General features: G+C 69.0%; 56 protein-coding genes, 1 tRNA gene and 1 riboswitch (1 of these 58 running past the window's edge). Of the genes, 33 read left to right on the top strand and 24 right to left on the bottom strand.

Annotation, left to right across the window (positions count from 1 at the left end):
* Positions 1–274, bottom strand: the 5' portion of a protein-coding gene (locus AAIL17_RS05150) for a hypothetical protein (protein WP_424681749.1). Its footprint begins 218 nt before the window's first position; only the first 274 of its 492 coding nucleotides appear in the window; the start codon lies at positions 272–274; its stop codon lies beyond the left edge, outside the window.
* Between the two features lie 327 nt (positions 275–601).
* Here AAIL17_RS05150 and AAIL17_RS05145 point away from each other — a divergent pair, with 327 nt between their 5' ends.
* From AAIL17_RS05145 to AAIL17_RS05120, 6 genes are all read left to right on the top strand, one after another.
* Entirely contained in the window at positions 602–811 is a 210-nt protein-coding gene (locus AAIL17_RS05145) for a cold-shock protein (RefSeq protein WP_049622117.1), read from the top strand.
* Positions 812–1,073: 262 nt separating this feature from the next.
* On the top strand, positions 1,074–1,283 hold the full coding sequence (locus tag AAIL17_RS05140) for a cold-shock protein (RefSeq protein ID WP_091333775.1): 210 nt from the start codon (positions 1,074–1,076) through the stop codon (positions 1,281–1,283).
* Between the two features lie 97 nt (positions 1,284–1,380).
* The gene (locus AAIL17_RS05135; protein ID WP_424681748.1) at positions 1,381–2,238 is read left to right on the top strand and encodes an alpha/beta fold hydrolase; all 858 of its coding nucleotides are present in this window, start codon (positions 1,381–1,383) and stop codon (positions 2,236–2,238) included.
* Between the two features lie 124 nt (positions 2,239–2,362).
* On the top strand, positions 2,363–3,421 hold the full coding sequence (locus tag AAIL17_RS05130) for an NADH:flavin oxidoreductase/NADH oxidase (RefSeq protein ID WP_424681747.1): 1,059 nt from the start codon (positions 2,363–2,365) through the stop codon (positions 3,419–3,421).
* A gap of 20 nt (positions 3,422–3,441) precedes the next feature.
* On the top strand, positions 3,442–4,317 hold the full coding sequence (locus tag AAIL17_RS05125) for a pirin family protein (protein WP_424681746.1): 876 nt from the start codon (positions 3,442–3,444) through the stop codon (positions 4,315–4,317).
* A 19-nt stretch (positions 4,318–4,336) separates the two neighbouring features.
* Positions 4,337–4,639, top strand: coding sequence for an Mpo1-like protein (locus tag AAIL17_RS05120; protein ID WP_424681745.1), 303 nt, complete (start codon positions 4,337–4,339; stop codon positions 4,637–4,639).
* Between the two features lie 81 nt (positions 4,640–4,720).
* Here AAIL17_RS05120 and AAIL17_RS05115 read toward each other — a convergent pair whose 3' ends face one another.
* The 3 genes from AAIL17_RS05115 to AAIL17_RS05105 are packed head-to-tail and all read right to left on the bottom strand — an operon-like array spanning position 4,721 to position 7,530.
* Positions 4,721–5,737, bottom strand: a complete 1,017-nt coding sequence (locus AAIL17_RS05115) for a response regulator (protein WP_424681744.1) — start codon at positions 5,735–5,737, stop codon at positions 4,721–4,723.
* A complete protein-coding gene (locus tag AAIL17_RS05110; protein WP_424681743.1) occupies positions 5,734–7,104 on the bottom strand; it encodes a sensor histidine kinase in 1,371 nt (456 codons plus the stop codon). Before AAIL17_RS05110 ends, AAIL17_RS05115 begins: the two co-directional genes overlap by 4 nt.
* Positions 7,105–7,134: 30 nt before the next feature.
* Entirely contained in the window at positions 7,135–7,530 is a 396-nt protein-coding gene (locus AAIL17_RS05105) for a cytochrome c (protein ID WP_424681742.1), read from the bottom strand.
* Positions 7,531–7,666: 136 nt separating this feature from the next.
* On the opposite strand from AAIL17_RS05105, the gene AAIL17_RS05100 reads away from it, so the two are divergent.
* Positions 7,667–8,485, top strand: a complete 819-nt coding sequence (locus tag AAIL17_RS05100) for a tRNA threonylcarbamoyladenosine dehydratase (protein WP_424681741.1) — start codon at positions 7,667–7,669, stop codon at positions 8,483–8,485.
* A gap of 67 nt (positions 8,486–8,552) precedes the next feature.
* A complete protein-coding gene (locus tag AAIL17_RS05095; RefSeq protein WP_424681740.1) occupies positions 8,553–9,338 on the top strand; it encodes a DUF4440 domain-containing protein in 786 nt (261 codons plus the stop codon).
* Positions 9,339–9,344: 6 nt separating this feature from the next.
* On the opposite strand, the gene phbB is transcribed toward AAIL17_RS05095, so the two are convergent.
* Entirely contained in the window at positions 9,345–10,085 is a 741-nt protein-coding gene (gene phbB, locus AAIL17_RS05090; protein ID WP_424681739.1) for an acetoacetyl-CoA reductase, read from the bottom strand.
* 108 nt (positions 10,086–10,193) lie between these two features.
* Positions 10,194–11,057: a tRNA glutamyl-Q(34) synthetase GluQRS gene (gene gluQRS / locus AAIL17_RS05085; RefSeq protein WP_424681738.1), complete on the bottom strand. Its 864-nt coding sequence runs from the start codon at positions 11,055–11,057 to the stop codon at positions 10,194–10,196.
* Positions 11,058–11,160: 103 nt separating this feature from the next.
* Here gluQRS and AAIL17_RS05080 point away from each other — a divergent pair, with 103 nt between their 5' ends.
* The 6 genes from AAIL17_RS05080 to AAIL17_RS05055 all read left to right on the top strand — a co-directional run bounded on the left by AAIL17_RS05080 (position 11,161) and on the right by AAIL17_RS05055 (position 16,763).
* Positions 11,161–11,376, top strand: coding sequence for a hypothetical protein (locus AAIL17_RS05080; protein WP_424681737.1), 216 nt, complete (start codon positions 11,161–11,163; stop codon positions 11,374–11,376).
* Positions 11,377–11,378: 2 nt separating this feature from the next.
* Positions 11,379–12,137, top strand: coding sequence for a hemerythrin domain-containing protein (locus AAIL17_RS05075; protein WP_424681736.1), 759 nt, complete (start codon positions 11,379–11,381; stop codon positions 12,135–12,137).
* Between the two features lie 118 nt (positions 12,138–12,255).
* Positions 12,256–13,146: a protease HtpX gene (gene htpX, locus AAIL17_RS05070; protein WP_424681735.1), complete on the top strand. Its 891-nt coding sequence runs from the start codon at positions 12,256–12,258 to the stop codon at positions 13,144–13,146.
* A gap of 100 nt (positions 13,147–13,246) precedes the next feature.
* On the top strand, positions 13,247–15,115 hold the full coding sequence (htpG, locus tag AAIL17_RS05065) for a molecular chaperone HtpG (RefSeq protein WP_424681734.1): 1,869 nt from the start codon (positions 13,247–13,249) through the stop codon (positions 15,113–15,115).
* A 234-nt stretch (positions 15,116–15,349) separates the two neighbouring features.
* Complete coding sequence (locus AAIL17_RS05060) at positions 15,350–15,751, top strand: carboxymuconolactone decarboxylase family protein (protein ID WP_424681733.1); 402 nt, start codon at positions 15,350–15,352, stop codon at positions 15,749–15,751.
* 94 nt (positions 15,752–15,845) lie between these two features.
* A complete protein-coding gene (locus tag AAIL17_RS05055) occupies positions 15,846–16,763 on the top strand; it encodes a PhzF family phenazine biosynthesis isomerase (RefSeq protein ID WP_424681732.1) in 918 nt (305 codons plus the stop codon).
* Positions 16,764–16,775: 12 nt separating this feature from the next.
* Here the strand turns inward: AAIL17_RS05055 and AAIL17_RS05050 are convergent, their stop codons facing one another.
* Together AAIL17_RS05050 and AAIL17_RS05045 are read right to left on the bottom strand one after the other, a co-directional pair.
* On the bottom strand, positions 16,776–17,714 hold the full coding sequence (locus AAIL17_RS05050; RefSeq protein WP_424681731.1) for an oxygenase MpaB family protein: 939 nt from the start codon (positions 17,712–17,714) through the stop codon (positions 16,776–16,778).
* 69 nt (positions 17,715–17,783) lie between these two features.
* On the bottom strand, positions 17,784–17,936 hold the full coding sequence (locus AAIL17_RS05045; RefSeq protein WP_424681730.1) for a hypothetical protein: 153 nt from the start codon (positions 17,934–17,936) through the stop codon (positions 17,784–17,786).
* 262 nt (positions 17,937–18,198) lie between these two features.
* Here AAIL17_RS05045 and AAIL17_RS05040 point away from each other — a divergent pair, with 262 nt between their 5' ends.
* Together AAIL17_RS05040 and AAIL17_RS05035 are read left to right on the top strand one after the other, a co-directional pair.
* On the top strand, positions 18,199–18,660 hold the full coding sequence (locus AAIL17_RS05040) for a metallophosphoesterase family protein (protein ID WP_424681729.1): 462 nt from the start codon (positions 18,199–18,201) through the stop codon (positions 18,658–18,660).
* A gap of 90 nt (positions 18,661–18,750) precedes the next feature.
* Complete coding sequence (locus AAIL17_RS05035) at positions 18,751–19,626, top strand: type II CAAX prenyl endopeptidase Rce1 family protein (RefSeq protein ID WP_424681728.1); 876 nt, start codon at positions 18,751–18,753, stop codon at positions 19,624–19,626.
* A 240-nt stretch (positions 19,627–19,866) separates the two neighbouring features.
* On the opposite strand, the gene AAIL17_RS05030 is transcribed toward AAIL17_RS05035, so the two are convergent.
* The 5 genes from AAIL17_RS05030 to AAIL17_RS05010 all read right to left on the bottom strand — a co-directional run bounded on the left by AAIL17_RS05030 (position 19,867) and on the right by AAIL17_RS05010 (position 25,141).
* Positions 19,867–20,310, bottom strand: a complete 444-nt coding sequence (locus tag AAIL17_RS05030; RefSeq protein ID WP_424681727.1) for an SgcJ/EcaC family oxidoreductase — start codon at positions 20,308–20,310, stop codon at positions 19,867–19,869.
* A 137-nt stretch (positions 20,311–20,447) separates the two neighbouring features.
* The gene (locus AAIL17_RS05025) at positions 20,448–20,885 is read right to left on the bottom strand and encodes a DUF2846 domain-containing protein (RefSeq protein ID WP_424681726.1); all 438 of its coding nucleotides are present in this window, start codon (positions 20,883–20,885) and stop codon (positions 20,448–20,450) included.
* Positions 20,886–21,033: 148 nt separating this feature from the next.
* Positions 21,034–21,615 carry a nicotinamide riboside transporter PnuC gene (gene pnuC, locus AAIL17_RS05020; protein WP_424681725.1) on the bottom strand — a complete coding sequence of 194 codons (582 nt, stop codon included), beginning with the start codon at positions 21,613–21,615 and terminating at the stop codon, positions 21,034–21,036.
* Positions 21,615–23,777, bottom strand: coding sequence for a TonB-dependent siderophore receptor (locus AAIL17_RS05015; RefSeq protein ID WP_424681724.1), 2,163 nt, complete (start codon positions 23,775–23,777; stop codon positions 21,615–21,617). The genes pnuC and AAIL17_RS05015 overlap by 1 nt, the downstream gene beginning before the upstream one ends.
* A gap of 62 nt (positions 23,778–23,839) precedes the next feature.
* Positions 23,840–23,938, bottom strand: a riboswitch (TPP riboswitch).
* 69 nt (positions 23,939–24,007) lie between these two features.
* Positions 24,008–25,141 (bottom strand): phosphotransferase enzyme family protein, encoded by a 1,134-nt coding sequence (locus tag AAIL17_RS05010; protein WP_424681723.1) that lies wholly within the window; start codon positions 25,139–25,141, stop codon positions 24,008–24,010.
* Between the two features lie 165 nt (positions 25,142–25,306).
* Between AAIL17_RS05010 and AAIL17_RS05005 the strand changes: the two genes are divergently transcribed.
* On the top strand, positions 25,307–26,206 hold the full coding sequence (locus AAIL17_RS05005) for an AEC family transporter (protein WP_424681722.1): 900 nt from the start codon (positions 25,307–25,309) through the stop codon (positions 26,204–26,206).
* 8 nt (positions 26,207–26,214) lie between these two features.
* A complete protein-coding gene (locus AAIL17_RS05000; protein ID WP_424681721.1) occupies positions 26,215–26,616 on the top strand; it encodes an RNA-binding S4 domain-containing protein in 402 nt (133 codons plus the stop codon).
* Here the strand turns inward: AAIL17_RS05000 and AAIL17_RS04995 are convergent.
* The gene (locus AAIL17_RS04995; protein ID WP_424681720.1) at positions 26,597–27,232 is read right to left on the bottom strand and encodes a TetR/AcrR family transcriptional regulator; all 636 of its coding nucleotides are present in this window, start codon (positions 27,230–27,232) and stop codon (positions 26,597–26,599) included. The two genes, AAIL17_RS05000 and AAIL17_RS04995, sit on opposite strands and share 20 nt — an antisense overlap.
* Positions 27,233–27,370: 138 nt before the next feature.
* Here AAIL17_RS04995 and AAIL17_RS04990 point away from each other — a divergent pair, with 138 nt between their 5' ends.
* The gene (locus AAIL17_RS04990) at positions 27,371–28,000 is read left to right on the top strand and encodes a glutathione S-transferase family protein (protein ID WP_424681719.1); all 630 of its coding nucleotides are present in this window, start codon (positions 27,371–27,373) and stop codon (positions 27,998–28,000) included.
* A gap of 76 nt (positions 28,001–28,076) precedes the next feature.
* Here the strand turns inward: AAIL17_RS04990 and mutS are convergent, their stop codons facing one another.
* Positions 28,077–30,653 carry a DNA mismatch repair protein MutS gene (mutS, locus tag AAIL17_RS04985; protein WP_424681718.1) on the bottom strand — a complete coding sequence of 859 codons (2,577 nt, stop codon included), beginning with the start codon at positions 30,651–30,653 and terminating at the stop codon, positions 28,077–28,079.
* Between the two features lie 256 nt (positions 30,654–30,909).
* On the opposite strand from mutS, the gene AAIL17_RS04980 reads away from it, so the two are divergent.
* The 8 genes from AAIL17_RS04980 to AAIL17_RS04945 all read left to right on the top strand — a co-directional run bounded on the left by AAIL17_RS04980 (position 30,910) and on the right by AAIL17_RS04945 (position 37,158).
* The gene (locus tag AAIL17_RS04980; RefSeq protein ID WP_424681717.1) at positions 30,910–31,413 is read left to right on the top strand and encodes a CinA family protein; all 504 of its coding nucleotides are present in this window, start codon (positions 30,910–30,912) and stop codon (positions 31,411–31,413) included.
* Between the two features lie 134 nt (positions 31,414–31,547).
* Positions 31,548–32,582 carry a recombinase RecA gene (gene recA, locus AAIL17_RS04975; protein ID WP_424681716.1) on the top strand — a complete coding sequence of 345 codons (1,035 nt, stop codon included), beginning with the start codon at positions 31,548–31,550 and terminating at the stop codon, positions 32,580–32,582.
* 30 nt (positions 32,583–32,612) lie between these two features.
* On the top strand, positions 32,613–33,164 hold the full coding sequence (locus AAIL17_RS04970; RefSeq protein WP_424681715.1) for a TIGR01244 family sulfur transferase: 552 nt from the start codon (positions 32,613–32,615) through the stop codon (positions 33,162–33,164).
* Complete coding sequence (locus tag AAIL17_RS04965; RefSeq protein ID WP_424681714.1) at positions 33,161–33,337, top strand: hypothetical protein; 177 nt, start codon at positions 33,161–33,163, stop codon at positions 33,335–33,337. Before AAIL17_RS04970 ends, AAIL17_RS04965 begins: the two co-directional genes overlap by 4 nt.
* Positions 33,338–33,346: 9 nt before the next feature.
* Positions 33,347–33,835 carry a regulatory protein RecX gene (locus tag AAIL17_RS04960; protein WP_424681713.1) on the top strand — a complete coding sequence of 163 codons (489 nt, stop codon included), beginning with the start codon at positions 33,347–33,349 and terminating at the stop codon, positions 33,833–33,835.
* 53 nt (positions 33,836–33,888) lie between these two features.
* Positions 33,889–36,516, top strand: coding sequence for an alanine--tRNA ligase (gene alaS / locus AAIL17_RS04955; protein WP_424681712.1), 2,628 nt, complete (start codon positions 33,889–33,891; stop codon positions 36,514–36,516).
* Positions 36,517–36,788: 272 nt separating this feature from the next.
* The gene (gene csrA, locus AAIL17_RS04950; RefSeq protein ID WP_209618355.1) at positions 36,789–36,995 is read left to right on the top strand and encodes a carbon storage regulator CsrA; all 207 of its coding nucleotides are present in this window, start codon (positions 36,789–36,791) and stop codon (positions 36,993–36,995) included.
* 70 nt (positions 36,996–37,065) lie between these two features.
* Positions 37,066–37,158 (top strand) — tRNA-Ser (locus tag AAIL17_RS04945).
* 237 nt (positions 37,159–37,395) lie between these two features.
* Here AAIL17_RS04945 and AAIL17_RS04940 read toward each other — a convergent pair.
* The 7 genes from AAIL17_RS04940 to AAIL17_RS04910 all read right to left on the bottom strand — a co-directional run bounded on the left by AAIL17_RS04940 (position 37,396) and on the right by AAIL17_RS04910 (position 45,500).
* A complete protein-coding gene (locus AAIL17_RS04940) occupies positions 37,396–37,629 on the bottom strand; it encodes a hypothetical protein (RefSeq protein WP_424681711.1) in 234 nt (77 codons plus the stop codon).
* Positions 37,630–37,878: 249 nt separating this feature from the next.
* Positions 37,879–38,349: a hypothetical protein gene (locus AAIL17_RS04935; protein ID WP_424681710.1), complete on the bottom strand. Its 471-nt coding sequence runs from the start codon at positions 38,347–38,349 to the stop codon at positions 37,879–37,881.
* Entirely contained in the window at positions 38,346–39,512 is a 1,167-nt protein-coding gene (locus tag AAIL17_RS04930; RefSeq protein ID WP_424681709.1) for a sialidase family protein, read from the bottom strand. Before AAIL17_RS04930 ends, AAIL17_RS04935 begins: the two co-directional genes overlap by 4 nt.
* Positions 39,513–39,526: 14 nt before the next feature.
* A complete protein-coding gene (locus AAIL17_RS04925; RefSeq protein WP_424681708.1) occupies positions 39,527–41,782 on the bottom strand; it encodes a TonB-dependent receptor in 2,256 nt (751 codons plus the stop codon).
* A gap of 184 nt (positions 41,783–41,966) precedes the next feature.
* A complete protein-coding gene (locus AAIL17_RS04920; protein ID WP_424681707.1) occupies positions 41,967–42,545 on the bottom strand; it encodes a response regulator transcription factor in 579 nt (192 codons plus the stop codon).
* An 84-nt stretch (positions 42,546–42,629) separates the two neighbouring features.
* Positions 42,630–43,898 carry an ATP-binding protein gene (locus AAIL17_RS04915; RefSeq protein ID WP_424681706.1) on the bottom strand — a complete coding sequence of 423 codons (1,269 nt, stop codon included), beginning with the start codon at positions 43,896–43,898 and terminating at the stop codon, positions 42,630–42,632.
* Between the two features lie 45 nt (positions 43,899–43,943).
* Positions 43,944–45,500 (bottom strand): peptide MFS transporter, encoded by a 1,557-nt coding sequence (locus AAIL17_RS04910; protein WP_424681705.1) that lies wholly within the window; start codon positions 45,498–45,500, stop codon positions 43,944–43,946.
* 258 nt (positions 45,501–45,758) lie between these two features.
* Between AAIL17_RS04910 and AAIL17_RS04905 the strand changes: the two genes are divergently transcribed.
* The 4 genes from AAIL17_RS04905 (at position 45,759) to AAIL17_RS04890 (ending at position 48,329) form a co-directional block, all read left to right on the top strand.
* Entirely contained in the window at positions 45,759–46,145 is a 387-nt protein-coding gene (locus AAIL17_RS04905) for a diacylglycerol kinase (protein WP_424681704.1), read from the top strand.
* Between the two features lie 153 nt (positions 46,146–46,298).
* A complete protein-coding gene (locus tag AAIL17_RS04900) occupies positions 46,299–46,922 on the top strand; it encodes a LemA family protein (RefSeq protein ID WP_424681703.1) in 624 nt (207 codons plus the stop codon).
* Position 46,923: 1 nt separating this feature from the next.
* On the top strand, positions 46,924–47,826 hold the full coding sequence (locus AAIL17_RS04895; protein ID WP_424681702.1) for a TPM domain-containing protein: 903 nt from the start codon (positions 46,924–46,926) through the stop codon (positions 47,824–47,826).
* Positions 47,826–48,329, top strand: coding sequence for a TPM domain-containing protein (locus AAIL17_RS04890; protein ID WP_424681701.1), 504 nt, complete (start codon positions 47,826–47,828; stop codon positions 48,327–48,329). The genes AAIL17_RS04895 and AAIL17_RS04890 overlap by 1 nt, the downstream gene beginning before the upstream one ends.
* A gap of 48 nt (positions 48,330–48,377) precedes the next feature.
* Here AAIL17_RS04890 and AAIL17_RS04885 read toward each other — a convergent pair whose 3' ends face one another.
* On the bottom strand, positions 48,378–50,324 hold the full coding sequence (locus AAIL17_RS04885; protein ID WP_424681700.1) for an alpha/beta hydrolase family protein: 1,947 nt from the start codon (positions 50,322–50,324) through the stop codon (positions 48,378–48,380).
* Between the two features lie 184 nt (positions 50,325–50,508).
* On the opposite strand from AAIL17_RS04885, the gene lgt reads away from it, so the two are divergent.
* A complete protein-coding gene (lgt, locus tag AAIL17_RS04880) occupies positions 50,509–51,387 on the top strand; it encodes a prolipoprotein diacylglyceryl transferase (protein ID WP_424681699.1) in 879 nt (292 codons plus the stop codon).
* Positions 51,388–51,432: 45 nt separating this feature from the next.
* Here the strand turns inward: lgt and AAIL17_RS04875 are convergent, their stop codons facing one another.
* Entirely contained in the window at positions 51,433–52,440 is a 1,008-nt protein-coding gene (locus tag AAIL17_RS04875; RefSeq protein ID WP_424681698.1) for a TIGR00266 family protein, read from the bottom strand.
* Between the two features lie 103 nt (positions 52,441–52,543).
* Between AAIL17_RS04875 and AAIL17_RS04870 the strand changes: the two genes are divergently transcribed.
* A complete protein-coding gene (locus AAIL17_RS04870; RefSeq protein ID WP_424681697.1) occupies positions 52,544–53,338 on the top strand; it encodes a thymidylate synthase in 795 nt (264 codons plus the stop codon).
* Positions 53,339–53,447: the final 109 nt, after the last annotated feature.

Raw genomic sequence — 53,447 nt, 5'->3', positions numbered from 1 at the left:
CGTAGCTGGCCAGGTAGTCGTCGCAGGCGGGAATGCCGGTGTTCTCGGGCAACGGGGCGGAACGTTCCGGCGCGTTGCTCGTGGCGGCGCGATTGCCGTGGGCGGCATGCTCTTCGCCGGAGCGCGCGGTGCCTGCCGGCGTGGTTTCGGAGGTGGCCGCCGGAGCATGGCCGGCCTCGCTTGCGCCGGTGCGGGCAGGGTGGCTGGCGCAGCCGGCGAGCAGCAGGCCGGCACCGAGCACGGCGAGGGTCAGGCGCGGGACGATGGGCTTCATGGCTGGCATTCCTGGTCGGCGGGTATCGGCCGGCAACGCGGCTGGCGGTCTCGACACTAGACAAACGGCAGCGTGAAGAAAAGCTGAAACCGCCGTGCCCGGTGGCATCGCCACCGTTCAGCTTTGGCGGTCGCACGGGCGATCGGTACCGGCTATGATGCGCGCACTGTGTTTGCCGGGGTCACCAGAGTTTTGTGGCCCGATGCCGCCGATCACGATCTGCGCTTCATCGATTCACCCCTAGGGTTTTCCTTGCACACCAGTAAGTCGGCCCCGCATTTCCGCGGCGGTCGAGTCTCTTTTTGAATAAAACCTGTGGAGTGTTTCATGTCTGATCGTCAGATCGGTACCGTCAAGTGGTTCAACGACGCCAAGGGCTTCGGCTTCATCAGCCGCGACAATGGCCCGGACGTGTTCGTGCATTTCCGTGCCATCAGCGGCACCGGCTTCAAGAGCCTTCAGGAAGGCCAGAAGGTGAGCTTCAAGGTCGTGCAGGGCCAGAAGGGCCTGCAGGCCGACGAGGTCCTCCCGGCCTGAGCGGTTTTCCGCACGGACCTGAGAGAAAGCCGGGCAGCGATGCCCGGCTTTTTTCTTGCCCGGAACATGGGTATTCCGGCACGGATTGCTTTTACGAAAATTCCGTTATGCTTGAGCCACTGTGTCTGCTCGGTCCACGTGCGTGCCCCGATGCGGGATTCCCCGAATCACGCCTCGCTCCACCCGCTCCCTGCATGCCCAGTAAGCCGTCGGCCAAAGGGGAGGTCGACTTGTCTCAGCATCGTGCAGAACGGAGTGAGTCATGTCGGATCGTGAAATTGGCACCGTCAAGTGGTTCAACGACGCCAAGGGCTTCGGCTTCATCAGCCGGGAAAGTGGCCCCGACGTCTTCGTGCATTTCCGCGCCATCAGCGGAACGGGCTTCAAGAGCCTGAAGGAAGGCCAGAAGGTGAGCTTCAAGGTCGTGCAGGGCCAGAAGGGCCTGCAGGCCGACGAAGTCGCCCCGGCCTGAATGGCGAATCGATCATTTGCCTAAGGCCGGCGCAAGCCGGCCTTTTTTTGTGCGCGCCGCGCGCCTTCGCTAGCCTGCGGTTTTCGGGTGTGATGCCATGGATGCTGGTTCGAACGATGCCGCACGCGTCGTGCGGGTGACCGCCGCCGATGGCGCGGCCAGCGAGCTGCTGCTGGTCGGCGCGACGGCTCCGCGCCGCTGGCTGTACTGGTTGCCGGCGATGGGCGTGCCGGCAAGGCATTACCTGCCGTTCGCCGAGGCGATGGCCGCATGCGGCATCGCCGTGGCGCTGCATGAGTGGCGCGGCATCGGCTCCAGCGAGCGCCGTGCCGGGCGCCAGCAGGACTGGGGTTACCGGGTTCTGCTGCAGCAGGATGTTCCCGCCGGACTTGCCGCCGCCCGCGCCGCCTGGCCGAAGGCGCCAGGCCTGCTGGGCGGCCACAGCCTGGGCGGCCAACTGGCGTGCGTGTATGCGGGGTTGCATCCCGCGCAGGTTGCTGGCCTGGTGCTGGTCGCCAGCGGCGCGCCGTACTGGCGGAATTTCCGCCATGCCTGGCTGATCGGCGCGGCCTATGCCGCGGCGCCGGTGCTGGCTGCGCTGTTCGGACATTTCCCGGGACGACGCATCGGCTTCGGCGGCAACGAGGCGCGCGGCGTGATCCGCGACTGGGCGCGCAGCGGCCGCACGGGACGGTACGCCGCCGGCGGCATGGGCGACCTGGAGGTGGGCATGGCCACTTTCGCCGCACCCGTGCTGGCCCTGCGCCTGCGCGACGACTGGCTGGGGCCGGCCGCTTCGCTGGAATGGCTGCTGGGCAAACTCCCCGGCGCAGATGCCACGCGCGGCGTGCTCGCGCCGGAGGTGCTGCACGGCCCCGCCGATCATTTCGGCTGGATGAAGTCGCCGCAGCCGGTAGTCGCCCGCATCGCCCGCTGGGCGGACGACGCCTTGTAGGGATGTACGCGGCGGCCGTCGCGAGGGCATCGCAGCCGCGGCAAGCCCGCGCGGGACGCCGGGCTCTTGAAGCATGGCGCGCGTGGCGTCATCTGGTGGGCTTGTCCGTCGCCAAGGCTCCCGCATGGAACTGTTCACCCCGTTTGCCCAGCGCAGCCTCACGCTGCGCAACCGCATCGCCGTCGCGCCGATGTGCCAGTACTCGGCCCGCGACGGCGTGCCGGACGATTGGCACCTGGTGCACCTGGGCAGCCGCGCGGTAGGCGGCGCCGCGGCGGTGGTCGCCGAGGCGACGGCCGTTTCGCCGGAAGGCCGCATCTCGCCAGGCGACACGGGAATCTGGAACGACGCGCAGGTCGCCGCGTGGCGGCCCATCACCGCATTCATCCGCGGCCAGGACGCCGTTGCCGGCGTGCAGCTCGCGCACGCCGGGCGCAAGGCCAGCGCGCAGCGGCCATGGGAAGGCGGCGGCCCGTTGCCCACGGGGCAGGGCGACTGGACCACGGTGGCACCTTCGGCGCTTCCGTTCGACCAGGGCTGGCACACGCCGCAGGCGCTGGACGAGGCCGGCCTGCGCAAGGTCGTGGGCGACTTCCGTGCGGCCGCGGAGCGCGCGCTCGCCGCCGGTTTCCAACTGGTCGAAGTGCATGCCGCGCACGGTTACCTGCTGCACCAGTTCCTTTCGCCGCTCAGCAATCACCGCACCGACGCCTATGGCGGCAGTTTCGAGAACCGCACGCGGCTGGTGCGCGAGGTCGTGGCGGCGGTGCGCGAGGTGTGGCCGGACACGCTGCCGCTGTGGCTGCGTGTCTCGGCGACCGATTGGGCGGACGGTGGCTGGAGCGTGGAGGAGAGCGTGCGCCTGGCGCACGAGGTCAAGTCCCTGGGCGTGGACCTGGTCGACGTCTCCAGCGGCGGCGTGGTGCCGCACGTGAAGATCCCCGTCGGTCCGGGCTACCAGGTTCCGTTCGCCGCGCGGATCCGCCGCGAGGCGAAGATCGCCACCGGCGCGGTCGGGTTGATCACGGGGTCGCAACAGGCCGCGCAGATCGTCGGCAACCACGAGGCCGACCTGGTGCTGGTCGCGCGCGAGAGCCTGCGCGACCCGTACTTCCCGCGTCGTGCGGCGCAGGAGCTGGGCGTATCGCTCACCGCGCCGGTACAGTACCAGCGCGCCTGGTAGCGCCTGGACGGGAACACGACATGGACCACACGCCCCGCTTGATCGAAGGCCGCAAGCACGACCTCGGCGACGGCTTCACCGTGCGCCGCCTGCTGCCGGCGCTGCTGGCGCGCCACGTCGGTCCGTTCGTGTTCTTCGACCACATGGGGCCGGCCGACTTCGCGCCGGGCAAGGGCATGGACGTGCGGCCGCATCCGCACATCGGCCTGGCCACCATCACCTGGCTGTTCGAGGGCTCGATCCGCCATCGCGACAGCCTCGGCAGCCTGGCCGATATCCGTCCGGGTGAGGTGAACTGGATGACCGCCGGCCGCGGCATCGTGCATTCGGAGCGCACGCCGCCGGACGAACGCCGCGACGGCCAGCGGCTGCATGGCATCCAGCTGTGGGTGGCGCTGCCGCGCGAGGATGCCGAAGTGGCGCCCGAGTTCCATCATCATGGTGCCGATGAGCTGCCGCGGATCCACCGCGACGGCGCCGAGCTGCTGCTGGTGGCCGGACACGCCTACGGCGAGCGCTCGCCAGTGAAGGTGTTCGCGCCGATGTTCCTGATCGAGGCCAGCCTGGCCGCGGGCGCGGTCCTGGACTGGCCGGACGCTCATGCGGAACGGGGCGTGTACGTGGTCGAGGGCGAGGTCGAATGGGATGGCGTGGCGATCGGCATCGACCGCATGGCAGTGCAGGGCGCGCGCTCGGCGTCGCCGCTGCGTTCGCCCGGGCCCAGCCGGCTGATCCTGTTCGGCGGTGCGCCGCTGGATGGCGAGCGGCACCTGTGGTGGAACTTTGTGGCCAGCTCGCGCGAGCGGATCGAGCAGGGCAAGGCCGACTGGGCGGCAGGCCGTTTCGGCGTGGTGCCCGGCGACGAGCACGAGTTCATCCCGCTGCCCGAGCACTAGTTTCCGGAGGCCACGCGCCATGTCCGAGTTCACCAGCTTCCGCGACTTCTACCCCTATTACCTGAGCGAACATCGCAACCCCGCCTGCCGGCGGCTGCACTTCGCCGGCAGCACGCTGGTGCTGCTGGTCATCGTCGTGGCGATCGCGACCCGCGAGGCACGCTGGCTATGGCTCGCGCCGGTGGCCGGCTACGGCTTCGCCTGGGTCGGCCACTTCGCGTTCGAGAAGAACCGCCCGGCCACCTTCCGCCATCCGCTCTACAGCCTGGCCGGCGACTGGGTGATGTACTGGCAGATCCTGCGCGGCCGGCAGCGAATGTAGCTGCATAAGGCGTAGGGGGGCTTCAGCCCACCGGCTTTCCCGACGATCCGACCGGTGGGCTGAAGCCCATCCTACGGAACATCAGGCACCGAGCGCCTGGTCCTGCTCGCCCAGCCAGTCGTGGTAGTTGCGCAGCTTGCCCAACTGGAAGCGCGAGACGTCCTCGATCAGCGCCAGGTGATACCACTGCTCGCCGCGCACGGTGACGGCCGGATGCAGCAGGGCTTCGGGCTGGGCGATGTCCTCGCGGTAGTAGCCGTCGCCGGCGCCGAACCACGGCAGGCGGTCGCCTTCGCGCAGCGCGGCCAGCAGTTCGGCGGGCGCGCCCAGGTCGCTGGCGATCTCGTAGTGCGCGCGCAGATCCTCGTCGGTCTGCACCAGCACGAAGCGGCCGCGGCCACGCTCGTCCAGCAGCAGCATGCCGGTCGGGTTGACGTGCAGGTAGCACTCCACCGCCGGAAAGTCGCCGACCAGCTTGCGAAAGGCCTGCTGGAAGGCCTTGTCGCGCAGGAAGCGCACGTTGCCCAGAGCCAGCGCCTCGGCAACGAAGCCGCCGACGCGCTCGAAGTAGCGCCGCTGCAGCGCGCGGATGCCCAACTGCAGCTTTTCCGTCGCCTGCGGGTCGTTCTTGCGGATGAAGCGGTCGATCACGCCGGCGTTGAAGGCCTCGATCGCCGTGCAGTCGTCGGCGGTGCCGGTCAGCAGGATCTTGCCGATGTGCGGATTGGCCAGCTCGCGGCAGAAGGCGATGCCGTCCATCTCGGGCATGCTCAGGTCCACCACGACGACGGAGACTTCGGCGAAGCGCTCGGGATCGAACATCACCCGATGGATCGAGTCGATGTCCAATGCCACCAGCTCGCGCGTCTGCGAGGAGCGGTCCTTCCAGTGGTACATCCAGCCGCCGCCCGGCACGGCGCGGATGCCGTGGCTGCCCAGTTCGGCCAGCGCCTTGCGCGGCGAGCTGTAGCTGCGCAGGCGCAAGGCCGGGTCGAGCAGCAGCGGCATGCTGTCGAGGTACTTCTCATGGTCGTCCACCAGCAGCGTGGTGGTGGGGAAGTGGAACGGCAGGATATCGCCGTGGAAGTCGATGCTCATGCGGGAAGTCCCTGTCCAGATGGCACGTTCGGAAGCGTGGCGGATGGAAACGTCACGAAGAACTCGGTGTACTCGCCCCAGCGCGAACGGCAGCTGATCCGTCCGCCCATGCGCTCGACGGCGTTCTGCGAAAAGGCCAGGCCGATGCCGAGACCGGTGTCCGAGTCGCCTTCGCTGTAGGAGTAGAAGCGGTTGAAGATGCGCGGCAGCACGTCGGGCGGAATGCCCGGACCGGTGTCGCGCAAGCGGATGCAGTGCCCGCCGGCGTCGTTGTCCAGGCTCACGCGGATCTCGCCCTTGCCGGCGCGACCGGTATGGAACAGCGCATTGCGCAGCAGGTTGAAGAGCACGTGGGTGAGCAGCGGCTCGGAGCCCTTGACCACGAAGTCCTGCGGCCCGGGAACCAGATGGACCCGCTCGCGTTCGGCCCGCGAGGCATACGGATAGCGCGCCAGCGCCTGCTCCACGCAGGCGCGCGCGTGCAGCGGCTCCATGTGCAGCTTGCCCATCGGCCGGGCGGCCATGAGCAGCATGTCGATCACGGTGTTCGCGTGGTTGACCTCGTGCTCGATCACGCCGACGCCGCGTTGCAGCGCCTGCAGGTGCGGGCTGCGCAACGCGGCCACCGGCAACCCGGCCTGCTGGGCCAGGCGGTGGCTTTCCAGCAAGTGGGGCAGGTAGCGGCCGATCGCGCGGCCGGCCAGTTGCACCGAACCCAGCGGGGTGCGCAGTTCGTGCGCGATGTTGTTGGAGGCCCCGATCAGCGCCTTGACCTTGGCCTGGTCGCCGAACTTCTGCGACAGGCTGGCCAGCGGCCCCAGCACCAGCGTCAGCGCCAGCACCGGCGCGTACTGCAGCATCGCGTGCAGCGGCCAGGCCTCATGCGGCCCGAGCTGGAAGGCCAGCGCCGCCAGGCCGGTGCCCAGGCTGAAGATCAGCGCGAAGCTGGCCAGGTCGAACAGCATCATGGTGATGAAGATCGAGAACAGGTGCGCGGCCATCCAGCCGATCGTGCCGCCGTTGCGCAGCGTCAGGTAGCCGAAGAAGAACGGCAGCACGAAGGTGATCGCCACGTACCAGTACAGCGGCAGCCACGGCTTGCAGGCCCGCGGCCACCAGTGCTGCGCCGCCAGCGGCAGCAGCACCGCGCAGCCGGCCAGGTGCAGCCACAGGTTCTCGTAGGGCTGCGGCAGCAGGTAGGTCCAGATGAACCAGTACAGCGGCATGAACAGGCCGCCGAGCAGGCACATCACCGGCATCATCGGCTGCGAATAGCGCGCGCGGGTGAACATCGCGTTGTCCATCCGCCGCCGCAACTGGCGCAGCCACGATCCGCGGCGGCGTGCTGCGTGGATCGTCCCTGACATCAGCATGGCATCCGGCCGTGGAGTCGTGCGTCAGCGGTATTGCTGGTGGCAGGACTTGCAGGCGTCGTTCACCGGCTTGACCGCCTTGGCGAGCGCGGCGCAGTCGGTCGGGTGCGCCTGTACGGCGTCCTGCAGTGCGGTACGCAGGCGGCCGGCGTGGTCGAGGAAATCCTGCTCGGCACCCGGGAACGCGGCGGCGATGTCGCCCGCGGTCGACTGCAGGCGCAGAAGGTGGTCGTTGGCCTGCGCGGCATCGCACTGCTGGGTCTTGACCGCCTGGCCCAGCGCGCCCATGTGATGGCCCATCACGGTCATCACCGCGTGCGGCATGGGGTTGCGGTCGCCCAGCGCCTTCATCGCGAACACGGTGCCGAGGACGCCGATGACCAGGCCGAGCAGGATCAGAAGTGCGGAGCGTGCATTCATGGTGGACCGCCCTTGAAGTAGTGAAGGGCCAGAATACCGAAGCGCCGACGGCTTTCGTAGCCGTAAAATGGAGTTTTCCGCGTAGGAAACCGCACGCGATGGCAGGCAGCATCCACCCCGCCCCCGGGCAGGCCGCATGAGCGGGCCGCACTATCCGGTCGAACGTTTCGAGGGCGTCGAGCGCCTCTACGGGCGCGGCACGATCGAACGGCTGATGGACGCGCACGTCTGCGTGATCGGCATCGGCGGGGTCGGCTCCTGGGCGGTGGAGGCATTGGCGCGCAGCGGCGTGGGGCGGCTGACGCTGATCGACGCCGACGAGGTGTGCCTGTCCAACACCAACCGCCAGTTGCACGCGCTGGACGGCCAGTGGGGCAAGCCCAAGGTCGGCGTGATGGCCGAGCGCGCGCACGCGATCAACCCGCGCATCCGGCTGGAGGCGGTGGAACGCTTCCTCACCACCGCCACGCTGGACGAACTGCTGGACCGCGGCTACGACGTCGTGCTGGATGCCTGCGACGCCTTCCGCGTCAAGCTCGAGGCGATCGCCTGGTGCCGCCGGCGCAAGCTGCCGATGGTCACGGTGGGGTCGGCGGGCGGGCGCACGGATCCTACGCAGATCCGCGTGCGCGACCTGTCGCGCACCGAGCACGACGCGATGTTCAGTCTGATCCGCAAGAAGCTCCGGCAGGATTTCAACTTCCCGCGCAACCCGGACCGCTACTTCGGCGTGTCGGCGGTCTACTCGCTGCAGAACGTGCAGTACCCGCAGCCGGATGGCAGCGTGTGCGGCCTGCGTCCGCCCGGCGGCGATTCGCTCAACCTGGCCTGCGGCGGTGGGCTGGGGGCGGCCACGCACATCACCGGCGCGTTCGCCTTCGCGGCGGTGGGGAAGGTGCTGGAGAAGCTGCTGGAGCCGCCGGCACGCCGATCGGCAGATCCCGGCCAGGCATGACTTGCGGGCCGTGCGTGCCGGAGGCCGGCGGCGTCCAATGGCCCCTACACGTGACCGGACCCTGCCCGTGCGCCTGCGCCTCCCACTCTGCCTTGCCCTGGCCTTCCTCTCGTGCGTGGCGCTTGGCGCCGATGGCCCGCAGTCTGCCGGCGACGCGACCCGGCAGGCCGTGCTGGCCGCCGACGCGCAATACTGGCGCACCTTCAATGCCTGCGACCTGCAGGCGATGGCGCCGCTGCTCACCGAGGACGTGGAGTTCTACCACGACAAGACCGGGCTGACGGTGACCCGCCAAGGCGTGCTGGACTCCCTGCGCAAGGGGCCCTGTGCCGATCCGTCCATGCACCTGCGGCGCGAGGCGGTGCCCGGGTCGGTAACCTTCCATCCGCTGGCGGGCGGATTCGCGCTGCTCACCGGCAGGCATCGCTTCGTGGTCGAAAAGGACGGACAGGCGCCCTACGTGGATGGCCAGGCCGAGTTCGCCGCGATCTGGCAATGGACCGGCGGCCAATGGCGCATGCGCCGCATCGTCAGTTATGACCACGCGCCGGTGGCGTACGTGCCGCCGGCCAGCCACGAAGTGCTGACGCGGGAACAGGCGAAACGCTGCATCGGCCGCTACCGCACGACGCCATCCGGCAATCTGACCGTGACGGCCGAGGGCGACCACCTGCGGCTGGTCGCCGGGCCCCTGTCGGTGACGCTGCGGCCGCTGTCGGCCGATCGTTTCGCTGCCCAGGAGCGCGACCTGCAGTTCGAGTTCGAGGGCGGAACGCGCGCGGATGGCCGGGCTGCCCGCGTCGCGGTCTACGAGCACGGCGCCCGCGTGGCGACCGGCACGCGCGAGGATTGAGCGGGCCTACCAGCCCATGTAGTGGCCGCCGTTGATCGCCAGGTTCGCCCCGGTGATCCAGCTCGCCTCGTCGGTGGTGAAGAACGCCACCGCATGCGCGATTTCCTCCGGCTTGCCCAGGCGCCCGATCGGGATCTGCGCCACGATCTTGTCGCGTACTTCCTCGGGCACCGCCATCACCATGTCGGTGGCCACGTAGCCGGGCGAGACGGTGTTCACCGTGATGCCGAACTTCGCGTTCTCCTGCGCCAGCGAGATGGTGAAGCCGTGCATGCCGGCCTTGGCGGCCGCGTAGTTGGCCTGGCCGTACTGGCCCTTCTGGCCGTTGATGGAGCTGATCTGCACGATACGGCCCCAGCGGCGCGCGCGCATGCCTTCGATCACCGGGCGGGTGACGTTGAAGCAGGCGTTGAGGTTGGTGTTCACCACGTCGGTCCACTGCTGGTAGTCCATCTTGTGGAACGTGGTGTCGCGGGTGATGCCGGCGTTGTTGACCAGGATGTCGACAGGGCCGCACTGCTGTTCCATCGCGCGGATCATCGCCTCGGCCGAGGCCGGGTCGGCCACGTCGCCGGGTACCATGCAGACGTCGATGCCCTCGGCGGCCATGCGCGCGTGCCAGGCCTGCGCCCTGGCCTCGTCGCGGTAGTTGGTGGCAACCCGGTGCCCCTGGCGTGCGAGGTAGCGGACGATCGCGGTGCCGATGCCGCCCGTGCCGCCGGTCACCAGTGCGGTGCGTGGGTTCATTGCCTGAGCTTCCCGTGAAGGCGCCGCCGATGCCGGCGCGTCCTGCATGTATACCCCAACTTCGTGACAACTGCTGTGCCGGCGTCGCAGCCGTTTGCCGTGGCGTTTCTACACCGCGCGCGCCGCAAGCCGCGGCAGGCGGGCAGGATCGAAGCGCTCCAACGCCGAAGCGAGCAGGGCCGGCGCATCGCCTGTCGCCGCGGACGTCTGGACGTCCAGGAAGGCCAGCGCCCGCCGCAGCGCCGGCAGCGGATCGGCCGGATCCACCGGATGCGCCTGCGCGGACTTGGACAGCTTGCGTCCCTCTGCGTCCAGCGCCAGCGGCAGGTGGCGGTAGGCGGGCGTGGGCAGGCCCAGGCAGCGCTGCAGCCAGATCTGCCGCGGGGTGGAATCGAGCAGGTCGGTGCCGCGCACCACCTCGGTGATGCCCTGGAAGGCGTCGTCGACCACGCAGGCCAACTGGTAGGCGTAATAACCTTCCACGCGGCGGATCACGAAATCGCCGGCGACCTCGCGCAGGTTCTGCCGCTGCGGACCCTGCAGCGCATCGTCGAAGGCCACCACCACGTCCGGCACGCGCATCCGCCACGCCGGCGGGCGTTCTGGATCGGGCGACGCCACGCAGCGTCCATTCCGGTGGATGCCGTCCTCGGCCGCGAGCTGCGCCCGGCTGCACCAGCAGGGGAACACCAGGTCGGCTGCGCGCAGGCGCTCGAACGCCACGTCGTAGGTGGCACGCCGCTGCGACTGGAACAGCGCCGGCCCGTCGGCCACCAGCCCGAAGGCGGGCAGCGCGGCCAGGATCGCCTGCGCCGAGCCGGCCACCTCGCGCGGCGGGTCGATGTCCTCCACCCGCAGCAGCCACTGCCCACCCGCATGCCGCGCGCACAGCCAGCTTCCCACCGCGGCCACCAGCGAGCCGAAGTGCAGCAGGCCGGTGGGGGAGGGGGCGAAGCGGCCGCGATAGGTCATGCGAGGGATTCTAAGTGTGCCGGCGCCGGTTCACCCGCCGGCAACGGAGCCGGCGCGACCATCGACCCTCCCGCACCGGGCCGGCGACTGCCAGGAGCACACCATGACCGATACCACCCAGGGCCACGACGACCCGCGTGAACACACCCGCAAGATCAAGGGCATGCTGCGCGAAGCCATGGACCACGTCCGGCAGGACGTGCCGAAGGTTTCCGATCCCAAGGCGCAGGCGCTGTTCGAGACCTCGGCCGAAGTGCTGGGCGGCCTGATCACCGCCTACGAGCACTTCGAGCAGCGCAGCGAAGCGGCCTGGCGCTGAACATGCGCCCGCCGGCCCATCCCGCGTTCCCGGCCGGCCCCGTCGCCGCCGAGGTGGCCGACGCGAGCCGCCGCCGCTGGATCGGCCGTGCCGCGTTCGGCAGCCTGGCGGCCGCGATGCCGCTGGCCGTACTGGCGGATGAGGAAAAGTCCACCGACGTGCTCGCCGTAGAGGACCTGATGCGCGAACACGGCGTATTGCGCCGCGCACTGCTGGTCTACGCGCAGGCGGCCGATCAGCTCAGGCGCGGACAAGCGATCCCGGCCGACGCGTTGCACCGCGCGGCCGAGTTGTTCCGTCGTTTCGGCGAGGACTACCACGAGCGCGCCCTGGAAGAGCAGCACGTGTTTCCTGCCGTGGTCGCGGCTGGCGGCGAGCCAGCGGCGATCTGCCGCACCCTGGCCACGCAACATCGGCGCGGACGCCAGATCACCGACTACGTCCTGGCGGCCAGCGCCGGGACGGCCGTCGACCGTTCGCGCATGGGGCCGCTGGCCGATGTGCTGGAGGGCATGGTGCGCATGTACCAGCACCACACGGCGATCGAGGACACGGTGGTCTTTCCCGCCTGGAAACGCACCCTGACGCCCGCCCGCTACAGCACGTTGTCCGAGCAATTCGAAGCGCTGGAAAAGCGCATGTTCGGCCACGACGGCTTCGAGGATGCGGTGCAGCGCATCGGTACCGTCGAGCAGGCCTTCGGCCTGGCCGACCTGGCCGCGTTGACGGCCGCGCCGCCACCGGCGTCGCCCGCCCGCTGAGCGCTGCCCGCGTGCCGGCGGCGCCCGGCGCGCCTCTTGAAACTATTGCACTTCGCCCCGAGTCTCAGCCTCGCGGCGTGAGCCGCTTTTCTTTCCATGACTGCCAAACGAGACAGCCGTGCGTCGAATCGCCCTTTTTCTTGCCACCAACATCGCCGTCCTCCTGCTGCTGAGCATCGTCTGCCGCCTGTTCGGCATCGACCAGTGGGCCGCCGTCCGCGGCTACGGCGGCATGACCGGCATGCTGGTCTATGCCGCCGTTTTCGGCATGGGCGGCGCGTTCATTTCGCTGGCGATGTCCAAGACCATCGCCAAGTACTCCGCCGGCGCCCGCGTGATCACGCAGCCGCAGACCGAGGCCGAGCGCTGGCTGGTCGATACCGTGCGCCGCCATGCGCAGAACGCCGGCATCGGCATGCCCGAGGTGGCGATCTACGACGCCCCCGAGATGAACGCCTTCGCCACCGGCATGACGAAGAACAGCTCGCTGGTGGCGGTCAGCTCCGGCCTGCTGCAGCAGATGGACCGCGAGCAGGTGTCGGCCGTGCTCGGCCATGAGATCGGCCACGTCGCCAATGGCGACATGGTCACGCTGACGCTGATCCAGGGCGTACTCAACACGCTGGTGATCCTGGCCGCGCGCGTGGTCGGCAGCGTGGTCGACAGCTGGCTTTCGGGCGGCCGCGACAATCGCGGCGGCAGCGGCATCGGCTACTTCGTCACCGTGATGGTGCTGCAGGTGGTGTTCGGCCTGTTCGCCTCGATGATCGTGGCGGCCTTCTCGCGCTGGCGCGAGTTCCGCGCCGACCGCGCCGGCGCGCAACTGGCCGGCCGCGGCTCGATGATCTCCGCGCTGCAGCGGCTCAAGGGCGACCATGGCGAAACCACGCTGCCCAAGGCGATGGCCGCGTTCGGCATTTCCGGCCACATGGCCGCCGGCCTGCAGCGCCTGTTCATGAGCCACCCACCGCTGGACGAGCGCATCGCCGCGCTGCAGGCGGCGCGCTAAGGGCTGAACACCCACTCCAGTAGACCGGCGTCATTTCCGCGAAAGCGGGAATGACGCCTCATCGATTCGAAGCCACACGCAAGCCACGGAATCTCCACGCATGAACGCATCCACCGAAACCCGCAAATTCGAAGCCGAAGTCGCCCAGGTGCTGCACCTGGTCACCCACTCGCTGTACTCGCACAAGGAAATCTTCCTGCGCGAGCTCGTCTCCAACGCCTCCGACGCCTGCGACAAGCTTCGCTTCGAATCGATCGCCCATCCCGAACTGCTTGCCGGCGAGGGCGAACTGCACATCGACGTGAGCTGGGACGAGCAGGCGCGCACCGTCACCGTGCGCGACAACGGCATCGGCATGAGCCGCGACGAGGTGGTCGCGAATATCGGGACGATCGCCAGCTCGGGCACGCGCCGTTTCCTCGAGGCGATGAGCGGCGAGCAAAAGGCCGACGCGCGCCTGATCGGCCAGTTCGGCGTGGGCTTCTACTCGGCCTTCGTGGTGGCCGACAAGGTCACCGTGCTCACCCGACGCGCCGGCGCGCCGAACGCCGAGGGCGTGAAGTGGGAGAGCGACGGCAAGGGCGAGTATTCGCTGGACCAGGTCGAGCTCGGCGAGCGTGGCACCACCGTGATCCTGCACCTGAAGGCCGACGAGGATGAATTCCTCAAGCGTTGGCAGCTTTCCTCGCTGATTCGCAAGTACTCCGACCACGTTGCCTTCCCGATCCGCATGCCGAAGGAAGCCGAAGGCAAGCCGACCGACGAGTGGGAAACCGTCAACGACGCCGGCGCCCTGTGGACCCGTCCCAAGAGCGAGATCAGCGACGAGGACTACGTCAGTTTCTACAAGTCGCTCGGCCACGACTTCAACGATCCGCTGGCCTGGACCCACAACCGCGTCGAGGGCAGCCAGAGCTTCACCACGCTGCTCTACCTCCCCGCGCAGCCGCCGTTCGACCTGATGATGGGCGGCCGCGACGAGCGCAAGGGCCTGAAGCTCTACATCAAGCGCGTCTTCATCATGGACGCGGCCGAGGAGCTGCTGCCGAACTACCTGCGCTTCGTGCGCGGCGTGGTCGACGCCGACGACCTGCCGCTCAATGTCAGCCGCGAGATCCTGCAGCACAACCGCCAGCTCGACCGCATCAAGGGCGCCTGCGTCAAGCGCGTGCTCGACCTGATCGAAAAACTGTCCAAGGACGAGCCGGAGAAGTTCGCGACCTTCTACAAGGCCTTCGGCAACACGCTCAAGGAAGGCATCGTCGAGGACGCCAACAACCGCGAGCGCATCGCCAGGTTGCTTCGCTACGCCTCGACCAAGGGCGAGGGTGCCGGCCAGACGGTCGGCTTCGACGACTACATCGGCCGCATGAAGGTCGGCCAGGACGCCATCTGGTACGTCACCGCCGACAGCTACGCCGCCGCCGCCGGCAGCCCGCAACTCGAGGCCTTCAAGGCCAGGGACATCGAAGTGCTGCTGATGTCCGACCGCATCGACGAATGGATGCTCGGCAGCCTCAACGAATACGACGGCAAGCCGCTGAAGAGCGTCGCCAAGGGCGACGTCCCGCTGGACGAAGCGGACAAGCGCAAGCAGGAAGAAGCCACCAAGGCCGCCGGACCGCTGCTCGAGAAGCTGAAGGAACTGCTCGGCGACCGCGTCGGCGACGTCAAGGTCTCCGCGCGCCTCACCGACAGCCCCTCGTGCCTAGCCCTCTCCGACTACGAGATGGCTCCGCACCTGGCCCGCCTGCTGCGCGAAGCCGGCCACGACATGCCCGAATCCAGGCCGACGCTGGAGATCAACCCGGCGCATCCGCTGGTCCAGCGCGTAGAGACGGAAGGCGACGAGGGCAAGGCCCGCGACCTGGCGACGCTGTTGCTCGACCAGGCCGAGATCGCCGCCGGCGCGCAGCTGCCCGATCCCGCCGGCTTCGTGCAGCGGATGAACCGGGTGCTGCTGGGGTAAGCGTTTCGTTCCAGGCCACCCAGGAGCCCGCCGCCCGGCGGGCTTCTTTTTGCCAGCGTCGGCGAGGCATGGACAGGGGCGGAGCCGCGGATGGCGATCCGCCGCTGGGTCCGGTCAGGCGATTGACCACCCGCGGTGTGGAGTGAGACCACCGAACAGATATTTTTCCGAGGCCACCATCGGCCCACGATCCGTTCGTCCGCAATGCCGCGGTGAATGGTCGCGAGGCTCGACATGACGCACTCTCTTCTCGACAGGGATGAAACCTACGCACGGGGCCTGGCGCTGTTCAAGCAGCTGCACGGCGAACACAGCGGCGAGCAGTTGGCCGAATCGCGGGCGCACATCTGCCCGGATTTCCTGACCATGACGATGCAGTGGGCGTTCGCCGGCGTACTCGACCGGCCCGGACTGGACCTGGCGACGCGCGAGCTGGTGGTGATTTCCAGTTGCGTCACGCTGGGCCATGCATTGCCGCAGTTGCGAGCCCACATCGAGGCCGCGGTGGCCGCGGGCTGCTCGCGCGAGCAGATCGTCGAGACGATCCTGCAGACGCTTTTCTACGCCGGCGGCGCTGCGGTGAACAACGCCTTGGGCGTTGCGGCGGAAGTGCTCGACGGGAACCGTCAGGCGTAAGCCGGAACCATCTCCCAGGCATCGCGAAGCGAAGGCGGCGGAGCTTGCCGCGATCCATCGCGGACTGACGCAGCCATTCGCGCACGAGACCCTCATGCCGCACAGCTACCGGATCTACCAGGTCGACGCCTTCACGCGCACCCGCTTCAGCGGTAACCCGGCGGGCGTCGTACCGGATGCCGCCGGGCTGGACGAGGCGCAGATGCAGGCGATCGCGCGCGAGCTCAACAACTCCGAGACCGCGTTCATCCTGCCGCCGCGTGGCCCCGACCACGACGTCCATGTGCGCTTCTTCACGCCCACCATCGAGGTGCCGGTGTGCGGCCACGCGACGATCGCCTCCCACTACGTGCGCGCCATCGAGGGCACGGCCGTGTCGGGTCGGGTGCGCCAGCTCACGGGCGCTGGCGTGCTGGCAATCGATGTCGAGCCAGCCGGACCGGGCGACTTCCGGATCTGGATGCACCAGCGCGAGCCGTCTTTCGGCGCGGTGCTGGCGGATGGGCAGCGCCGCGCGCTGCTGGCCGCACTGCACCTGGACGACGGCGACCTCGGCCCCGGTCCCGTCCAGATCGTTTCCACCGGTCATTCCAAGGTGATGGTCCCGCTGTGCGATCGCGCGCGGCTGGATTCGCTCGCGCCCGACCTCGCCGCACTGGCCGCGCTCAGCCGGACGATCGGCTGCAACGGCTACCACGCGTTCACCCTGGCCGATCCGGCCCCGGACACGCTCGCGCATGCGCGCATGTTCGCCCCGGCGATCGGCATCGCCGAAGACCCGGCGACCGGGAACGCCAACGGGCCGCTTGGCGCCTACCTTGTGCAGCACCGGCTAGTGCCGCGGGCGCTGCTGCAGCCGGGCCTTTCCGGTTGGATCCAGCAGGGCGAGGCCATGGGCCGGCCCGGGCGCGTGCGGGTGGAGGTGGCCGTCGATCCGACCCGCCTGGCGCCGACCGCCGTGCGTATCGGCGGCGACGCGGTGATCGCCTTTCGCGGCGAGATCCCGTGGTGACGACGCCAGGCGTCAGGAGGAAGCGGGCGGCCAGTGCCGCATGGCTTCCGGCGCCACGCCCACGCGCCGGCACGACCGGCTGACCACGCCGGCTTCCTGCAGCGCGGCGCGGAACGCCGGCGCCATCGACCACAACACGCGCGCGGCCAGTCGCGCCTGCTGGCGCTGCCGTGGCGTATGGCGCAACAGGTCGCTGGCCCAGCGGGGCAGCAGGGCGATGCCGGCGTTGAGGAAGACGTCGCGGGAAAGGCCGGCGAGCGGGACGGGCAGGCGCACGCCGGCGAGGATGCGCAGCACCTCGCGCGAGCGGTCGGTATAGGCCAACTGCGGCCGCACGCTGGCGAAATAGGCGGCCACGTCCGCTTCCGATGCGGGCACGTCGCGCGCACCGAGCGCCTCGGCGATGCGCCGCACTTCGTCGTAGTAGCGGTCGGCGATGTCCCGCGGCACGTCGCGATGCGCGAAGCGGCGATAGCCGGCCAGGAAGCTGTGCGCCTCGGTGACGTGGACCCAGGTCAGCAGTGCCGGGTCGTCGGCGGAGTACGGCGTGCCGTCCTCGCCGGTGCCGCGCACGAAGTCGTGGACGTGGCGCACGTGTTCGATCAGGCGCTGCGCCGCCGCGTGCGGCGCGTAGGTAGTCGCGCCGACGAAGGTGGTGGTGCGGCGCAGCCGGCCGACCAGGTCGCCGCGGAAGTTGGAGTGGTCCCAGACGCCGGCCAGAGCCAGCGGGTGCAGCGTCTGCATCATCAATGCGGCCAGGCCGCCGGCGAGCATGCCGGGAAAGTCGGCGTGGATGCGCCAGGTCACGCTGTCCGGTCCGAACAGGCCCGGGTCACCGAGGGGACGGTCGTAGTCCAGCGTGCCGCCGGGGTCGCGCGGGAAGGCGCCCAGCACCCAGCGGCGAATCGGTTCGTGCGTGGCGCGGCGGAGCAGGTGCAGGGGCGAAGCCATGGGGCGCAAGTATAGGGATGCGCCATGCCCATGATCCCGCCCTCGGGGCCGAGGCCCCGGTGAGGGGGCTCAGCCTTCCGCGTTCACCACGTTGGCGGCGTGCGCCTGGTTGGCGGCAAGCGCCGTCGGGGTCGGCAGGACGAGCATGGCGCCCATCACGGCCACGCAAAGCAGCAGGCAGGCGGCAAAGACGCTGTGCAGCAGGACGGTTTCGAATTTCATGGCGGTTCTCCGTGCGGTGGAAGGAAGCTTTCGAGGATTGGATGGCACAACGCGTGCCAACGTTTAAAAGCGCGCTGTGATGCGGTTTCCGCGCCACCACGTCCGCCGTGGAGCACTGTCCGCGGACGGTGGGGCGCCGTATCCGGACAGGCGCGGACAGCGGACGGGTCCATGGGGACGGGAATGACGGCGCGGACGCGGCGGGTGCGTTAGCGTGTCCTCTCCGGCCTGTCGGGCCGCTTGCCGCGAGACGTTCGAGACGATGCTCCGCATTGGCCTGATCTCCGACACCCACGGCCTGCTGCGCCCCGCGGCGGCGGACTTCCTGCAGGGCTGTGCCCGCATCATCCATGCGGGCGACGTCGGCGATGCGGCGATCCTCGAAGCGCTCGCGTCGATCGCTCCGGTCATCGCCGTGCGCGGCAACAACGACCGCGGAGCCGTGCTGGAGGACCTGCCGGAGACGGCACGGACGGAACTCGCCGGCGTGCGGCTGTACGTGCTGCACGATCTCAAGCAACTGGCGATCGATCCGGCCGCGGCCGGCGTGAACGTGGTGGTTTCCGGGCATTCGCACCGTCCGCTGGTGGAGGAGCGCGCGGGCGTGCTGTACGTCAATCCCGGCAGCGCCGGGCGGCGTCGGTTCAAGTTGCCGATCTGCGTGGGCGAGCTGGTCGTCGACGGTCGCGAGGTGATACCGCGGCTGGTGGAACTGGACGGCTAGGCATCCGTCCAGTGGTGGCGCTGTCGCCGCACTTGCGCGGTTCGGCACGCTGGCTTATGCATGGCCCTCCATCACGGGGAAGGGAAAGCCATGGCGCGCACCGGATCATCCTCGGGCATCGGCCTGTTCCTGCTGCTCACGTTCGGCTTGAGTTGCGTGTTCTACGCATTGGTCATCGCCACCGGCCATCTCGGCGGGGCGATGGGCATGTACGTGACCGGGCTGATGTGGTGCCCCGGCATCGCGGCGCTGCTGACCTGCCGGCTGCGCGGCGAGGGACCGGGCCGGCTCGGTTGGCGCTGGGGCGCCTGGCGCTGGCCGTGGCTGGCCTACCTGGTGCCGCTGGGCTACGCCGCGGTGGCCTATGCGATCGTGTGGGGCACCGGGCTGGGCGGCTTCGGCAATCCGCAGTTCCTCGGCAAGATCGGCCAGGCGCTCGGCTTCGGCGGTGCACCGGCGTGGTTGAACACGGCGGTGTACCTGGTGCTGCTCGGCAGCGTGGGCATGGTGCGCAGCCTGTCCACCGCGCTGGGCGAGGAGATCGGCTGGCGCGGCTTCCTCGCGCCCGCGCTGGTGGCGCGGCTGGGCTTCACCGGCGGCGCGCTGGTCACCGGCGCGATCTGGGCGGCCTGGCATTTGCCGATCCTGCTGTTCGCCGACTACAACGCCGGCACACCGTGGTGGTTCGCGATGCCGTGCTTCGTCGTGCTGGTGCTCTCCAGCAGCGTACTGATGACCTGGTTGCGCTTGCGATCGGGCAGCCTGTGGCCCTGCGCGGTGATGCACGCCAGCCACAACCTGTTCATCCAGGCCTTCTTCACCCCGATCACCGCGCCGCGCGGGACCATCACGCCCTACGCCATCGACGAATTCGGCTTCGTGCTGCCGCTGGTGATGGTGGTCGTGGCGGTGGTTTTCTGGCTGAAGCGTGACGCGCTGCGCGGCGAGGCCACGGTGACGGCATAGGGAGCGCGCGGCGGCTGGCCCGCGCGCGATGGTCGATACGAACAGGCGCGATAGGCTCGCTGCAACAGGGGGGGCGGAAGCGGCGCGCGCGGACAGATGCTGCGCGTACTGTCGGGCGCCCGTCATGGATGGATCGGGCGGTTCCCGTTGCCGTCGGATTTTTTCGATCCCATGGCCGTGCGCCAGGACGCGCGGCCATGGCGTACGTCCGATGGCGAGACCGGCGCCAGCTGAGGCTTCCTACCGGGAGGCCGGTGGAAACCACACGTTGGCGATCCTGCCGTCGCGCACCTCGTAGACGGCGAAGCTGTCGGGAAGCTGCTTACCCGCCGGCAAGCCGTGCGTGCGTTCCAGATCGACCACGATGGCGCCGCTGACGGTGCGCTTGAGGATGTCCACGCCGAACCCCTTGGGTTCCCCGGCAAACAGGGACGCGTAGGCGCGCCTGATCGCCGCCTTGCCCTCGATCGGCGGGCGCTTGCCCGTGAGCCCGGCCAGGCGGGCATCGTCCGCGTAGCAGTCTGCAAACGCATCGGCGTCGTGCGCGTTGTACGCGACCACCTGCGCCTGCACGACCTCCTCCGGACGGCTCGTGGCGGTGGTCGATCCACAGGCGGCCACGGTCGGAGTGGACAACATGGTGAGCATCAGCGCCGCGGAGGCGGCGGGCAGCGATTTGGTCATGATCGATTCCTTCCGTGCGTGGGATGCACACCCTAACGCCGGAACGCTGGCGGCGAAAACCCGAGCGGCGTGGCGCGTGGTGGCGACCAAAAGAAAAGGCGGCCGAAGCCGCCCTTCCCGTATACCCGCAGCGCCCGTCACTTGATGAGCTTGGATTCCCGCACGCCCGCCTGGCCCTTGGCCTCGTCGACCTCGTGCAGCTGCGAACGCGCCGCAAACATGCCCATCTTCACTTCCTGCCAGACGTAGTAGATCTTGCCGGCCAGCATGTCGATGGTGATGGTGGAGTCCTTCTCGGTCTTGGACGTGATCGTGTGCGGACCAGGCTGCAGGTCCTTCTCGATGTAGGTCTTGGACGTGGTGTCGCCGACCGACTGGTTGTCGATGAGCACCGGCATCTTGACCGCCGCGCCCATGACCTCGTTACGGTAGACGTAGACCTTGGCCTTGTCCGGCGCCGGCTGGAACTGCTTGGCCTGCGCATCGGTGCTCTTGTCCGCCATCGGCACGCTTGCGCAGCCGCTCATCCCCAGAACACCCACGAGCGCGGCGGCCGCGATCAGCTTGCGAATCATGTTTCCCCCTGTTGATCGAACATCCATTCCCGCATGCAGGACCGACCGGGGCTTCCCTGGCGTCCATGCACAGAAAACAGAAACGCCGGCCCCATGCCGGCCGGCGGAATCTAGCAGAGGCATCGTGGCATTGTGAATGGCGCCGACGTCAGCCGGCAGCGGGCCTGGCCTCCAACGGATGCTCCGCGCGCTGCCACTGCCGCAATCCCATGGCGGCCAGCGCCACGAAACCGGCGTAGAGCACGGCCGTGATCGACAGGCCCTTATAGACGTACTCGCCCACATAGATCACGTCGACCACGATCCACAGCCACCACGCGGCGATGTGGCGGCGGCCCTGCCACCACTGCGCGACCAGGCTGAAGGCGGTGAGCGCGGCGTCGAGCCAGGGCAGGGCGGCGTCGGTCCAGCGATGCATGGCGTAGCCGAGCGCCAATGCACCGGCGGCGCCGATCAGCAAGTGGGCGACGAGCTGGCCCGCCGGCAGCGTGGCGATCTGCACGCGGCCGTCGGCGTCGAGGTGGCTGAGCCAGCGCAGCCAGCCGTACACGATCAGCACGGCGAAGGCGGCCTGCAGCAGCGCATCCGAATACAGCTTCGCGTGGATGAAAATCCAGCCGTAGACCAGCACCGAGGCGAAGCCCACCGGCCAGCACCACGGGCGCCGCCGCGCGGTGAGCCAGACGGCCCACGCGCTCAGCAACGCACCGGCGAGTTCGACGGCGTCCATCAGAACGCGTAGCTCACGGACAGCCGCGCCAGCCGTGGCGCGCCGGGGAACAGGTAGCTGTCGCCGAACGCGCTGCCCGTGTCGCGCCAGTAGAACCGGTTGAAGAGGTTGTCGACCGACAGCCGTGCGGTGAACGCGTGGCCGCGGACGTCGGTGGTGTAGCGCAGGCCGGCATCGAACACATTGTAGGCGGCCACGCGCACGCGGCCGTCCGGCGTGGCGACGTTCGGCGAGGCGTAGCGCCAGCCGCCGAGCAGGCTGAGCTGCGGCGCGAACGGCAGGCGGTAGTCGGCGTACAGCGCGGCGCGCACGCGCGGCACGTTGACGACCTGGTGGCCTTCGTAGGATGCGGTTCCGGTGTCCTGCGCACGGGCGCGCAGGAAACTGGCGCTGGCAGTGAGCCTGAGGTTGTCGCCCAGGCGGCCGTGCGCGCCCAGTTCCAGCCCGGCGTGCACCTCCTCGCCGTGCTGCACGAAGGTGAAGCCGGCAGCGGAGTCGTCCGGCTGCGCGAACTGGTAGGGCTGGCGAATGCGGAACAGCGCCGCGGAAAGATCGAGCGCGTCGCCCGCGGCGTACTTCATGCCGGCTTCGATCTGGCGCGACAGGCGCGGTGCCAGCATCTGGCCGTCGTTGCTGGTCCAGTACGGCGCCTCCATGCCGAGCGAGAGCCCCTTGCTGTAGCTCAGATAGGTGGTCAGCGCTTCGTTCGGCTGCCACAGCACGGCGGCCTGCGGCAGCGCCTTGGCGAGGCGCGTGTCGCGCTCGGGCGCGCCGTCGCCGTCGTAGGCGCGCTCGTGCAGCCGCACGAAGCGGCCGCCGGCGACCAGTTGCCACTGCTCGCCCAGGTGCAGGCGGTCCAGCGCGAACAGCGAGCGTTGCCAGCTGGTCAGGCGGCGCACGGACGGGCCGGGCTGGTTGGGCGAGGGCGCGAAGTACGGCGGGTCGCGGTCGGCGATGTTGGCGGTGCCGACGTAGTCGTACACATCCTGGCGCTGGTCGTTGAGGCGGCGGAAGGCGCTCGCGCCCAGGGTGAGCTGGTGGCTCACCATGCCGGTGTCGACATGGCCCTCCAGCGTGGCGCGCGCCTCGTCGTCGATGCGCACGTCGTCAGGGCTGCGGTAGTCGTAGACGTCGTAGTCGCCGTTGGGCGCGAAGTAGTTGCCCGGCTCGCCGCTGGCGCAGGCCGGCGAATAGAAGCAGCCGTAGGCGAAGGCCACGTTGTCGTCGATCACGCTGCGGCTGTGGCCGGCGGCCAGGCGCAGGCGCCAGGCGTCGCTGAAGGCGTAGTTGAAGCGTGCGCTGGTGTTGGCCGAATGGATCGAGACCGGCTGCTGCCACGGCTCGAAGCCGAGCATGCGGGTCGGATCGGCGTGTTCGGGCAGCGTGTCGCCGCCGAGCAACTGGTAGCCGGACACCGAGCGCTGCGCGCTGGCCTGGTAGTTGGTGTCCAGCTCCAGCGTGGCGTCGGGCGTGACGTGCCAGTCGGCCGCCAGTGCATAGAAATTGCGCCGGCCGTCGGCGTGCTGCACGTAGGCGTGGGTGTCTTCCCAGGCCAGGTTGGCGCGCACGCCGAAGTCCGGCGTGAGCCGGCCGCCGACGTCCAGCGCGCCGTAGCGCGAGCCTTGCGAGTCGGTGCCCAGCGTCATCTCACGCACGTCGGCCGGGCGCTTGCTGACGAAGTTCACCACGCCGCCGGGTTCCATCACGCCCGCCTGCAGGCCGGCCAGGCCCTTGAGCACTTCCACCTGCTGCTTGTCCTCCAGCGCGATGCGCTGCTCGCCGGCAATGGTGAGGTTGTTGAAGCGCAGGCCGGTGGCGAGATCGAGTGGATAGCCACGGATGGCGATGTCCTGGTAGTAGCCGACCGGGGCATAGTTGTCGCCGAGCGAAGCGTCCTCGCGCGCCAGTTCGCTCAGGCTGCGGATGTGGTGGTCGTCGAGCTGCTGGCGCGCGATCACCGTGACGGCGGCCGGCGTGTCGTGCAGCGAGGCGTTGCCGTAGGCGTCGATGGCGGTGCCGTGGCGGTCGCCGTGCGTCTGGCCCTCCACGCGCACGGGCGCGAGTTCCTTGGCCTGGGTGGCGTCGGGCAGGTCGGCGGTGTGCGCGGCCGGGGCCAGCGCAGCGAGAAGGGCGAGCAGCAGGGGCGTGCGGGGAAGTTTCATCGTCGACTCGTCGGCAAAGGACACGAACGAAGCGACGGCCAGGCGCACGCCCGGACGGACGCGCGACTGCTTATCAAGCTCCCTACGCCGGTACAAACCGGATCAGGTTCCAAGGGACTCTCTCAGCCTGGCCGTTCGGCCGGGCACCCCCGCTTCAAGACCGCTATTGAAGCACGGAATGGACGTCCGATGGGAGCGTCCCGCCGAATCCTGTCGTCGGCGTGGGTCCATCAGGCGAGCGCACGGATGGCCTCGAACAGCGCCTGCCCTGCCGGCGTGCCGAACCACGCGGCATGCCCGCGCAGGAAGGTGTGGTAGGCCACATCCGCGTTCTGCGGCGAGCGCGTCACGGCGCTGAAGTACTCCACTTCCGACAGCGCGAAGTCGACGTGCACCAGCGGCAGCAGGTCGGCCAGCAGGTGGATCTGCGTACTGTCCAGCGGACGCTGCGCGCGATAGCCGTCGACCAGCGCGCGCGCGGTGTCGGGATGGGCCGCGTCGTCGCTGTCGAGCGCCAGCCAGGCGATCGCGTTGCGCTCGATCGCGGTGGCGAGGTCGAACAACGCGAAGGTGCGTGCCGCCAGTCCGAAATCGAGCACGGCGGTGATGGACGCCTGCGGTCCGGCGCCGCTCCAGCAGAGGTTGGAGACGTGCCAGTCGCCGTGCGTCCAGAGCCGCGGCTGCGTCGCCAGTCGCGCATGCAGGCGGGAGTGGAAGGGCGCGAAGGTGGCGCCCAGTTCGCTGCGCCAGTCGCGCTGTTCCAGATAGCGCGCCAGGCCCGGACGTGTGGGCAGTTGTGCGGCGAGCGTGTCCAGCGGATCGGACGCCTCGACCAGCTCGCTGCGTGCGACCAGCAGTTGGGTGTCGCGCTGTTCGGCCGTATAGCCTTCCGCCGCTTCGTGCAGGCTCGCGAGCATGGCGCCGGCAGCATGCGCGTGCGCGAGGTCGGGCAGCGGTGTCCAGGACGTCGTCTCGCGGTAGAGATCGATGCCGGCGGCGGGCGCGTGCACCTCGTAGGTCCAGTCGCCGAGCGCGACGGCAGTGTTTCCCGTCGCATCGGCCAGTACAGCCGGCACCGGCACGCCCGCCTGGCGCAACCAGGCCATGAAGGCATGCTCCTGCGCCAGCGTGGCCGCCGTGCGCACGCGGCGGTGGTGGCGTTTGACGAACACGCTTCCGGCCGTCGTGTCGACCAGCGCGGCGGCCGAAAGCGGGCGCGGACTGTGCCAGCGGATGGCGCCGGCCGGCGCCAGCGACGGGTAGCGCGTGAGCAAGGCCGCGACCTCCGCTGTGGTGAGCGGGGGCCAGTCGGGATGGACGTCCGTGGCATCGAGGCCGTGGACGCGGTGTTCGTTGGCGGTCATCCAGGGATTATCGCCGGATGACGTAGGGTGGGCTTCAGCGCACCGTTCTGGTGATAGCGAAACCCCGGTGCTCTGGTGATGGCGAAAGCCGGTGGGCTGAAGCCCACCCTACGGTCTCACCGCGATTCCGGCATGCTATGCGCCCTTTGGCCGGACCGGATTTCGATGGGCGCGCTGCTGTTGCTGTTCACCTGCCTGGTGCTGGGCGCGCTGGTCGCGCGGCTGGCGCGACCGCCGGCGGGAATGGCCGCGGGGCTCAACTGGTGGGTGATCAACGTCGCGCTGCCGGCGCTGGTGCTGGAGTTGATCCCGAAGCTGCGCTTCGACCCGCAACTGTGGTTTCCGGTGGTGGCCATGTGGCTCACCTTCGGCGGCGCGTGGCTGCTGTTCGCCCTGCTGGGGCCGCGGCTGGGCTGGTCGCGCGGACGCACGGGTGCGGTGATCCTGGTCTGCGGGCTGGGCAACACGTCCTTCATGGGCTATCCGCTGATGCAGGCGCTGTATGGCCAGCCCGGGCTGACGCTCGCGGTGGTGGCGGACCAGTTGGGGGCGTTCCCGGTACTGGCCTCGGTCGGCATCGTGGTGGCCTGCCTGTACGCCGGACGCGCACCGGAACCGGCGGTGATCGTGCGGCGCATCGCCACCTTCCCGGCATTCGTCGCGTTGCTGGTGGGCATCGCCGCGGGCGTGCTGGGCGGTTGGCCGCCGGTGCTCGACGCGGTGTTCGCGCCGCTGGGCGCCACGCTGACGCCGTTGGCGCTGTTCTCGGTCGGCCTGCAGTTCCGCTTCCACCCGGGCGAGCGGCAGTTGGCCGCGGCGGGCCTGGGACTGGGCTGGAAGCTGCTGCTGGCGCCGCTGGCGTGCTGGGTGCTCGGCGTCGCTGCCGGCGTCGGCGGATTGGTGCTGAGCGTGGGCGTGCTGCAGGCGGCGATGGCGCCGATGGTGTCGGCGACCATCCTCGCCGACGAGTACGGCTTGGATCCGCCGCTGGCCAACACCATCCTGGGTGCGGGCATCGTGCTCTCCCTGCTCAGCGTGCCGCTGGGCAGCCTGCTGCTGCATTGAGGTCGAACGTGGCGGAAACCGAACCCCTGGCGAGCGTGCGCGCCGACGTGTGGCTGTGGGCCGCGCGCTTCTTCAAGACGCGCAGCCTGGCCAAACAGGCGATCGACGGCGGCAAGGTCGATCTCAACGATGCCGGCTGCAAGCCGTCGAAGGCGGTGCACGTCGGCGACCGGCTGCAGATCGGCCGTGGCGAGGAGCGCTTCGAGGTCGTGGTGCTGGCCCTGTCCGAGCAGCGTGGACCGGCGAGCGTCGCGCAGGCGCTCTACCGCGAAACCGAGGAGAGCCTGGCCGCCCGCGAGGCGGCGCGGGCGCAGCGCAAGCTCGGCGCCGCCGGCCTGCTGCGTCCGCCGACGCGGCCGGACAAGCAGGCGCGCCGGCAGATCATGAAGTTCAAGGACGAGCAGTCGTAGGCTTGCCGCGGCGTGTCCCGCGGGCCGATCGCCGATCGACCAGCTCGAGCGCGGTGCCGTGCGCCGCTTCGCGGACCTCGCGACGCAAGGGTTCGTCCTCGATCGTCCGCGCAAGCACCATGCCGCCCACGCACAGCGCGGCCAGGGCAAGCCCCCGGCGGCGCGCGTCGCCCGCCTCATCCGGCAGGCTGCTGGCGAAGATGCCGGCCATGGTTTCGAGCAAGCGTCCGTACGCCTGCTTGACGCGTGGGGTGGCGCGCGCCACGTCCGAGGGAAGCGCGATCAGCGGGCAGTGGCCTTCCACGTCGTCCAGATGCGCCTGCGAGAGATAGGCGTCCACCATCTGGCGGGCGCGTGCCTTGCCCCGGCGGGTTCGATCGAAGTCCAGGCTTTTCCAGCGCGTGCCCGGATCGAAATGCATGTACTGCATGACCGCTTCGACGAACAGGTCTTCCTTGGCCTTGAAGTGGTTGTAGAAGCCGCCGCGGGTGAGCCCGGCGCGCGCCATGATCTCGTCGATGGACACGTCCACGAACCCTTTGCGGTTGAAGAGTTCGCGCGCGCTTTCGACGATGCGCGCCCGCGTGCTTCGCTTGTGTTCGGCGGTGTAGGGCATGGCGGTGGCCTGCGTCGGCGGAACGGAGGGGCCGAGCCTACAACCGCAACAAAATATGTTCTTGAACATATGTAGTGGGTAGGCAGACTCGGGTCGTTCCCTTGGGGCGATCGCCCCTTCTTCCATGGAGGCAACGACATGAAGCTCTACTACGCAGAGACGATGAACCCGCGCAAGGTCTGTGCCCTGGCCAAGTATCTTGGCTCGCCGGTGGAGTTCGTCCCGGTGGATCTGTTCAAGGCCGAGAACCGCACGCCGGAGTTCCTTTCGAAGAATCCGAACGGCAAGGTGCCGGTGTTGATCGACGGCGACCTGGTGCTTTGGGAGAGCACGGCGATCATGGTCCACCTGGCGGTGAAGGCCGGTTCCGACCTGTGGCCTTCGGATGCGGCGGACCAGGTCGAAGTCCTTCGCTGGCTCGCCTGGGATCTCACGCACTTCTCGCGTCACGGCGCCACGCTCTATTTCGAGCACGTGATCAAGCCCCGTATCGGCCGTGGCGAACCCGACCCTTCCGCCGTGCAGGAGGCGAGCGGCTTCTTCAGGAAATTCGCGGAGGTGCTGGATGCACACCTGGCCACCCGCGATTTCCTCGTCGGCGACAAGCTCAGCGTCGCCGACTTCAGCGTCGGCGTACTGCTGCCCTGGGCCGGGGACATTGGCCTCCCGATCGAGGATTTCCCCAACGTCGTGCGCTGGCACGAGCGGATGATGGCGCTGCCGGGGTGGCGCGAGCCGTTCCCTGCGCCGCTGTCGGCCGTGGCCTGAACAGACCCGTCGGGACTGTCCGGAAGCTCACGAGCATCTCCGCGCCGCGGTTCGCCCCGATCCTCGTCCTATCGCTTCAAAGCAGGGCTTTGAGGCGATAGAGCACATCCAGCGCTTCGCGCGGCGCGAGTGCGTCCGGATCGACATCCTGCAGCGCCCGCTCCGCCGCGGAAGGCCCTGGCGGCGCGAACAGGCCCAGTTGCGGTGAGGTCTCGGCCGCCGGAGCCGGCGCCGCCGCATGTCCGTGCATGCCGCGCTCCAGCTCGGCCAGCGTGCGCCGCGCGTCGGCGATCACCGACTTCGGCAGGCCGGCCAACGCCGCCACCTGCAGGCCGAAGCTGCGGTTGGCCGGGCCTTCCTTGACCGCGTGCATGAAGACCAGTTGCTCGCCGTACTCGACCGCGTCCAGATGCACGTTGGCGATGCCCGGGTATTCGCCGGCCAGTTCGGTCAGCTCGAAGTAGTGCGTGGCGAACAGCGTGAACGCGCGGCTGGCCGTGGCCAGGTGCACCGCGGCGGCGCGCGCGAGCGCCAGGCCATCGTAGGTGCTGGTGCCGCGGCCGACCTCGTCCATCAGCACCAGGCTGCGTTCGGTGGCGTTGTGCAGGATGTTGGCCGTCTCGCTCATCTCCACCATGAAGGTCGACTGGCCGCGCGAGAGGTCGTCGCCGGCGCCGATGCGGGTGAAGATGCGGTCGACCGGGCCGATGCAGGCGCGCGCCGCCGGCACGTAGCTGCCGATGTGGGCGAGCAGCACGATCAGCGCGTTCTGGCGCATGTAGGTGCTCTTGCCGCCCATGTTCGGGCCGGTGATCACCAGCATGCGGCGACTGTCGCTGAGGTCGAGGTCGTTCGGTTCGAACGGCTCCTCGCGCACCTTCTCCACCACCGGGTGGCGGCCGCGCTCGATGCAGATGCCGGCCGCGTCGGTGAGGTCGGGCGCGCGCCAGTCCAGCGTTTCGGCGCGTTCCGCCAGGTCGGCCAGCACGTCCAGCTCGGTGATGGCGGCGGCGGCGTCCTTGAGCGGGCCCAGGCGCTCGATCAGCGTGGCGAGCAGGCTTTCGTAGAGCGAGCGCTCGCGCATCAGCGAGCGTTCGCGCGCCGAAAGCACCTTGTCCTCGAACGCCTTGAGCTCTTCGGTGATGTAGCGCTCGGCGTTCTTGGTGGTCTGCCGGCGCGTGTAGTGCGTGGGCGCCTTGTCGGCCTGCGCGCGGGTGATCTCGATGTAGTAGCCGTGCACGCGGTTGTAGCCGACCTTGAGCGTCGGGATGCCGCTGGCGGCCTTCTCGCGTTCTTCCAGCTCGACCAGGAACTGGTCGGCGTTGGTCGAGAGGCGGCGCAGCTCGTCCAGCTCGGCGTCGTAGCCTTCGGCGATGACGCCGCCATCGCGCTGCAGCACCGGCGGCTGCGGGACGATCGCGCGCTGCAGCAGCGCGGTGGTGTCGATGTGGTCGCCGATGCGTGCGACCAGCGTGTGCAGCAGCGGGCTGTCCAGCGCAGCCAACTGGTCGCGCAGCATCGGCGCGGCGGCGAGGCCATCGCGAAGCGTCGACAGGTCGCGCGGACGCGCCGAGCACAAGGCCACGCGGGCCAGGATGCGCTCCAGGTCGCCGATGCCGCGCAGCTTCTCGCGCAGCGGCTCGTAGGCGCGTGCCTCGATCAGCGTGGCGATCGCCTGGTGGCGCAGGCGCAGCGTGTCGCGCGCGCGCAGCGGACGGTTGAGCCAGCGGCGCAGCAGGCGCGCGCCCATCGGCGTGACCGTCTCGTCCAGCACGCCGAGCAGGGTGTATTCGTTGCGTCCGCTCGGGTGCGTGTCCAGTTCCAGGTTGCGCCGGGTGGCCGCGTCCAGCGCGATGGTCTCGCCGGCGTTCTCGATCGCCATGCCGGTCACGTGCGGCAGGGCGCTCTTCTGGGTTTCCTCGACGTAGCCGAGCAGACAGCCGGCAGCGGCGATGGCCAGCGGCAGGCCGTCCACGCCGAAGCCGGACAGGTCGCGCGTGCCGAAGAAACGGTTGAGCTCGCGCCGCGCCGCATCGAGGTCGTAATGCCACGGCGGACGCTTGCGCAGGCCGGGCAGGGCGGTGACCAGCTTCGGCCAGCCGCCGTCCTCGCCGACCAGCGTCTCGGCCGGCTGCAGCCGCGCGAGTTCCGCGGCCAGCGCCTCGGCGCTGGGCACTTCGCTGAGCAGGAAACGGCCGGAGGAGAGGTCCACCCAGGCCAAGCCGAAGGCGCCGTGCGCGCCGGCGTGGATCGACAGCAGCAGGTTATCGCGCCGCTCTTCCAGCAGCGCCGCGTCGGTCACCGTGCCGGGCGTGACGATGCGCACCACCTTGCGCTCGACCGGGCCCTTGGAGGTGGCCGGATCGCCGATCTGCTCGCAGATCGCCACCGACTCGCCGAGCTTCACCAGGCGCGCCAGGTAGTTCTCCACCGCATGGTAGGGCACGCCGGCCATCGGGATCGGCGCGCCGGCGGACTGGCCGCGCTGGGTCAGCGTGATGTCGAGCAGCCGCGCCGCCTTGCGGGCGTCGTCGTAGAACAGCTCGTAGAAGTCGCCCATGCGGAAGAACAGCAGCACGTCCGGGTGCTCGGCCTTGTGCGCCAGGTACTGGCGCATGAAGGGAGTGTGCGAGGCGGAATCGTTGAGGTTCATGCGGCGAGGAATGTCGGACGGTCGCCGGCGACCTGGGTCGCGCCGGGAGGGTTCGGAGTGTACATGGCGTGGGCCGTCGCTCCATGCCCGGAAAGTGGGCAAGGGCGCAATGCGCTGCAGGGGCGCGCCTCGCGCGTGGTCTGCCGGCCGCTCCTTCGCACGGTGGGTCGCGCTTACGGAAGCGTCCGGCATGCAGGGCTCCTTGCCGGCACATGCCCGAGCGGTTAGAAGGAGCCTTTGCATTCGGAAGCCCGCCGTGCCCCCGTCCGTCCCCACCGATGCCGAGCTTTCCACGCTGGCTGCCGAGGTCGCCCTCGACCTGCAGCAGCACAAGCTGATGCTGGTCACCGCCGAGTCCTGCACCGGTGGCTGGATCGCCAAGACGCTCACCGACCAGCCCGGCAGTTCGGCCTGGTTCGACGCCGGCGTCGTGGTGTACAGCTACGAGGCGAAGGAGGCGTTGCTGGGCGTCAATCCACGCACGCTCGAGCACGCTGGCGCGGTCAGCGAGGAGACCGTGCTGGAGATGGTGTCCGGCGCGATGGCGCGCTACGGCGCGGGCGTCGCCGTGGCGGTCACCGGCATTGCCGGACCCAGCGGCGGCACGCCGGACAAGCCGGTCGGCACCGTGTGGATCGGCTGGAAGCGCCGCGGCGGCTACGCCCACGCGCGGCTGTTCCATTTTGACGGCGACCGTGAGGCGATCCGCCGCCAGAGCGTGGCCGCGGCGCTCAACGGCGTGCGGAAAGCGCTGACGTAGCGACGCGCCCCGCGCTGGCGGCGGGGGTTGACGGGTGTGGGATAATCAAGGCCTTCGCAGACTATCGCAGCCGGTGAGATTCCAACCGGGCATGCTGCGTCCATTCCAAGCCACACCACCGCAGGATCCCCACGATGGATGACAACAAGCGCAAGGCGCTGGCCTCCGCCCTTGGCCAGATCGAGAAGCAGTTCGGCAAGGGCGCGGTGATGCGCCTTGGCGACCGCACCGACGACGCCATCGACACGGTTTCGACCGGCTCGCTCGGCCTGGACATCGCGCTGGGTGTCGGCGGCCTGCCGCGCGGGCGCGTGATCGAAATCTACGGTCCGGAATCCTCCGGCAAGACCACCCTGACCCTGCAGGTCATCGCCAACTGCCAGAAGAACGGCGGCACCGCGGCGTTCGTCGACGCCGAGCACGCGCTCGACCCGACCTACGCCGAGAAGCTGGGCGTCAACGTCGCCGACCTGCTGGTCAGCCAGCCGGACACCGGCGAGCAGGCGCTGGAAATCGCCGACATGCTGGTGCGCTCCGGCGCGGTGGACGTGGTGGTGGTCGACTCGGTCGCCGCTCTCACGCCCAAGGCCGAAATCGAGGGCGAGATGGGCGATTCGCACGTCGGCCTGCACGCCCGCCTGATGAGCCAGGCGCTGCGCAAGCTCACCGCCAACATCAAGAAGTCCAACTGCCTGGTGATCTTCATCAACCAGATCCGCATGAAGATCGGCGTGATGTTCGGCAGCCCCGAGACCACCACCGGCGGCAACGCGCTGAAGTTCTACGCCTCGGTGCGCCTGGACATCCGCCGCATCGGCGCGGTCAAGAAGGGCGACGAGGTGATCGGTTCGGAAACCCGCGTCAAGGTCGTCAAGAACAAGGTCGCGCCGCCGTTTCGCCAGGCTGAGTTCGAGATCCTCTACGGCGAGGGCTCCTCGCGCGAGGGCGAGATCATCGAGCTGGGCGTGAAGGAGAACCTGATCGACAAGTCCGGCGCCTGGTACAGCTACAACGGCGACCGCATCGGCCAGGGCAAGGAGAACGTGCGCCAGTTCCTCAAGGACAACCCGGCCATCGCCAACGAGATCGACCAGCAGCTGCGCGCGCGCCTGCTGGTCAGCAGCGGCAAGGGCACTCCCGCCTCCGAAGAGGCGCTCGAGGAAGCCTGAAATCCACCCGGCCGCTAGCGGAGACAGTCGATGCTCAAGTTGAGATGGACGTTCCTGCTGGCGGTTCTGGTAGGCATGGCGGGGGTGATCATTGCCGCACTGGCAACCAGAACCCCGCCCTCTGCCGAGGTGCAGGCCCATGCCTTGGCGGGAAACATTTCGGTCACCGAACAAGTGCTGCCGGCGCAGCTGGCCGACTTGGCTGGCAGGGGATTCCGAATGGTCGTCGACCTGCGCCCGGATGGCGAGGCCGCCGACCAGCCAAGCTCATTGCAGATGCGCGAGGCGGCCAGGGCAGCGGGCGTCGCCTTTGCCTACATTCCCGTGCCACATGGAACCATTCCCGCTGAAGCGGTGAACCGCCTTGGGCAGGTGCTTGGCACGTCGCAGAAGCCCGTACTTCTCTATTGCCGCAGTGGCAGCCGTGCAGCGCGCACCTGGGCGCTCGCCGAAGCCTCGCGTCCCGGCGGCCTGGACGAGCGGGCCATCCTGCAGGCGGTCGAACAGACGGGCCTGGACGCAAGTGACCTGCAGGCGGATATCGCGCGACGGATTGCCGCGCGGACCGGAGCGGCGCGATGAGCGGCGCGCAGGAGGCGGGGATGCAGGACGCAGCAGCAAACTTCAATCCGGCAACTTCCCGCGCCGCACGATTCGCCGCCCGTCTCGGTGTGATCGTCGCCGGGCTGTTGCTCGGCGCCATTGCCGGCGTGGTCGCCGCGCTGGCGCTTGGTCTCATCCAGATCCAGTGCTGAGGCGGCGTCATGCCGCGCAAGCCTCCCTCCGAAAAGCCGGTCGCCGCCTATGACGTGGCCCTGCGCCTGCTCGCGCGGCGTGAACATTCGGCGCGTGAATTGAAGCGGAAGTTGGCCGCGCGCGGACTGGAAGGCGGCGAAACGCGCGAGGCGATCGACCGGCTGAAGGACCAGCACTACCAGGACGACGATCGCTTCGCCCAGGTGCTCTTGCGTAGCCGGGCGTCGCAGGGCTATGGCCCGCAGCGGATCCGCGCCGAACTCAAGACCCATGCCGTGCCCGAAGCGCGCATCCGCGAACTGCTGGACGAGGCGGAGGTCGACTGGGAGGCTTCCGCGCTCGATCAGCTGCGCCGCCGCTACGGCGGCAAGGGCGCCGCCGACCACGCCGAACGCGTCCGCCGTGCGCAGTTCCTCTTGCGTCGTGGCTTTGCCGCCGCCACAGTACGACGTGCTACCCACGCCGAAGTGGACGACGCTGCCGACGAATCGGACTGATTCGACGGCGGTGGCCGCCGGCGTGGCCTTTTTTGTCTACGCCTGCGCCGCCCATGAAAACCGCCGACATCCGTTCGACCTTCCTCGAATTCTTCCGCGCCAAGGACCACGCCATCGTGCCGTCGAGCTCGCTGGTGCCGGCCAGCGACCCGACCCTGCTGTTCACCAACTCGGGCATGGTGCAATTCAAGAACGTGTTCCTGGGCAGCGAGAAGCTGCCATACGCGCGCGCCGCCGACGTGCAGCGCTGCCTGCGTGCCGGCGGCAAGCACAATGACCTGGACCAGGTCGGCTACACCGCGCGCCACCACACCTTCTTCGAAATGCTGGGCAACTGGTCGTTCGGCGACTACTTCAAGCGCGACGCCATCGCGTATGCGTGGGAATTGTTGACCGGCGTGTTCAAGCTGCCGGCCGAGCGGCTGTGGGTCACCGTTTACCAGACCGACGACGAGGCCTACGACATCTGGCACAGGCAGATCGGCGTGCCGGCCGAGCGCATCGTGCGCATCGGCGACAACAAGGGCGCGCCCTACGCCTCGGACAACTTCTGGCAGATGGCCGATACCGGCCCCTGCGGTCCGTGCACCGAGATCTTCTACGACCACGGCCCGGGCGTGGCCGGCGGTCCGCCGGGTTCGCCCGACGAGGACGGCGACCGCTACATCGAGATCTGGAACCTGGTGTTCATGCAGTTCGACCGCGCGCCGGACGGCACGCTGTCGCCGCTGCCCGCGCCCTGCGTGGATACCGGCATGGGCCTGGAGCGCCTGGCCGCCGTGCTGCAGCACGTGCATTCGAACTACGAGATCGACCTGTTCGAACACCTGATCCGCGTCGCCGGCGAACTCACCGGCACCGGGGATCTGGCCAACAAGTCGCTGCGCGTGATCGCCGACCACATCCGCGCCTGCTCGTTCCTGATCGTCGACGGCGTGCTGCCGTCCAACGAAGGCCGCGGCTACGTGCTGCGCCGGATCATCCGTCGCGCCCTGCGCCATGGCTGGATGCTCGGCGTGCGCGGCGATTTCTTCTGGAAGATGGTCGCGCCGCTGGTGGAAGAGATGGGCACGGCGTATCCCGAGCTCGCCGCAAAGCAGGCCTTCGTCGAGGACGCCCTGCGCACCGAGGAGCAGCGCTTCGGCGAGACGCTCGAGCATGGCATGCGCGTATTCGACGAGGTTGCGAAAAAGGCGGGCACTATCATCCCCGGCGCCGATGCGTTCCGCCTCTACGACACCTACGGTTTCCCGGTCGACCTCACGGGTGACATCGCCCGCGAACGCGGCCTCACCGTCGACATGGCCGGTTTCGAGCAGGCCATGAACGAGCAACGCGAGCGCGCCCGTGCCGCGGGCCGCTTCGAGGCCAAGGGCCAGATGCCGGCGGAACTCGCCAGCCGCCTGGCGCCGACTGTGTTCCTCGGCTACGAGGCGCTGGCGGCCAGCGGCTGCAAGGTGGTCGGCATCGTGCGTGACGGCCGGCAGCTCGACGCACTGGACGATGGCGAGGAAGGCCTGGTGATCCTCGACCGCACGCCGTTCTACGCCGAGTCTGGCGGACAGGTCGGCGACACCGGTGTGCTGAGCCATGCGGATGGCCGCTTCGAGGTCGCCGACACGCTCAAGATGGGCGGCGTGTTCTTCGGCCACGCCGGCCGCTGGCATGGCGTGGCGCTGCGTACCGGCGACACGCTGGATGCGCAGGTCGACACCGCACGCCGCCAGGCGACCGTGCTGAACCACTCGGCCACCCATCTGCTGCACGCGGCGTTGCGCCAGGTGCTCGGCGAGCACGTCACGCAGAAGGGTTCGCTGGTGGCGCCCGAGCGGCTGCGCTTCGACTTCTCGCACTTCAAGCCGGTCAGCCGCGACGAACTGGCCACGGTAGAAGCGCTGGTCAACGCCGAGGTGCGTCGCAACGCGGCGGCAGAAGTGCGCCACATGGCCTACGACGAGGCGATCGCCTTCGGCGCGATGGCGCTGTTCGGCGAGAAGTACGGCGACGAGGTGCGCGTGCTGAAGATGGGCGAGTTCTCCACCGAGCTTTGCGGCGGCACGCACGTCAGCCGCACCGGCGACATCGGCCTGTTCAAGATTGTCAGCGAAGCGGGAGTGGCTTCCGGCGTGCGCCGCATCGAGGCGGTGACCGGCGCCGGCGCGCTGGCCTACGTCGCCGACGAGGAGCGCCGCCTGAGCGAGCTGTCGCACCTGCTGTCGGGCAGCGGCGACGACGTCGTCGAGAAGCTGCGCCAGTTGTTCGACCGCCAGAAGAAGCTCGAGCGCGAGCTCGAATCGCTGCGCAGCAAGGCCGCCGGCAGCGCGACCGCCGACCTGGCCGCGCATGCACGCGAAGTGGGCGGCATCAAGGTCGTGGCCGCGCGCCTGGAGGGCTTCGATGCCAAGTCGCTGCGCGACAGCGTCGACCAGCTCAAGCAGCAACTGGGCGATTGCGTGGTGCTGCTCGCCGGCGCGGACGACGGACGCGTCTCGCTGGTGGCCGGCGTGCACGGCGCAGCGCTCGGCCGGATCAAGGCGGGCGACGTGGTGTCGCACGTCGCCAGGCAGATCGAGGGCAAGGGTGGCGGCCGTGCCGACATGGCCCAGGGCGGTGGCCTGGACGCCATCCAATTGCCGGCCCTGCTGGAGGCCTTGCCGGGCTGGATCGGCCAGCAGCTCTAGCCCCGAAGTCCTTTGTGAATCGGGGATTTATCGCCGGCAAAATGCGTTGCGTATGGCGCTTGCGCTCGGCTAGTATCCGTTGACTGCGGGCGGCATTGCCCCACGATGCCGCCGCAAGGCAAGGGCATTCATGGTGAGTGCCTTGGCTGTGAGCCGGGGAAGGCGGTAGGGCCTTCGACGGACTTTCGTCGAACTGACTGGCGATGGGCTCAGGGGTGAAGCTCCATCGTGCGGCAGGCCTGTGACCAACAGCACTGATGGAGTAACACAACATGTTGATTCTGACCCGCAGGGTCGGTGAAACCCTGATGATCGGTGACGAGGTGACCGTTACCGTTCTCGGCGTGAAGGGCAACCAGGTGCGAATCGGCATCAATGCGCCCAAGAACGTGGCGGTGCATCGCGAAGAGATCTACCAGCGGATCAAGGGCGAGCACGAGTCCGGCGGCGGCACGTCCGGCGAAACCGGCGAGCACTGATCACGAACGCTTTACCTCGGCGGCGCCGGTCGGTATCCTTGCCGGCTCCGCGAACGCGCGGAACACACCCGGAGAGATGCCCGAGAGGCCGAAGGGGCTCCCCTGCTAAGGGAGTATAGGGTCAAAAGCCTTATCGAGGGTTCGAATCCCTCTCTCTCCGCCAGTTACTCAAAACCCCTGTTCCTACAGGGGTTTTTTGTGCCCGAGAGAGTTGCTCGCCTTGCGGGTCGATCGATCGGTATGCGCCTGGTTTATCAATGCTCCCTCGTCGCACGGTGCGGCCGTTTCACGGCGCGGCGATCGGGCGGTCCGACCGGCGGAAGGTGAGAACGCCGGGCCGTCCGGAGCAGGGCGCCAATGAAAAGCCCCACGCGAGAGTGGGGCTTTTCGTGGAGCACTGTTACCAGGGCCGATGCTTGCTGTCGATTTGCTGCCTGTAGCCATCGGGCCAATGGTTGGTGGCCCAGCACTCGTTTTCCTTGAGCTGGCACTCTGTAGTCGACTCTCCGGATTCGACGCATTGCTGATAGGCGCCTGCGCAGTCGAAGTGAGCCATGACCGGCGGCGCGTAGGCGCTGCTCGCAAGTCCGGCAATCAAGGCCACACCCATGGCCATGGGGAACATCATCTTCATGACTGTCTCCTCTGTGCTCGTCATTGAGCGCGTCCAAGCTACCTTTTGGAGCAGCCCGAAAAGCGAACGGTGTCACGTTCGACTGTAGGGGCGAGAAAGATCGCGAGTACACATCGCCACGTGCATCCGTTCGCGCCGTTCGCACGGCCTACCCAGGCAACTGACGCTCGGCCGTATGGCGCTGCCTGATGCGGTCCATCTTGGACGTCGCTGTGATGAGCGGCCTGAGGCCTACGCTACGTTTCCGCTTCAACGCGTGCCAGGCGGGGCCAGGGCCTGCAATTGTTTCGGCGTCAGTTCGCCGCTGAACCCCTGACGCGAACCGTCGGCGCGGATCACCAACACGCGCGGTGTTTCGCCGCCCCAATCCGGGTCGATCAGGTAGTTGAGCCGCTCGGGCGAGGCATCGGCGTAGGCGCGGGCCGGCCAGGCGCTCACGCCGGCGGCCTGCAGGCGTTTCTCGATGGCGTCGCGATGCGCCATGTCGTCAGTGGCTACGGTGATGAGTTCGATCGCCTGCGGATGCGCCTGCTGCAGCCGTGCGAGCGCCTGCAGGTTGGGTTCGCAATAGGCGCAGTCCAGCGCCCACAGCGCGATCAGTCGTTCGCCGTGCGCGGGCAGTGCGAGCAGGGCAGGAACGTCGGCGGCGGCCAGAGGCTTCAGCGGACCGGCGGTCGCGAGGGCGGGCGCCAGCAGCAGGATCGCGAGCCAGCGCTTCATGGCGTGTCTCCCGCGGGCAGCAGGCGGAAGCCCGCCGCGGTGTTCCAGGCGACGTAGGCGTGGCCGTCGTGCTGCAGCAACTGTGGCGAGCCGACCGCCGCGGCGCTGCTCGCCAGCGCGTGCGGCGGGCCGAAGTGCAGGCCGCCGTCGTCCGAGCGGCGCAGCATCAGCGCGTCCCCCTGTGCGTCGACCTGGTTCCATGCGATCCACACGGTGGCGCCGTGCACCGCGACGTCGGCATGGCTCGCGCCTGCACCGGCGATCGCCTGCGCGTGCGCGGCACGCTGGCCTGGCTGCAACTGGCCGTACCAGATCGTCGGCTTGCCGCTGGCCTCGTACCAGACCGCGTGGCGCGTGCCGTCGCTGCCGATCGCCAGGCCGGGGCCATGGTGCGGGCAGCCAGCGATGTGCCAGCCGCTGTAGGTGGCGCGTTCGGCACGGCTGGCGCCGCCATCGGTGTGCAGCACTGCATAGGCGTGGTCGCGGATGTTGTCGCCGTAGACGGCGCGAAAGAACGCCGCGACGTCGCCGCCGGGCGTGAGTGCGAGCGCGATGCGGCAGCACTCGCAGCTGTGCTGGGCGAGCGCGCGTTCCGGCTCGAAGTGCGCGCCGCGGTCGTTCGACCAGGTGTAGTAGATCGCCGCGCCGAGATAGGGCCGGCCGGCCGCCTCGGCGGCGACCTGGTCGCGCTTGTCGATCCAGGCCAGTACGACGCGTCCCTTGCCGTCGACGGCCAGCGCGTCGAAGCGATGGGTGATCTCGGCGCGGTCGTGGTGCACGGTGACCGGCGCCGAGAAATGCGCGCCGCCGTCCAGCGAACGGGCGAAGCGCACGAAGCCGGTCCACGGCTTGGCGCGCGGTTGCGACCAGCTCACGTAGATCTCGCCGTGCGGGCCGAAGGCGAGCTTGGGCCGGTTCTCGCCCTCGGCATAGATCGGCTCGGGCGTGGCGTTGACCGGCACCGGCGCGCTGAAGGTCTTGCCCTCATCGTCGGAATGGCGCAGGCGCACGTGGCCGTCGGCGGCATCCACCAGCCACAGCCGTCCATGCGCATCGAACGCCGCGCTGGCGCCCAGTGGTGGCTCCTTCGGCATCGCCATGTGCTCGTGCGCGACGACCGGCGCGACGGCCAGGCAGAACAGCAGCATCAGCAATCGGCGCATGGCGTTCGTTCCTGCTAGAGGTCCCAGCGCACGCTTCCGACCCAGGTGCGGCCGGCGTAGGGGTGGTAGACCCAGTAGCGCGCGTTAGTGAGGTTGTCCACGCCCAGCGAGGCGTTCCAGCGCGGGGCGAATTGCCAGCTCAGTTTGGCATCGGCGACCGTGAAGGCACTGACGGCGCCATAAGTGTCCACGAAGTCGCTGTTGTCCAGCGAGCCGTACTGGCGCCCGGAGCGGCGTACGCCGAGCGAGGCATCCCAGCCGTCGGCGAACCGGTAGTCGGCGAACAGGCTGGCGCGCAGCCGTGGGATGCGCGGGAACCATTTGCCCTCGGCGAGCGGATAGCGGCGGTCACGCAAGGTCTTAGCGTCGTTGATCGCCAGGCTCGCGGTGAGATCCAGTCCAGGCGTCCAGACGTCCTTCAACGCCAGCTCGCCCTCGATGCCGCGGATGCGGGTGAGGTCGATGTTCTGCACGTTGGTGACGGTGGGCGTGACGGTGATGTCGGTCTGCGTGTAGAGCGCATCGGCGATGCGGTCCTGGAACAGCGAGACGCGCCAGTGGCCGTTCGCGAGCTGCCGCTTGAGCGTCAGGTCGAACGAGTTGTCGCGCTCGGGCTTCAGGTTCGGATCATTGCCGACGATCGTGTTGGCGCTGATCGCGCCCTGGAACAGCTCGGCCACGGTCGGATAGCGCACCGCCTTGCCCCAGGCCAGGCGCAGTTGCCAGTCGGACGCGAAGTCCCATTCGAGCGCGGCCTTGGGCGAGAGATCGCTGCGCCGGCGGTCGGCGTAGCGCAGGCTGCCCGTGGCGTCGGCGCGGCGGCCGGCGTAGGCGCGCCACTGTTCCCAGCGCGCGCCCAGCGTCAGCGCCCATGCGTCGGCGAAGCTCCACACGTCCTGCAGGTAGGCGGCGCGCGTCTGCGTGCGGCCGGCGAAGGCGCCGGTCTGCGGGCCGTCGGCGGCGCCGCGCCAGTCGCTGGCGGCGTGCACGCGCGAGTCGAGCACGTAGCGGTCGCCGTGCAGGCCGGCGTAGAGCATGTGCGTGTCGCCGAGCGGGCCGGAGCTGCGCAGGTCCAGCGTGTCCCACCCCGAACCCGCGTTGTCGGCCACCGTGCCGGGACCGCCGAGCGGGCCGACCGGGGGCGGCAGGTCGGCACTGCGCGCCAGTGCGCGGGCGAAGTCGTAGTGGCTGGCCACGGCGGTCCAGCGCCAGTCGTTGGCCCAGCGCCCGTTGAGCTCGGCGCCGTAGAGCAGGTGGGTGTCCTCGCTGGCGGTGGGCGCCAGGCCGCTGGGCGGCAGCGTCCAGGTGCCGCCATAGGCGCTGATCGTGCCGGCCGTGACGGGGTGGCCCACGGCATCATGCAGGAAGCTGCGCGTGCGATCCTCGGCATGGTTGTGCCACCAACCGAGCGTGAACAGCGCCGCTACGCGATCGGTCAGGTCTACGCCCAGCTTGAGCTTGGCCTGGGTCTGCACCGTGTGCTCGATGCTGTTGGCGCCGTAGACCAAGCGCGGACTGCCGTTGGGATTGCGGTCGAGCGTGGCGCCATCCGCCGCGACGGCCGAGGCGGCGTCGCCGCCGGGCTTGGCCGTGGCGTACTGCATCGGCTGGCCATGGTTGTCCAGCCGGTCGAGGCTGAGCAGCCAGCTCCAGCGGCCCTGCCGGTTGCCGAGCGAGGCCGCCGCATGGCGTCCGCTGTAGTGGCCGCCGGCGCCGTAGGCGTCGTGGAAGTCCTGGCTCATGGCCTGCACGCTGGCGCTGGCGGTGAGCCGCTCGGGCAGGCGCGTGTGGATCAGCACCGTGATGCCGATCGAGTTGCCGGGGTAGAGCGCGGAGTAGGGGCCGTACAGCACGTCGACGGCGCCGATCTCCTCCGGCGCCACCATGCCCCAGCGCGGCGCGCCGTCCCAGCCGTTGGTCATCAGGTTGGAGAGCAGCAGGCCATTGGAATAGACCAGGCTGCGCGCGCTCTGCAGCGTACCGGCGTTGCGGCCGCTGATGATCGCGTTGGGATCGCCGATGTAGCGCTCGCGCACCTGCAGGTTGGGGGCGAAGCGCAGCGCGTCGGCGCTGGTGGTGACGTTCTGGCGCGCGAGCTGCACGCGGTCGATGCGCACGCTGACCGCGGGGGTCTCGGTCACGTGGGTATCGCTGGCGTGGACCATCACCGGGGCGAGCGTGGTCGCCTGGGGCGGCGCGTCGGCGGCGTGCAGCAGGCCGGGAAGGGCCAGCAGGGCGAGTGCACAGATGCCGGGCGATCGGGGCTTCACGGGCGACTCTGGACGTGGGTCGAGGCTTCGCAGCATAGCGGCGCCAATGTGCACGGCCAGATGGCGTGTTGTCGCAGAGTGTGTGAAAAGCGCGCCGTTGCCGGCGTCGCGGGGTGGGTTTCATCCCACTGCGGGATGCAGTGGGTTGGCCGGTGGACTGAAACCCGACCTGCAGGCCGACGTTTCAGTCGCCGGAGTCGGGCCGCTCGCGTACCGGGTGCTTGCCCAGCTTGCGCTGCAACGTTCGGCGGTGCATGCCCAGCCGCCGCGCGGTCTCGGAAATGTTGCCGTCGCACTCGGTGAGCACGCGCTGGATGTGCTCCCACTCCAGCCGGCGCAACGCGAGCGGCGCCTCGGGAGCCTCCGGCGGCTCGTCGTCGGCGGCCGAGGGGCCTTCGCCGTCGAGCAGCGCGCGCACCACCGCGTCGGCGTCGACCGGCTTGGCCAGGTAATCGTGCGCACCGCGCTTGATCGCCTCAACGGCAGTGGCGATCGAGGCATAGCCGGTCAGCAGCAGGATGCGCATCTCCGGCACCAGCGCGTGCAGCTCGGAGATCAGCTTCAGGCCGTTCTCCTCGCCCAGCTTGAGGTCCAGCACGCAATAGCGCGGCTGGTGGCGGCGGGCGAGCACGCGTGCTTCGTCCGCGCGGGTGGCGCCGATCGCCTCGAAGCCGCGCGAACCCAGCGCCCGGGAGAGCACGCGCACGAAGGTGGCGTCGTCGTCGACGATCAGCAGGGGACGGTTGGCGTTGGCGTCGGTCATCGGCGTGGAAGATGCGGAGGCGGAGGCGACATTCTTGCCCGAGCGCGTCGCGGTTGCACGCAGCGCGATTGCGGCGGGCACCGCTCAGTCGGCGCCGATCACCGCCAGCGGCAGGCGCAGGCGCACCTGCGCGCCGTGCCCGGTGTTGCCGGCGGTCAGTTCGCCGTCGAGGCGCTCGGCGGTGGCTTCGGCCAGCGCCAGGCCCAGGCCCAGCCCGCCCTGCTTGCCGCTGCGGCCGAGCGCGCCCGGCTCGTCCGCGGCAGCGAAGCCCGGGCCATGGTCGCGCACGGTCAGTTCGAGCCAGCCCTGGCCGCAATGAATCTGCAGCTCAACCGCGTCGGAGTCGCGTGAGGCGGAGGCATCGGCAGCGTTGTTGAGCAGGTTGATCAAGGCGTGGCGCAGACCGGCCGGCACGCGCAGCACCAGACGCGCGGTGGCTTCCGGCAGGTCCAGCGCCAGTTCGGCCTCCGGACGCAGCAACTGGAAGCGCTCCAGGCAGCCATGCACGAAGTCCTGCAGCGACATCCGCTCGGCCTCCTGCGAGAGCTGCGCCTGGCCGAAGGCGACCATCTCGCGCAGGATGGTGCGGCAGCGGTCGACCTGTTCCTGCAACAGCGCGAGATCCTCTTCCAGCGGGGCATCCTGCGCGTGCTCGCGGCGCAGTTCCGGCAGCAGCATGCGCATCGTGCCCAGCGGCGTGTTGAGCTCGTGCGCGGCGCCGGCGGCCTGGGTGGCGATCGCCAGGATGCCCTCGTCGCGCAGCGCGCGTTCGCGCACCCGCTGTACTTCCAGTTGCTGCATGCGCAGCGCGCGCGCCAGCCGGTTGATGAAGAAACCCATCAGCACGGCGGTGATCACGAAATTCACGCCCATGCCGACGATGTGCAGCGGAAAGCCGCCACCGTGCATGGGCAGCGGCAGCGGCACGTAGCGGTAGAGCAGCAGCAGGTAGGCGATGCCGGCCAGCGCGGCGACCGCGAGCACCGCCGGCACCGACAGCGCCGCGGCGGACAACGCGATCGGCACCAGCAGCAGCGTGACGAACGGATTGCTGGCGCCGCCCGTGAAATACAGCAGGTAGCCCAACACCAGCGTGTCGACCGCGACGTGGCCGATGGTTTCCCACTCGCGCACCGGCCAGGGCTGGCCGAGCCGCCAGGCGGCGAACACCGCGAATACGGCCAGCGCGCCGACGCCGGTCAGCAGCGGCAGCAGCGGGATGGCCAGGTGCATCCACAGCGCGCAGACCAGCACCGCCACGCTCTGCCCGGCGATCGCGCACAGGCGCAGCCAGGCGAGCGTGCGCGTGAGCGCGAAGGGACCGATACGGCGGCTGGCGTGCCGGTGTGCCATGGGGCTAGACGAAAGGCGCCGCGGTTGCCCGCGGCGCCATCGGGATCAACCCGGCAGTTCCATGCCTTCCTCGCTGCGCACCGGCGGCAGCGGGTCGGCCGCGGCGGCATGCTCGGCATGGCTGTTGGAGAGCTTCTTCATCAGCGGCAGCACCGCCACGGCGATCGCCGTGCAGCCCACGCCGACCCAGCCGAGCTTGGTGAACAGGCTGGTGTAGATCTGCAACGACTGCACCGGATCGGTCAGGCCTTCGGGGATGTGCGCGAAGTTGGCCACCACGCTGCCCAGGTACTGCGAGATGCCGGAGGCGACGTAATAGGCGCCCATCATGAAGCCGCCCATGCGCGCCGGCACGTAGCGGGCGATCATCGCCAGGCCCAGGCCCGAGACCAGCAGCTCGCCCAGCGAGTACAGGCCGTAGCCCCACACCATGATCCAGGATGACACCTGGCCGGCTACAGCCCAGTGCGCGCCGACGCCGTAGATGAAGAAGCCGGCGGCGACCGCGGCGAAGCCCCAGGCAAACTTGGCGGCGACCGACGGATCCTTGCCGATGCGGCCCAGCGAGTTGTAGACGAACACCAGCACGGGGCTGAGCAGGACGATCCAGATCGCGTTCAAGTTCTGGTACTGCTCGGGGATCCAGGTGAACAGGTGCATGCCGAACACGCTGAAGTCCAGGTCCACGTTCCTCTGCGCGAACAGATTCAGCGAGGTGGACATCTGCTGGTAGAAGATGAAGAAGAAGATCGTCTGCACGGTGAGCACCAGCGCAGCGACCAGGCCGGCGCGCTCGCTGCGCTCGCTCGAGCGGATCAGGTGGATGAAGATGCCCAGGATCACCACGCCCGCGGCGTACACGCAGATGCGCGCCACCGTCTGGCTCTGCAGGATGAAGGCCGAGACGAACACCATGCCGACGGCCGCCAGCATCACCGCGCCGAAGCGGGCGAGGTTGAACGGCTTCTGGTCAGGCGCCGAACCGATGTGCCGCAGCGTGCGGCTCATCAGCGTGTAGTTGATGAGGCCCAGCAGCAGGCCGATCGCGCAGATGCCGAAGGCGGTGTGCCAGCCCCAGGCGTCACCGTAGCGCTCGCCGACGTAGTCGCGCACCCACGGCGTCAGCGTCATCGAGATCATCGAGCCGACGTTCACTGCCATGTAGTAGATGGTGAAGGCGCTGTCGATCTTGGTGTCGTCGCCCTCGTAGATCTTGCGCACGAGGTTGCCGGCGTTGGGCTTGAAGAAGCCGTTGCCGACGATGATCACGCCGAGCGCGCAGTACAGCAGGTAGGCATTGTCGGTGGGAATCCACAGCATCGCGTAGCCAAGGCCCAGCACCACCGCGCCGGTGAGCATGGTGCGGCGCGTGCCGATCAGCTTGTCGCCGACCCAGCCGCCGATCGCCGGCGTGGCATAGATCAGCGCGGCGGCCGCGCCCCACACCAGGTTGGCGTGGGTGTCGACGAAGCCGAGCTTCTTCATCATGTAGGTGACCATCAGCACCTGCATGCCGTAGAAGCCGAAGCGCTCCCACATTTCGATCAGGAAAACGGTGCTGAAGGATCGTGTCTGCGACACGGGAGGATTCTGGATTGCCATGGAGTTTCCGAGCGGATGGATACTGACTGCCGCGGCGCGGCCTGCTCTGCAACCCTGAACCGGGGTGCAATCGCCCGAGGGTAACCCATCCGACGCGGCGGTAACGCTGCACTGCGACATGCCGTACCGCCACGGCCGCTATGGCATCATGACGCGCTTGCCGCCGACGAAAAGCGAGAGCCGCCGCCATGTCCACCATCCCGCTTCCGCCGTCTCCGGACGGCACCGGTTGCCTGCAGGCGAGGGGCTGAGGCGGGCATGGCTGCCGAGGGTTTCCGTGGGCCGCGCCAGTTGTGGAACGCGCTGCGCTGGTCGATGAAGGGGCTGCGTGCCGGCTGGCGCCACGAGGCGTCGTTCCGCTTCGAGGTCTGCCTCGCCATCGTGGTGATCCCGCTGGGCCTCTACCTGGGCCAAGGCGCGCTGGAGAAGCTGGCGCTGGTGCTGCCGATGTTCCTGGTGTTCTCGGCCGAACTGCTCAACTCGGCGATCGAGGCGGTGGTCGACAAGGTCAGCCCGGAGTTCCACGAACTGGCCGGGCGCGCCAAGGACATGGGCTCGGCGGCGGTGTTCGTGCTGCTGGTGTTCATGGGCCTGAGCTGGGCGCTGATCGTGGGGCCGCGCCTGCCGGCGATCTTCGGTTCCTGACGAAGATCGGACGCAGGGTGGGCTTCAGCCCACCATGCCGACAGGGCGGGAAGAGCCGGTGGGCCGAAGCCACCCTACGGGGCGCGGGCGCGCCGTTGACGCTGCCCGGAGCGTGCCCCTACGCTGGCCTTCTCACCGCACCGGAGCGCCTCCATGAAGACCCTTCGCCTGTTCGTGCTGTCGCTGCTCGCCGTACTGCTCAGCGGCTGCGGCTACAACGCCATCCAGCGCCAGGACGAGGCGGTCAAGGCGGCCTGGTCCGAAGTCCTCAATCAGTACCAGCGTCGCGCCGACCTGGTGCCGAACCTGGTCAACACGGTCAAGGGCTACGCGCAGCACGAGGAGCGCGTGCTCACCGAGGTCACCAATGCACGTGCGCGCGTGGGCAGCGTGCAGGTCACCCCCGACACGATCAACGACGCGCAGAAGCTCCAGCAGTTCCAGCAGGCGCAGGGCGAACTGTCCAGCGCGCTGTCGCGGCTGATGGTGGTCAGCGAGCGCTATCCGGACCTGAAGGCCAACGGCCTGTTCCAGAACCTGCAGGCGCAGCTCGAGGGCACCGAGAACCGCATCACCGTGGCGCGCAACCGCTACGTGCAGTCGGTGCAGCAGTACAACTCCATGATCCGCACCTTCCCCAATAATCTCACCGCCAAGATGTTCGGTTACAGCGTGAAGCCGAACTTCAGCGTGGAGAACGAGAAGGCGATCTCCACCGCGCCGACGGTGGACTTCGGCACGCAGGCGCCTGCGCCGGCCACCTCGGCCGCGCACTGACATGGTCCATCGCCCGCCGCGGCTGGCGTGGCTGCTGCTCGCCCTGTTGTTGTTCGCGGCAGGCTGGGGCGCGCAGGCGGCCGAGGTGCCGACCCTCAAGCGCCACGTCACCGATCTGACCGGCACCCTCACCGCGCAGCAGGTCGACCAGCTCGATGCCCGGCTGGTCGACCTGGAAAAGCGCAAGGGCGCGCAGCTGGTCGTGCTGATGATCGGCAGTACCGGCGAGCAGGACATCGAAAGCTACTCGCTGGCCGTGGCCGAGCAGAACAAGGTCGGCCGCAAGGGCACCGACGACGGTGTGCTGCTGCTGGTCGCCAAGAATGACCGGCGCGTGCGCATCGAGGTCGGCTACGGACTGGAGGGCGCCATTCCCGACGCGGCCACGGCACGGATCATCCGCGAGTACATCGCGCCGAAGTTCCGTGTGGGCGACTACTACGGCGGCATCGGCGACGCGGTCGGCGCGCTGACCCAGTTGATCGACGGCGAACCGTTGCCGCCGCCGGTACAGGGGGCGCCGCGCGAGCATCGCGGCATCGGCTTCCAGCACGCGTTGCTGATCGGTGTCTTCATCGCCTTCTTCCTGCGCAACCTGTTCGGCCGCGCCAACCTGTTCGTGCGCACGCCGCTGGGCGCCGGCATCACCGGCGGCGTGCTGTGGCTGATCGCCGCCAGCCTGGGCATGGCGGTGGTGGGCGCGGTCATCGGCGGCGTGCTGATGCTGCTGCCGGGCGGCGGCGGCCGCTCGATCGGGCGCGGCGGCTGGGGCGGTTGGGGTGGCTTCGGCGGTGGCGGCTTCGGGGGCGGCGGGTTCGGCGGTGGTGGCGGATTCGGCGGCGGCGGGGGTTTCAGTGGCGGCGGGGGCAGCTTCGGCGGCGGCGGTTCATCGGGGAGCTGGTGATGACGCGCGCACAGCGATTGATGGCCAACCTGTTCGGCGGCTGGTTCCAGTTGCGCCAGCGCTTTCCCGCGATGCTGCTGGACGAGCTGGCCGATGCCGTCACCGTGGGCGAGCGTGGCCACCTGGGCGAAGTGCGTTTCGCGGTGGAGTCGCGCCTCACCGTACGTGCCGTGCTGGCCGGCGTGGACGCCCGCGCCCGCGCGCAGGACGTGTTCGCGCAGCTGCGCGTGTGGGATACCGAAGACAACAGCGGCGTGCTGATCTACCTGCTGCTGTCCGAACAGCGCATCGAGATCGTCGCCGACCGCGGCATCGCGCGCCGCGTGGCGCAGTCGCAATGGGACGCGGTGTGCGCACTCATGCGCGAGCACTTCGCCGCGGCGCGCTGGCGCGAGGGTAGCCTGGCTGGGCTGGCCGCCATCCACGGCCTGCTGCGCGAGCACTTCCCGGCGGACGACCGCGACAATCCGGACGAACTGCCCGATCGGCCGGTACTGCTCTGACGAAAACGGCCGCATCGGCGGCCGTTTTCGGGGATCGATCTACCGCGGTCAGGCGCCCTTGCCGATGTGCTTCTCCAGGAACGCCTGCAGCGCGTTGTAGAAATCCACGCGGTTCTTCTCGTCGTAGAAGCCGTGGCCTTCGCCCGGCTTGCTCATCCATTCGTATGGCTTGTGGGCTGCCTCGAGCGCAGCGCGCATGGCCTTGGCCTGGGCGAATGGCGCGCGCTGGTCGTCTTCGCCGTGGATCAGCAGCACCGGCACGCTGATCTTGTCGGCGAGCTTGTCCGGCGAGTTGGCGTCGAGCTCGGCGTCGTTGCGTCCGATCACGGTGGTGAGGTAGCTGCGGCCACTCTTGCTGGCCCGGATGTCGCCCTTCTTGTACATCATCTTCAGGTCGTAGACGCCCGCGTAACCGACCGCGCACTTGAACATGTCCGGGGCGCGGATCACGGTCATCATGGCCGAGTAGCCGCCGAAGCTGCCGCCGTACACGCAGATCCTGCCTGGATCCGCATAGTGCTGTGCGATCGCCCATTTGACGCCGTCGATCAGGTCCTCCTGGATGCGCGTGCCCCACTTGAGGTAACCGGCTTCCTTGAAATCCTCGCCCCGACCACCCGAGCCGCGGTAGTTGACCTGCAGCACCAGGTACCCGCGGTTGGCCAGGAATTGCGCGTCGTCGTCATAGAACCAATCGTCGCTGACGCCGATCGGGCCGCCGTGCGGCAGCAGCACCATCGGCAGGTTGGTTTCGCTGCGGCCGGGCGGCAGGGTGAGGATGGCTTCCAGTTCGGTTCCGTCGCTGGCCGTGAAATGCAGCGGGCGGCGTTCGGCCATCTTCGCCGGGTCGATCCAGGGTGCGGCGTCGAACAGCTTGCGTACCTTGTAGGTGTGGGTGTCGATCAGCATGTAGGAGCCGGGATTACGGTCGCTGGTCACACTGAACAGCAGTTGCCCGCCGTCTTCGCTGTAGTCGATGAAATGGACGTACTGTCCGGGAAATTTTTGGCTGAGCGCGCGGTGCAGCTTGGCCGCCGGCAGGTTCGGATCGATGTAGGTCAATTGCGGCAGGCCGGTGTCCGGAATGGTCGCGAACGGCTGTCGCGGCAGGGCTGTCCACTCGATGCCGCCGATATTGCCGAACGCGGCGGCGGCCAGCACCTGGCGGCTGGCACCCGTTTCGTCCTGCTCGACCAGCGACGCCGGGCCGCCGCCTGCGTCGTACATGGCGTAGATGCGCTGGTGGTCGGGGGTGAAGTCGATCGGGCCGAAGGTGCCGCCGATCTGCTGCGGGGTCAGGCGTTGCCAGTGGCCGTCCTGGCGGTGGTAGACCACGTAGTCGAAGTCCTCGTTGCGTCCATAGGCGTAGTGGGCCTGGCCGTCGGCACCGACCATGAAGCTCATGTCGCCTTCGCCGATGTCGCCGACCAGGTGGCGTGTGTTGGCCTCGGCATCGACGTCGTACAGGTAGCTGTGGTCGGGGCTGTCCCACGGCATGGCAGCCATGTAGAAGTGGCCGTTGGTGCGTTCCGGAAGGCCATCGACGGTGCCCCAGCCGCGGTCGGTGCCGCGCGTGGCGGCACGCGAGCTGTACCTGACCTCATAGCCATACAGGTAGTCCTGGTGCTTGCCGTCCACGTCGGTGGCGATGATCTCGCCGGTGGACACGGGCTTGTCGATCGAGCCGAACTCCTTACCCTTTTCCACGACCAGCCGTGTAGGGCTGACCCAGGTGATGCCGGCCGGCAACTCGTACTTGGGCATGCGCAGCATGCTGGCAGGCTGCGACATGTCGTCGACCTTGTAGACCACCAACGCGTGCGAACTGCCGTCGTCCCAGCGCACGGCCAGGTACTTGCCGTCGGGCGAAAGCCGCGGCATGGACAGTGGCGGGTGGCGTGCGAAGTTCTCCACCGGCAGCAGGTCGGCGGCCATGGCGACCGCAGGCGCCAGCAGAATGGCCGCGCACAACGCGGCCCGCGTGAATCGGCTCATCATCCCTTCCCCCTTAAGCTCCTGTGGCGGGCACGGCTGCCGGGAGCGCGGCGGCCGGGCTTGGCGGCGTCCCCACGCCGCTTGCGTCCTTCGCATTCTAGTAACGGCGAACCGTAAGCCGGAAGGGTCTGCGCCGGCCGGGCGGGCCCGGCTACACTTGCCCTTTGTCCGCTTGCCTGCCGCCATGACCCAGCCCTTCACCGTCCACTTCGATCCGGTCGCCTTCCACATCGGGCCCGTCCAGGTGCACTGGTACGGCCTGATGTATCTGCTGGGCTTCCTGGGCGCGGGGCTGCTGGGCGAGCGGCGGCGCCGGCAGGGACGGCTGCCGGTGAGCCGCGACGCGCTGAGCGACCTGGCCTTCTACGCCATGCTCGGCATCATCGTCGGCGGACGCGTCTGGTACATGCTGTTCTATTACGCCGGCGGCCTGCACTGGATCTGGACCGAGCCCTTGGCGCTGTTCAAGGTCTGGGACGGCGGCATGAGCTTCCACGGCGGCCTGGTCGGCGTGCTGGCGGCGGCCTGGTGGTGGTCGCGGCGGCACCGGCTGCACTTCTTCGACACGATGGACTTCGTCGCCCCGCTGGTCCCACTGGGGCTGGGGCTGGGGCGGCTGGGCAATTTCATCAACGGCGAGCTGTGGGGCAAGCCCGGCAACATGGCGTGGGCGATGATCTTCCCCAATGCGCACATGGAAGACGTGCAACTCGCCCATGACCAGCCGGCGCTCGCGCAACAGCTTGCGCAGTACGGCGGCTTGCCGCGTCATCCCTCGCAGCTCTACGAAATGCTGCTGGAGGGCGTGGTGATGTTCGCGGTGCTGTGGCTGGTGTCGATGAAGCCGCGCCCGCGCTACCTGATATCGGGGCTGTTCGCGCTGATGTACGGCTGCTTCCGCTTCGCCGTCGAGTTCGTGCGCGTGCCCGACCCGCAGCTGGGCTACCTGGCGTGGGGCTGGCTGACGATGGGGCAGGTGCAGTCGCTGCCGCTGATCGTGGTCGGACTGGTGCTGGTGGCACTGTCGCGCCGGGCGCCGACGCTGGTGCCCGTCGCGCACTGAACCGCCGCCGCAGGATGGGCAGCGCCCATCCTGCGGCAGCCACGATCAGAAGTTGCGGTCGCCGCCGATCAGGTCGCCCAGGCCGCCGAGGATCGAGCCTTCGCCGCGGCGTTCGCCGCCGCCCTGCGGCGCGGCCGCCAGCATGCGCCCGGCCATGCGCGAGAACGGCAGCGACTGCAGCCATACCTTGCCTGGGCCGGTCAGCGAGGCCAGGAACACGCCTTCGCCGCCGAACAGCATGCTCTTGATGCCGCCGACCGGGTGCACGTCCATGCTCACCGTGTCGTGGAAGGCCACCACGCAGCCGGTGTCGACGTCCAGCCGCTCGCCGGCCTTCAGCTCGCGCTCGACCACGGTGCCGCCGGCGTGCACGAACACCCAGCCGTCGCCCTCGAGCTTCTGCATGATGAAGCCCTCGCCGCCGAACAGGCCGGTGAGGATCTTGCGCTGCAGATAGATGCCCAGTTGTACGCCGCGCGCGCCGGCCAGGAACGAATCCTTCTGGCAGATCAGCCGGCCGCCGTGCTCGGACAGCTTCATCGCCATCACCGTGCCCGGGTAGGGCGCGGCGAAGGCGACCTTGGCCTTGCCGCTGCCGGTGTGCGTGAACACGGTGGTGAACAGGCTTTCGCCGGTGATCACGCGCTTGCCGGCGGAGAGAAGCTTGCCCATCAGGCCGCCGCCCTGCGAGGCGGTGGAGCCGTCGCCGAACACGGTATCCATCTGCACCGCCGACTCCTTGTACATGAGCGAACCGGCCTCGGCGATCGCGCTTTCGCCCGGATCGAGCTCGACCTCGACGAACTGCATGTCGTTGCCGACGATCCGGTAGTCGACCTCGTCGGAGGCGCCGTAGCGGCCGGCCGGCACGGGCGGCGGCGCTACGGCCATGGCACTGGACGGCTGGAACACGCTGTGGATCGGCCGCCACTCGCCGAAGCCTTCCTTCCAGCAGTAGCCGTCCGGTCGGCTGCGCGCCTGGGCGCGGGCGGCCTCGTCGTCCAGCGGACCGATGCGTTCGTTGTTGCCGTAGCTGAAATACCACTGCGTCATGTTGGCCGTCCCTTGGTGGAAGGATCCGAGTCTAGGCCGGCGGGCGGTCGCCGGGGGAGTGACCGTTGTCATGGGGATGGGTCGGGCACGCTATCCTTGCCGCATGCGCGCCTATCTCGACCTGCTCGACCACGTGCTCCACCACGGCACGGAAAAAACCGACCGCACCGGCACCGGCACGCGCAGCGTGTTCGGCTGGCAGATGCGCTTCGACCTTGGCCAAGGCTTTCCGCTGGTGACCACCAAGAAGGTGCACTGGAAATCGGTGGTGCACGAGCTGATCTGGTTCCTGCGCGGCGACACCAACGTCGCCTACCTGAAGGAGCACGGCGTCAGCATCTGGGACGAGTGGGCAGACGCCGAAGGCAACCTCGGCCCGGTCTACGGCAGGCAGTGGCGCGCCTGGCCGACCGCCGACGGCGGTGCCGTCGACCAGATTCGCTGGGTGGTCGACGAGATCCGCCGCAATCCCGATTCGCGCCGGCTGATCGTCAGCGCCTGGAACGTGGGCGAGCTGCCGAAGATGGCGCTGATGCCCTGCCATACGCTGTTCCAGTTCTACGTCGCCGACGGCAAGCTTTCCTGCCAGCTCTACCAGCGGTCGGGCGACATCTTCCTGGGCGTGCCGTTCAACATCGCCAGCTACGCGCTGCTGACCCACATGATGGCGCAGGTGTGCGGGTTGGGCGTGGGCGACTTCGTGCACACGCTGGGCGATGCGCACCTGTACAGCAACCATGTCGAGCAGGCGCGGCTGCAGCTCGGTCGCGAGCCGAAGCCGCTGCCGCGCGTGATGCTCAACCCGCAGGTGCAGGCGCTGGAGAATTTCCGCTTCGAGGACATCACGCTGGAGGGCTACGCGCCGCACCCGGCGATCAAGGCGCCTGTCGCGGTGTAGGTGGCGTAGGGTGGGCTTCAGCCCACCAATGACGCTTGCGGTGCGTTGCTTGGTGGGCTGAAGCCCACCCTACGCGCCCTCTAGCAGTTCCCGCAGCGCCAGCTCATCC

The sequence above is a fragment of the Frateuria sp. YIM B11624 genome, assembly GCF_049727805.1.
Classification (GTDB): domain Bacteria; phylum Pseudomonadota; class Gammaproteobacteria; order Xanthomonadales; family Rhodanobacteraceae; genus Frateuria_A.
The sequence above is the reverse complement of the archived record's forward strand: the minus strand, read 5'-3'. Positions and strand labels throughout refer to the sequence as shown.

Coding starts and splice junctions, on each gene's coding strand:
- AAIL17_RS05145 (WP_049622117.1), top strand. CDS start 602: ATGTCTGATCGTCAGATCGGTACCGTCAAGTGGTTCAACGACGCCAAG.
- AAIL17_RS05140 (WP_091333775.1), top strand. CDS start 1,074: ATGTCGGATCGTGAAATTGGCACCGTCAAGTGGTTCAACGACGCCAAG.
- AAIL17_RS05135 (WP_424681748.1), top strand. CDS start 1,381: ATGGATGCTGGTTCGAACGATGCCGCACGCGTCGTGCGGGTGACCGCC.
- AAIL17_RS05130 (WP_424681747.1), top strand. CDS start 2,363: ATGGAACTGTTCACCCCGTTTGCCCAGCGCAGCCTCACGCTGCGCAAC.
- AAIL17_RS05125 (WP_424681746.1), top strand. CDS start 3,442: ATGGACCACACGCCCCGCTTGATCGAAGGCCGCAAGCACGACCTCGGC.
- AAIL17_RS05120 (WP_424681745.1), top strand. CDS start 4,337: ATGTCCGAGTTCACCAGCTTCCGCGACTTCTACCCCTATTACCTGAGC.
- AAIL17_RS05115 (WP_424681744.1), bottom strand. CDS start 5,737: ATGAGCATCGACTTCCACGGCGATATCCTGCCGTTCCACTTCCCCACC.
- AAIL17_RS05110 (WP_424681743.1), bottom strand. CDS start 7,104: ATGTCAGGGACGATCCACGCAGCACGCCGCCGCGGATCGTGGCTGCGC.
- AAIL17_RS05105 (WP_424681742.1), bottom strand. CDS start 7,530: ATGAATGCACGCTCCGCACTTCTGATCCTGCTCGGCCTGGTCATCGGC.
- AAIL17_RS05100 (WP_424681741.1), top strand. CDS start 7,667: ATGAGCGGGCCGCACTATCCGGTCGAACGTTTCGAGGGCGTCGAGCGC.
- phbB (WP_424681739.1), bottom strand. CDS start 10,085: ATGAACCCACGCACCGCACTGGTGACCGGCGGCACGGGCGGCATCGGC.
- gluQRS (WP_424681738.1), bottom strand. CDS start 11,057: ATGACCTATCGCGGCCGCTTCGCCCCCTCCCCCACCGGCCTGCTGCAC.
- AAIL17_RS05080 (WP_424681737.1), top strand. CDS start 11,161: ATGACCGATACCACCCAGGGCCACGACGACCCGCGTGAACACACCCGC.
- AAIL17_RS05075 (WP_424681736.1), top strand. CDS start 11,379: ATGCGCCCGCCGGCCCATCCCGCGTTCCCGGCCGGCCCCGTCGCCGCC.
- htpG (WP_424681734.1), top strand. CDS start 13,247: ATGAACGCATCCACCGAAACCCGCAAATTCGAAGCCGAAGTCGCCCAG.
- AAIL17_RS05060 (WP_424681733.1), top strand. CDS start 15,350: ATGACGCACTCTCTTCTCGACAGGGATGAAACCTACGCACGGGGCCTG.
- AAIL17_RS05055 (WP_424681732.1), top strand. CDS start 15,846: ATGCCGCACAGCTACCGGATCTACCAGGTCGACGCCTTCACGCGCACC.
- AAIL17_RS05050 (WP_424681731.1), bottom strand. CDS start 17,714: ATGGCTTCGCCCCTGCACCTGCTCCGCCGCGCCACGCACGAACCGATT.
- AAIL17_RS05045 (WP_424681730.1), bottom strand. CDS start 17,936: ATGAAATTCGAAACCGTCCTGCTGCACAGCGTCTTTGCCGCCTGCCTG.
- AAIL17_RS05040 (WP_424681729.1), top strand. CDS start 18,199: ATGCTCCGCATTGGCCTGATCTCCGACACCCACGGCCTGCTGCGCCCC.
- AAIL17_RS05035 (WP_424681728.1), top strand. CDS start 18,751: ATGGCGCGCACCGGATCATCCTCGGGCATCGGCCTGTTCCTGCTGCTC.
- AAIL17_RS05030 (WP_424681727.1), bottom strand. CDS start 20,310: ATGACCAAATCGCTGCCCGCCGCCTCCGCGGCGCTGATGCTCACCATG.
- AAIL17_RS05025 (WP_424681726.1), bottom strand. CDS start 20,885: ATGATTCGCAAGCTGATCGCGGCCGCCGCGCTCGTGGGTGTTCTGGGG.
- pnuC (WP_424681725.1), bottom strand. CDS start 21,615: ATGGACGCCGTCGAACTCGCCGGTGCGTTGCTGAGCGCGTGGGCCGTC.
- AAIL17_RS05015 (WP_424681724.1), bottom strand. CDS start 23,777: ATGAAACTTCCCCGCACGCCCCTGCTGCTCGCCCTTCTCGCTGCGCTG.
- AAIL17_RS05010 (WP_424681723.1), bottom strand. CDS start 25,141: ATGACCGCCAACGAACACCGCGTCCACGGCCTCGATGCCACGGACGTC.
- AAIL17_RS05005 (WP_424681722.1), top strand. CDS start 25,307: ATGGGCGCGCTGCTGTTGCTGTTCACCTGCCTGGTGCTGGGCGCGCTG.
- AAIL17_RS04995 (WP_424681720.1), bottom strand. CDS start 27,232: ATGCCCTACACCGCCGAACACAAGCGAAGCACGCGGGCGCGCATCGTC.
- AAIL17_RS04990 (WP_424681719.1), top strand. CDS start 27,371: ATGAAGCTCTACTACGCAGAGACGATGAACCCGCGCAAGGTCTGTGCC.
- mutS (WP_424681718.1), bottom strand. CDS start 30,653: ATGAACCTCAACGATTCCGCCTCGCACACTCCCTTCATGCGCCAGTAC.
- recA (WP_424681716.1), top strand. CDS start 31,548: ATGGATGACAACAAGCGCAAGGCGCTGGCCTCCGCCCTTGGCCAGATC.
- AAIL17_RS04970 (WP_424681715.1), top strand. CDS start 32,613: ATGCTCAAGTTGAGATGGACGTTCCTGCTGGCGGTTCTGGTAGGCATG.
- AAIL17_RS04965 (WP_424681714.1), top strand. CDS start 33,161: ATGAGCGGCGCGCAGGAGGCGGGGATGCAGGACGCAGCAGCAAACTTC.
- AAIL17_RS04960 (WP_424681713.1), top strand. CDS start 33,347: ATGCCGCGCAAGCCTCCCTCCGAAAAGCCGGTCGCCGCCTATGACGTG.
- alaS (WP_424681712.1), top strand. CDS start 33,889: ATGAAAACCGCCGACATCCGTTCGACCTTCCTCGAATTCTTCCGCGCC.
- csrA (WP_209618355.1), top strand. CDS start 36,789: ATGTTGATTCTGACCCGCAGGGTCGGTGAAACCCTGATGATCGGTGAC.
- AAIL17_RS04940 (WP_424681711.1), bottom strand. CDS start 37,629: ATGAAGATGATGTTCCCCATGGCCATGGGTGTGGCCTTGATTGCCGGA.
- AAIL17_RS04935 (WP_424681710.1), bottom strand. CDS start 38,349: ATGAAGCGCTGGCTCGCGATCCTGCTGCTGGCGCCCGCCCTCGCGACC.
- AAIL17_RS04930 (WP_424681709.1), bottom strand. CDS start 39,512: ATGCGCCGATTGCTGATGCTGCTGTTCTGCCTGGCCGTCGCGCCGGTC.
- AAIL17_RS04920 (WP_424681707.1), bottom strand. CDS start 42,545: ATGACCGACGCCAACGCCAACCGTCCCCTGCTGATCGTCGACGACGAC.
- AAIL17_RS04915 (WP_424681706.1), bottom strand. CDS start 43,898: ATGGCACACCGGCACGCCAGCCGCCGTATCGGTCCCTTCGCGCTCACG.
- AAIL17_RS04910 (WP_424681705.1), bottom strand. CDS start 45,500: ATGGCAATCCAGAATCCTCCCGTGTCGCAGACACGATCCTTCAGCACC.
- AAIL17_RS04905 (WP_424681704.1), top strand. CDS start 45,759: ATGGCTGCCGAGGGTTTCCGTGGGCCGCGCCAGTTGTGGAACGCGCTG.
- AAIL17_RS04900 (WP_424681703.1), top strand. CDS start 46,299: ATGAAGACCCTTCGCCTGTTCGTGCTGTCGCTGCTCGCCGTACTGCTC.
- AAIL17_RS04895 (WP_424681702.1), top strand. CDS start 46,924: ATGGTCCATCGCCCGCCGCGGCTGGCGTGGCTGCTGCTCGCCCTGTTG.
- AAIL17_RS04890 (WP_424681701.1), top strand. CDS start 47,826: ATGACGCGCGCACAGCGATTGATGGCCAACCTGTTCGGCGGCTGGTTC.
- AAIL17_RS04885 (WP_424681700.1), bottom strand. CDS start 50,324: ATGAGCCGATTCACGCGGGCCGCGTTGTGCGCGGCCATTCTGCTGGCG.
- lgt (WP_424681699.1), top strand. CDS start 50,509: ATGACCCAGCCCTTCACCGTCCACTTCGATCCGGTCGCCTTCCACATC.
- AAIL17_RS04875 (WP_424681698.1), bottom strand. CDS start 52,440: ATGACGCAGTGGTATTTCAGCTACGGCAACAACGAACGCATCGGTCCG.
- AAIL17_RS04870 (WP_424681697.1), top strand. CDS start 52,544: ATGCGCGCCTATCTCGACCTGCTCGACCACGTGCTCCACCACGGCACG.